This window comes from Bacteroides sp. 224 (assembly GCF_010500995.1).
Lineage (GTDB): Bacteria > Bacteroidota > Bacteroidia > Bacteroidales > Bacteroidaceae > Bacteroides.
In genome coordinates this window covers 1-57,671 of record NZ_QVMK01000022.1, presented here as the reverse complement: position 1 = coordinate 57,671, position 57,671 = coordinate 1, and the positions used below count along the sequence as shown (strand labels likewise).

General features: G+C 38.7%; 46 protein-coding genes, 1 tRNA gene and 1 pseudogene (1 of these 48 running past the window's edge). 30 read left to right on the top strand and 18 right to left on the bottom strand.

Features of this window, described 5'->3' with window-relative positions; translation table 11 throughout:
- The 5 genes from D0T60_RS11415 to D0T60_RS11395 all read left to right on the top strand — a co-directional run.
- Positions 1 to 422 carry the 3' portion of a thiamine pyrophosphate-dependent enzyme gene (locus D0T60_RS11415; protein ID WP_163218313.1) on the top strand. Its footprint begins 343 nt before the window's first position, so only the last 422 of its 765 coding nucleotides appear in the window; its start codon lies off the left edge, out of view; the stop codon is at positions 420 to 422.
- 3 nt (positions 423 to 425) lie between these two features.
- Entirely contained in the window at positions 426 to 968 is a 543-nt protein-coding gene (locus D0T60_RS11410) for a 2-oxoacid:acceptor oxidoreductase family protein (protein ID WP_163218287.1), read from the top strand.
- 180 nt (positions 969 to 1,148) lie between these two features.
- Positions 1,149 to 3,227 carry a putative porin gene (locus D0T60_RS11405; RefSeq protein ID WP_163218286.1) on the top strand — a complete coding sequence of 693 codons (2,079 nt, stop codon included), beginning with the start codon at positions 1,149 to 1,151 and terminating at the stop codon, positions 3,225 to 3,227.
- Positions 3,228 to 3,235: 8 nt separating this feature from the next.
- Positions 3,236 to 4,057: a transporter substrate-binding domain-containing protein gene (locus D0T60_RS11400; protein ID WP_163218285.1), complete on the top strand. Its 822-nt coding sequence runs from the start codon at positions 3,236 to 3,238 to the stop codon at positions 4,055 to 4,057.
- Positions 4,058 to 4,094: 37 nt separating this feature from the next.
- Positions 4,095 to 5,081: a Gfo/Idh/MocA family protein gene (locus D0T60_RS11395; protein ID WP_163218284.1), complete on the top strand. Its 987-nt coding sequence runs from the start codon at positions 4,095 to 4,097 to the stop codon at positions 5,079 to 5,081.
- An 85-nt stretch (positions 5,082 to 5,166) separates the two neighbouring features.
- On the opposite strand, the gene D0T60_RS11390 is transcribed toward D0T60_RS11395, so the two are convergent.
- Together D0T60_RS11390 and D0T60_RS11385 are read right to left on the bottom strand one after the other, a co-directional pair.
- Positions 5,167 to 6,825 (bottom strand): OmpP1/FadL family transporter, encoded by a 1,659-nt coding sequence (locus D0T60_RS11390; protein ID WP_163218283.1) that lies wholly within the window; start codon positions 6,823 to 6,825, stop codon positions 5,167 to 5,169.
- A gap of 55 nt (positions 6,826 to 6,880) precedes the next feature.
- A complete protein-coding gene (locus D0T60_RS11385) occupies positions 6,881 to 8,317 on the bottom strand; it encodes a hypothetical protein (protein WP_163218282.1) in 1,437 nt (478 codons plus the stop codon).
- Between the two features lie 433 nt (positions 8,318 to 8,750).
- Between D0T60_RS11385 and D0T60_RS11380 the strand changes: the two genes are divergently transcribed.
- Positions 8,751 to 8,996, top strand: a complete 246-nt coding sequence (locus D0T60_RS11380) for an RNA-binding protein (RefSeq protein WP_163218281.1) — start codon at positions 8,751 to 8,753, stop codon at positions 8,994 to 8,996.
- 66 nt (positions 8,997 to 9,062) lie between these two features.
- Here the strand turns inward: D0T60_RS11380 and D0T60_RS11375 are convergent, their stop codons facing one another.
- On the bottom strand, positions 9,063 to 9,614 hold the full coding sequence (locus D0T60_RS11375; RefSeq protein WP_163218280.1) for a hypothetical protein: 552 nt from the start codon (positions 9,612 to 9,614) through the stop codon (positions 9,063 to 9,065).
- Between the two features lie 274 nt (positions 9,615 to 9,888).
- Here D0T60_RS11375 and D0T60_RS11370 point away from each other — a divergent pair, with 274 nt between their 5' ends.
- The 10 genes and pseudogenes from D0T60_RS11370 to D0T60_RS11325 all read left to right on the top strand — a co-directional run bounded on the left by D0T60_RS11370 (position 9,889) and on the right by D0T60_RS11325 (position 25,520).
- Positions 9,889 to 12,114, top strand: coding sequence for a GH92 family glycosyl hydrolase (locus D0T60_RS11370; protein ID WP_163218279.1), 2,226 nt, complete (start codon positions 9,889 to 9,891; stop codon positions 12,112 to 12,114).
- A 20-nt stretch (positions 12,115 to 12,134) separates the two neighbouring features.
- Positions 12,135 to 12,686, top strand: a pseudogene (locus D0T60_RS11365) (RNA polymerase sigma-70 factor); the annotation flags it as partial.
- A gap of 227 nt (positions 12,687 to 12,913) precedes the next feature.
- Positions 12,914 to 13,930, top strand: coding sequence for a FecR family protein (locus D0T60_RS11360; protein ID WP_163218277.1), 1,017 nt, complete (start codon positions 12,914 to 12,916; stop codon positions 13,928 to 13,930).
- Between the two features lie 442 nt (positions 13,931 to 14,372).
- Positions 14,373 to 17,762 carry a TonB-dependent receptor gene (locus D0T60_RS11355; RefSeq protein WP_163218276.1) on the top strand — a complete coding sequence of 1,130 codons (3,390 nt, stop codon included), beginning with the start codon at positions 14,373 to 14,375 and terminating at the stop codon, positions 17,760 to 17,762.
- Between the two features lie 11 nt (positions 17,763 to 17,773).
- The gene (locus D0T60_RS11350) at positions 17,774 to 19,363 is read left to right on the top strand and encodes a RagB/SusD family nutrient uptake outer membrane protein (protein ID WP_163218275.1); all 1,590 of its coding nucleotides are present in this window, start codon (positions 17,774 to 17,776) and stop codon (positions 19,361 to 19,363) included.
- Between the two features lie 16 nt (positions 19,364 to 19,379).
- Positions 19,380 to 20,417, top strand: a complete 1,038-nt coding sequence (locus D0T60_RS11345; protein ID WP_163218274.1) for a glycoside hydrolase family 18 — start codon at positions 19,380 to 19,382, stop codon at positions 20,415 to 20,417.
- A gap of 17 nt (positions 20,418 to 20,434) precedes the next feature.
- Positions 20,435 to 21,577 (top strand): DUF1735 and LamG domain-containing protein, encoded by a 1,143-nt coding sequence (locus D0T60_RS11340; RefSeq protein ID WP_239059551.1) that lies wholly within the window; start codon positions 20,435 to 20,437, stop codon positions 21,575 to 21,577.
- A gap of 29 nt (positions 21,578 to 21,606) precedes the next feature.
- Positions 21,607 to 23,034 carry a BT_3987 domain-containing protein gene (locus D0T60_RS11335; protein ID WP_203558325.1) on the top strand — a complete coding sequence of 476 codons (1,428 nt, stop codon included), beginning with the start codon at positions 21,607 to 21,609 and terminating at the stop codon, positions 23,032 to 23,034.
- 35 nt (positions 23,035 to 23,069) lie between these two features.
- Positions 23,070 to 24,050 carry a hypothetical protein gene (locus tag D0T60_RS11330; protein WP_163218272.1) on the top strand — a complete coding sequence of 327 codons (981 nt, stop codon included), beginning with the start codon at positions 23,070 to 23,072 and terminating at the stop codon, positions 24,048 to 24,050.
- Positions 24,051 to 24,197: 147 nt separating this feature from the next.
- Positions 24,198 to 25,520 (top strand): MATE family efflux transporter, encoded by a 1,323-nt coding sequence (locus D0T60_RS11325; RefSeq protein ID WP_163218271.1) that lies wholly within the window; start codon positions 24,198 to 24,200, stop codon positions 25,518 to 25,520.
- Between the two features lie 99 nt (positions 25,521 to 25,619).
- On the opposite strand, the gene hisB is transcribed toward D0T60_RS11325, so the two are convergent.
- The 7 genes from hisB to D0T60_RS11290 form a co-directional block, all read right to left on the bottom strand.
- Positions 25,620 to 26,744, bottom strand: coding sequence for a bifunctional histidinol-phosphatase/imidazoleglycerol-phosphate dehydratase HisB (gene hisB, locus D0T60_RS11320; protein WP_163218270.1), 1,125 nt, complete (start codon positions 26,742 to 26,744; stop codon positions 25,620 to 25,622).
- A 171-nt stretch (positions 26,745 to 26,915) separates the two neighbouring features.
- Positions 26,916 to 27,956: a histidinol-phosphate transaminase gene (hisC, locus tag D0T60_RS11315; RefSeq protein WP_163218269.1), complete on the bottom strand. Its 1,041-nt coding sequence runs from the start codon at positions 27,954 to 27,956 to the stop codon at positions 26,916 to 26,918.
- Positions 27,957 to 28,008: 52 nt separating this feature from the next.
- Entirely contained in the window at positions 28,009 to 29,292 is a 1,284-nt protein-coding gene (gene hisD / locus D0T60_RS11310) for a histidinol dehydrogenase (protein ID WP_163218268.1), read from the bottom strand.
- Positions 29,293 to 29,445: 153 nt separating this feature from the next.
- Complete coding sequence (gene hisG / locus D0T60_RS11305) at positions 29,446 to 30,297, bottom strand: ATP phosphoribosyltransferase (protein WP_163218267.1); 852 nt, start codon at positions 30,295 to 30,297, stop codon at positions 29,446 to 29,448.
- A gap of 236 nt (positions 30,298 to 30,533) precedes the next feature.
- The gene (locus tag D0T60_RS11300; protein ID WP_163218266.1) at positions 30,534 to 31,004 is read right to left on the bottom strand and encodes a PaaI family thioesterase; all 471 of its coding nucleotides are present in this window, start codon (positions 31,002 to 31,004) and stop codon (positions 30,534 to 30,536) included.
- A gap of 350 nt (positions 31,005 to 31,354) precedes the next feature.
- Positions 31,355 to 33,418 (bottom strand): cytochrome c biogenesis protein CcdA, encoded by a 2,064-nt coding sequence (locus D0T60_RS11295; RefSeq protein WP_163218265.1) that lies wholly within the window; start codon positions 33,416 to 33,418, stop codon positions 31,355 to 31,357.
- A 15-nt stretch (positions 33,419 to 33,433) separates the two neighbouring features.
- On the bottom strand, positions 33,434 to 33,733 hold the full coding sequence (locus D0T60_RS11290; RefSeq protein WP_163218264.1) for a Dabb family protein: 300 nt from the start codon (positions 33,731 to 33,733) through the stop codon (positions 33,434 to 33,436).
- Positions 33,734 to 33,873: 140 nt separating this feature from the next.
- Between D0T60_RS11290 and udk the strand changes: the two genes are divergently transcribed.
- The 7 genes from udk (at position 33,874) to D0T60_RS11255 (ending at position 42,510) form a co-directional block, all read left to right on the top strand.
- A complete protein-coding gene (gene udk / locus D0T60_RS11285) occupies positions 33,874 to 34,497 on the top strand; it encodes a uridine kinase (RefSeq protein WP_163218263.1) in 624 nt (207 codons plus the stop codon).
- 15 nt (positions 34,498 to 34,512) lie between these two features.
- A complete protein-coding gene (locus D0T60_RS11280; protein WP_163218262.1) occupies positions 34,513 to 35,886 on the top strand; it encodes a transglycosylase SLT domain-containing protein in 1,374 nt (457 codons plus the stop codon).
- A gap of 110 nt (positions 35,887 to 35,996) precedes the next feature.
- Positions 35,997 to 37,895, top strand: a complete 1,899-nt coding sequence (locus tag D0T60_RS11275; RefSeq protein WP_239059550.1) for a carbohydrate-binding domain-containing protein — start codon at positions 35,997 to 35,999, stop codon at positions 37,893 to 37,895.
- 77 nt (positions 37,896 to 37,972) lie between these two features.
- Positions 37,973 to 39,040: a histidine kinase gene (locus tag D0T60_RS19045; RefSeq protein WP_163218261.1), complete on the top strand. Its 1,068-nt coding sequence runs from the start codon at positions 37,973 to 37,975 to the stop codon at positions 39,038 to 39,040.
- A gap of 1 nt (position 39,041) precedes the next feature.
- Positions 39,042 to 39,770 carry a LytTR family DNA-binding domain-containing protein gene (locus D0T60_RS11265; RefSeq protein ID WP_239059549.1) on the top strand — a complete coding sequence of 243 codons (729 nt, stop codon included), beginning with the start codon at positions 39,042 to 39,044 and terminating at the stop codon, positions 39,768 to 39,770.
- 51 nt (positions 39,771 to 39,821) lie between these two features.
- Positions 39,822 to 40,829, top strand: coding sequence for an NAD-dependent epimerase/dehydratase family protein (locus tag D0T60_RS11260; RefSeq protein WP_163218260.1), 1,008 nt, complete (start codon positions 39,822 to 39,824; stop codon positions 40,827 to 40,829).
- 25 nt (positions 40,830 to 40,854) lie between these two features.
- Positions 40,855 to 42,510, top strand: coding sequence for a glycosyltransferase family 39 protein (locus D0T60_RS11255; RefSeq protein ID WP_163218259.1), 1,656 nt, complete (start codon positions 40,855 to 40,857; stop codon positions 42,508 to 42,510).
- Here the strand turns inward: D0T60_RS11255 and D0T60_RS11250 are convergent.
- The 3 genes from D0T60_RS11250 to D0T60_RS11240 all read right to left on the bottom strand — a co-directional run bounded on the left by D0T60_RS11250 (position 42,485) and on the right by D0T60_RS11240 (position 44,783).
- A complete protein-coding gene (locus tag D0T60_RS11250) occupies positions 42,485 to 43,129 on the bottom strand; it encodes a lipid-A-disaccharide synthase N-terminal domain-containing protein (RefSeq protein ID WP_163218258.1) in 645 nt (214 codons plus the stop codon). The two genes, D0T60_RS11255 and D0T60_RS11250, sit on opposite strands and share 26 nt — an antisense overlap.
- The gene (locus tag D0T60_RS11245) at positions 43,126 to 43,857 is read right to left on the bottom strand and encodes a glycosyltransferase (RefSeq protein ID WP_163218257.1); all 732 of its coding nucleotides are present in this window, start codon (positions 43,855 to 43,857) and stop codon (positions 43,126 to 43,128) included. The genes D0T60_RS11250 and D0T60_RS11245 overlap by 4 nt, the downstream gene beginning before the upstream one ends.
- Positions 43,858 to 44,144: 287 nt before the next feature.
- The gene (locus tag D0T60_RS11240; RefSeq protein ID WP_163218256.1) at positions 44,145 to 44,783 is read right to left on the bottom strand and encodes an HAD-IA family hydrolase; all 639 of its coding nucleotides are present in this window, start codon (positions 44,781 to 44,783) and stop codon (positions 44,145 to 44,147) included.
- 317 nt (positions 44,784 to 45,100) lie between these two features.
- Between D0T60_RS11240 and D0T60_RS11235 the strand changes: the two genes are divergently transcribed.
- The 5 genes from D0T60_RS11235 (at position 45,101) to D0T60_RS11215 (ending at position 49,875) form a co-directional block, all read left to right on the top strand.
- The gene (locus D0T60_RS11235; protein ID WP_163218255.1) at positions 45,101 to 45,760 is read left to right on the top strand and encodes a hypothetical protein; all 660 of its coding nucleotides are present in this window, start codon (positions 45,101 to 45,103) and stop codon (positions 45,758 to 45,760) included.
- Positions 45,741 to 47,117 (top strand): DKNYY domain-containing protein, encoded by a 1,377-nt coding sequence (locus D0T60_RS11230; RefSeq protein WP_163218254.1) that lies wholly within the window; start codon positions 45,741 to 45,743, stop codon positions 47,115 to 47,117. The genes D0T60_RS11235 and D0T60_RS11230 overlap by 20 nt, the downstream gene beginning before the upstream one ends.
- Positions 47,118 to 47,188: 71 nt before the next feature.
- Complete coding sequence (locus tag D0T60_RS11225; RefSeq protein ID WP_163218253.1) at positions 47,189 to 47,998, top strand: hypothetical protein; 810 nt, start codon at positions 47,189 to 47,191, stop codon at positions 47,996 to 47,998.
- Positions 47,999 to 48,316: 318 nt separating this feature from the next.
- Positions 48,317 to 48,426, top strand: a tRNA-OTHER gene (locus D0T60_RS11220).
- A 603-nt stretch (positions 48,427 to 49,029) separates the two neighbouring features.
- The gene (locus tag D0T60_RS11215; RefSeq protein WP_163218252.1) at positions 49,030 to 49,875 is read left to right on the top strand and encodes a hypothetical protein; all 846 of its coding nucleotides are present in this window, start codon (positions 49,030 to 49,032) and stop codon (positions 49,873 to 49,875) included.
- 192 nt (positions 49,876 to 50,067) lie between these two features.
- Here D0T60_RS11215 and D0T60_RS11210 read toward each other — a convergent pair whose 3' ends face one another.
- The 4 genes from D0T60_RS11210 to D0T60_RS11195 form a co-directional block, all read right to left on the bottom strand.
- Positions 50,068 to 51,132, bottom strand: a complete 1,065-nt coding sequence (locus tag D0T60_RS11210) for a YhcG family protein (RefSeq protein WP_239059548.1) — start codon at positions 51,130 to 51,132, stop codon at positions 50,068 to 50,070.
- 201 nt (positions 51,133 to 51,333) lie between these two features.
- Positions 51,334 to 52,023, bottom strand: a complete 690-nt coding sequence (locus tag D0T60_RS11205; protein ID WP_163218251.1) for an HAD family hydrolase — start codon at positions 52,021 to 52,023, stop codon at positions 51,334 to 51,336.
- 169 nt (positions 52,024 to 52,192) lie between these two features.
- Positions 52,193 to 54,985 (bottom strand): DUF6493 family protein, encoded by a 2,793-nt coding sequence (locus D0T60_RS11200; RefSeq protein WP_163218250.1) that lies wholly within the window; start codon positions 54,983 to 54,985, stop codon positions 52,193 to 52,195.
- A gap of 203 nt (positions 54,986 to 55,188) precedes the next feature.
- Positions 55,189 to 55,614: a cupin domain-containing protein gene (locus tag D0T60_RS11195; protein ID WP_163218249.1), complete on the bottom strand. Its 426-nt coding sequence runs from the start codon at positions 55,612 to 55,614 to the stop codon at positions 55,189 to 55,191.
- A 151-nt stretch (positions 55,615 to 55,765) separates the two neighbouring features.
- Here D0T60_RS11195 and D0T60_RS11190 point away from each other — a divergent pair, with 151 nt between their 5' ends.
- The gene (locus D0T60_RS11190; RefSeq protein WP_203558324.1) at positions 55,766 to 56,134 is read left to right on the top strand and encodes a helix-turn-helix domain-containing protein; all 369 of its coding nucleotides are present in this window, start codon (positions 55,766 to 55,768) and stop codon (positions 56,132 to 56,134) included.
- 76 nt (positions 56,135 to 56,210) lie between these two features.
- Here D0T60_RS11190 and D0T60_RS11185 read toward each other — a convergent pair whose 3' ends face one another.
- Positions 56,211 to 56,981, bottom strand: a complete 771-nt coding sequence (locus D0T60_RS11185) for an LMBR1 domain-containing protein (RefSeq protein WP_163218248.1) — start codon at positions 56,979 to 56,981, stop codon at positions 56,211 to 56,213.
- A gap of 102 nt (positions 56,982 to 57,083) precedes the next feature.
- Here D0T60_RS11185 and D0T60_RS11180 point away from each other — a divergent pair, with 102 nt between their 5' ends.
- Positions 57,084 to 57,560 (top strand): hypothetical protein, encoded by a 477-nt coding sequence (locus tag D0T60_RS11180; RefSeq protein ID WP_163218247.1) that lies wholly within the window; start codon positions 57,084 to 57,086, stop codon positions 57,558 to 57,560.
- The last annotated feature ends 111 nt before the right edge of the window (positions 57,561 to 57,671 follow it).

The window sequence follows — 57,671 nt, the reverse complement described above, 5'->3', positions numbered from 1 at the left end:
TTCACGCTTTAAACCGCGGTGAAAACATTACTATCATCTTTATTAACAATGCCATTTATGGTATGACCGGTGGGCAAATGGCTCCTACCACGCTCATGGGCATGAAGACTTCTACTTGCCCTTATGGACGTGATGTAAAACTTCATGGACACCCACTGAAGATGACTGAAATCGCAGCCCAGTTGGAGGGAACAGCTTATGTTACCCGTCAGTCTGTGCAATCTGTTCCGGCTATTCGCAAAGCTAAAAAGGCAATCCGCAAAGCATTCGAAAACTCAATGAACGGCAAAGGATCGAATCTGGTAGAGATTGTATCTACTTGTAGCTCCGGTTGGAAAATGACTCCTGAAGCTTCTAACGAGTGGATGAAAGAAAACATGTTCCCTTACTATCCATTAGGTGATTTAAAAGATAAAGAATAAGATATGAAAGAAGAAATAATTATAGCAGGCTTTGGCGGACAAGGTGTTCTGTCTATGGGAAAAATTCTTGCGTATTCCGGCCTAATGGAAGGAAAAGAAGTAAGTTGGATGCCCGCTTACGGTCCGGAGCAACGTGGAGGTACTGCCAATGTAACAGTAATTGTTAGCGATGAAAGAATCTCCTCACCCATCCTTAGTAAATATGATGCGGCTATTATTCTGAACCAACCCTCACTGGAAAAGTTCGAAAGCAGAGTGAAACCCGGTGGCATTCTTATTTATGATGGTTATGGTATTATTGATCCTCCAACCCGCACCGACATTCAAGTTTATCGAATCGATGCAATGGATGCAGCCAATGAAATGAAAAATGCAAAAGCATTTAATATGATTGTGCTCGGCGGATTACTAAAATTACTTCCGATGGTATCTATCGACAGCGTACTGAAAGGCTTAAAGAAGACATTACCGGAACGCCACCATCACCTGATTCCGATGAATGAAGCTGCTATTCAAAAAGGAATGGAGCTGGTGAGTAAAATATAGTAGTTAGTAGCTAGTAGTTAGTAGTTAGGTTTTGTAGCATCAATTCTATTTACTAGCTACTGACTACTAGCTACTATCTACTAAATTCCCTTTCATTTCTTATCTTTTAACTCTCATCAACCAACTCTCCTCGCTCAACACTTCAAACAGTTTATTTTTTATCGTATATTTGCCGCAATTATGACAAAGAAACGATTTATATATATACTAATCCTGCTTCTATCCTGTCAGTTCCCGTTGCTGGCGCAAGTATACAACCCAACTGACCCGATGGATCCGATGTACGATCCTAACGATCCGATGAATGCGTATAGGAATCCACAGGCTCCTAATGACAGTTTGGAAATAGTAAGCCTTCCTCCTCAGATTTATATGTGGAAAATAAGCGAAACACTGGGAAACATTATTCCGGTAGATGTAGACACAGTTCACATACAATTCCAAAACTCCAACCTGACGGAAGGCATGAGTGGGCATTACAACTACCTGGGAAACTTAGGCGCACCACGCCTCTCCAGAATATTCTTTGATAGAAAGCCATTCTCATCTTCTATGTTTTTGGCTCCGCTTGATGAATTTGCAACCGAACCTCACGATTTCCTTTTCACAAACAGCAATATCCCATACGCTAATATTTCCTACTACAAAACATTCGATAAGCAGTATGGAGAGGAAAGATTGAAAACATATTTCTCTGTCAACGTTAACAAAGAATTAGCCTTTGGCTTTAACTTCGATTATTTGTACGGACGCGGTTATTATCAGAATCAATCTACTTCTTACCTGAAAGGGGGAATATTCGGAAGTTATATAGCCGATAAATATCGCGCTCATATTATATATAATATGTATAATATGAAGATGAAAGAAAACGGAGGTATTACGGACGACAGATACATAACCGATCCGGAAGTAATGGCCGGAGGAAGAAAAGAATACGAAGCTCAAAACATTCCTACAGTATTAAGTAATACATGGAACTACAACAAGAACTTCCATATCTATCTTACCCACCGTTACAACATGGGCTTTTACAGAGAAATACCCCGGGCAGAAAACGACACGATACCTCCGGCAGAAAATGATACGATAATAAAAGAAGAGTTCGTTCCTGTAACCAGTTTCATTCATACGGCTAAGGTAGAAAGATCGCGCCACCGTTTCATTTCAAACGATAACATCGAAAATTATTTCGATAATAACTACATGGACCCCGATGTAGCAAGTGCTAACGACTCAACCACCTATTTTGGTGTAAGGAACACATTCGGTATTGCTTTGTTGGAGGGCTTTAATAAATATGCAAAAGCAGGACTTACGGCATATCTCTCTCACAAAATCAGCAAGTACACCTTAATGACCGATGATGCCACACGCACCCAAAGCTATAACGAAAACGAATTATACGTGGGTGGAGAATTACTAAAACGACAAGGACAGACGCTTCATTATAAAGCCATTGGCGAAATAGGTGTGGCAGGTAAAGCCACCGGTCAGTTTAAAGTAGATGGAGATTTTGATTTGAACTTCAAACTTTGGAATGATACCGTTAGCTTTATTGCGCGTGCTTCTATCTCTAACACACTTCCTGCGTTTTATATGCGTCATTACCACTCCAAACATTTTCAGTGGCACCATGATGATATGGATAAAGAATTCCGCACGCGTCTGGAAGGAGAAATAAATATCGAACGCTGGAAAACAAACATTCGGGCGGGAGTCGAAAACATAAAGAACTATACTTATTTCAATGATAAGTCTCTTCCTTCACAATCGGGAGATAACATTCAGGTATTATCCGCACAACTAAAGCAAAACTTTAAGCTGGGTATTCTTCACTTAGACAATGAAGTTGTTTGGCAAAAAAGTAGCAATGAAGAAGTACTGCCTCTTCCTGACCTTTCTCTGTATCATAATTTATATATCGCCACCAAATTGGCTAAATATAAACCAACCGGAGAAAAAGTTTTAAGTCTTCAGTTGGGGGTTGATGTGCGCTACTTCACCAAATATGCAGCCCCTGCTTACTCGCCGGGTATTCAGCAGTTCAAGCTACAGGCCGAAGAAGGCAAAATTGATATAGGTGGCTATCCTATTGTTAACGTATATGCCAATTTAAACTTGAAACGTACCCGTTTCTTTGTTATGATGTATCATGTTAATAAAGGAATCAGCGAACCAAACTATTTCCTTGCTCCCCACTACCCTATTAATCAACGCATGCTTAAATTCGGACTCTCATGGAACTTTTATGATTGATACATACTATGTCTCTCACAAAAAACAAAATACTTAAATATGTTGTTATTGGGGTAATTGCTGTCTTAATAGCCTCTTTATTATCAAAAAATAAAAAAGAAGAAAAAGTAAATATTCTAAGAGATTACAGCGAGATCCTTGAAGACGGGCTACTTAAAGCCGTAACCGAATACAATTCAATAAGCTACTTTGTAAATGGAGATACGATTTCCGGTTTTCATTATGAATTAATACAAGCTTTTGCCAAAGCAAAGGGACTCAAAGTAGAAATTGTTCCTGAAATGAGTTTTAACAAACGAATGGAAGGTCTTGCAGATGGCAAATATGATATCATAGCCTACGGAATACCTATAAATGCAAAACTTATAGATTCGATATGCTTTACCATCCCAATTACACGAGCCAAACAAATACTCGTGCAACGAAAAGCAGAAATTGATAGCGCCAAATATATACGAAGCCAAATTCAGTTGGCACAAAAAACACTCCATGTAGAAAAAGGTTCGCCAGCCATATTGCGCATTCATAATATGAGCAACGAAATAGCAGATACCATCTACATTCAGGAGGTTGATAAATACGCACAGGAACAATTAATGGCAATGGTTGCTCACGGAGATATTGACTATGCCGTAGCCGACGAAGATATTGCCCGTACTGCCATAGACTCATTTCCGCAATTGGATATCAATACCGGCATTAGCTTTACGCAGTTCTATGCATGGGGAATCAAAAAACAATCTCCAGCTTTGTGCGATAGCATCAATGCCTGGCTTACAGAATATATGCAAACAAAAGCCTTTAAAAAAACTTATTCCAAGTACTTTTGAAAGCACACTAAATTTTATTATTTAAAGCACAAAAATCATGAGCGAAAAAGTTATCAAATGGGGGTTTATTGGTTGCGGTGATGTAACCGTACAAAAAAGTGGACCTGCATTTCAAAAGATAGAACACTCGGAGGTAGTAGCCGTAATGAGTAGAGACGGCGCTAAAGCCAAAGCATACGCCGAAAAAATGGGCATACCCAAATGGTATGACGACGCGTTGGACTTGGTAGATGATCCCGAAGTAAATGCGGTATACATTGCCACTCCTCCCTCCTCTCATGCCACTTACGCCATTATGGCTATGAAAGCAGGGAAAGATGTATATGTAGAAAAGCCAATGGCTGTAACATACGAAGAATGTACCCGTATTAATCGAATTGCGACAGAAACCGGTGCAAGATGCTTTGTGGCTTATTATCGAAGATATCTTCCTTATTTCCAAAAAGTAAAGGAACTGGCCACTGATGGTACCATCGGCAATGTTATTAATGTACAAATCCGCTTTGCCCAACCTCCCCGCGAGCTTGATTATAACCGAGATAACCTTCCGTGGCGTGTACAAGCAGACATCGCAGGAGGAGGATACTTCTATGACCTTGCCCCCCACCAGATAGATTTGCTGCAAGACATGTTCGGATACGTATTGGAAGCAAGCGGATACAAATCCAACCAAGGAAAGTTATATGAAGTGGAAGACACGTTAAGCGCATGCTTCCAATTCGACAATGGGCTGGTAGGCTCCGGTTCTTGGTGCTTCGTAGCCCATGATTCTGCTAAGGAAGACCGCATTCAGATCATCGGCGATAAAGGCTCCATCAGTTTCTCCGTATTTACGTATGATCCGATTATTCTTCATACTGAAAAAGGAAGAGAAGAAATTGTAATTGCCAACCCCGAGCATGTACAGCAACCGCTTATTCAGGCCGTTGTAGATCATCTTCTCGGCAAATCCATCTGTACCTGTGATGGCGAAAGTGCCACCACTACCAATTGGGTAATGGATAAAATCTTAGGGAAAATCTAAGAAAAAAAATCCCCGGTTGCCGTTAAGCTTCCAGGGATTTTTACACACACATAAAAAAAATATATTGCAATGGAAACAGTTTCGTTTAAAAGCGAATACCTAAGGTAAGCATTAGCTGGTGCCTGTTGTTTTTAACTTTGGTGGCGGCTAATTGGTTTTGATTAATAGGATTCAAGAAGTTTCTATCATCCACACCCAAACGATCATTATCATGGAATGCATAAAAATCTTCATTATAATGATTATATTTATAAGCCATGTCCATATAAAAATTCTCACCTCGATAACCAAAGCCAAAAGTATAGTTACTTATGCTGTTTACATTAGCATAGTCAGTATCGGTATGGATAGAATTCTGTGGAAGAGATTTCCAAGCCTTTTTATCAAAAGCAGTTGTAGAATAATTATACCCGGCACGTAAAGCAAACTGTGGAACGAGTTTGTACTCTGCTCCCAAACGGAAAGTATGTACAGCCTTTGCCATGGCTTTAGTAGCATCTACTTCATAATCCATTTTATATCCATCTGCGTCTTTATACTTCATTGTCGAGTAATCTTCATACTCATATTCAGCTCCTAAAGCAAGACCTTTACCTATTGTATAACCAAGACTTGCATTAATAACCCAAGGAGTATTCAGTTTGAAGTCATATTTCATATCAGCTCCCAAATCATCATAAGAGTTAAGGAATCCTTCTTCATAGCTATCAAAGTCCCCTTCTTTATAAGGACTAACTTCTTCGATAAGTCCTTCATTATCAAGTTTTGCATACATATTTGAAGCTATTTGAGCACTGGTTGTATAGGTAAGCTTATAAAAGGTAGGTGTATGTACAGCAAATCCTATACGCAAAGGCGATGTTTCAAACGGGCGAACAATCATTCCTAATTTTACATCAAATCCCGAACCATCAATTCTATTCCAGCTATTTAGGTCATAGCCTGTTTTTGGAGTATATATCTCCTCATACCAGGAATGCTTTTTATAATCTACATCGTATGCACCAATTGTGAATCCTAAATAAAAACGATCATTAAAGTTAAATGAAAGATTGAAGTCGTATTTATCTATTCCTCCGGATTCTTTGGAATCAAAAACCATAGCACCTAATTCATTCTGTGGAAGAGGGGATGCATATTCATATTCATCATCATTATTCAGGAAACCACCATTAAGCATAAAACCTTCCCATCCAAGAATAGACAGCCATCCTAAAGAAGAATTTTCGAAAGAATAAGACTCTCCTAATTTATCCGGAGAAGCTCCATACGCCTGATTAGCTATTTGCCAAGTTTGCGATAGCCCTGCCATATTCATTACACCATTCATCGACATGTTCTTATAAAATGACTTTGAACGCTGATAATTAAACCCAAAATTCACATATCGTAATGAAGTGTAATCGCCAATAGGAGAAGAAAACACAAAACCTATATTATCAAAAGAGAAGCGATTCTTTTCATTCTCGGATGAAGTGCCCTGATATTTGCTATTCACACTATTAATACCGTAACTCATTGTCATAGCCACATCATTACTTCTATAAATACCGATACCCGCCGGATTTACTCCCATAGTAGAAATATCGCCACCCAAAGCACCCATGGCACCTCCCATGCCTACAAAACGGGCTGTTCCGGTTAAATCTCTACTTGCTATCTTAGTGGCATCATACATAGTTTGCGCATACATACCTATAGAGATTAGTGTGGCAAACGCAGTTAGAGTTATTATCTTCTTCATAAACTTTGCAATTTAAAATTCTAAATTTAACAACAAATAAACATACTGTTTAGTTCTATCGACGACCGCTTCGGCTACTTCCACCACCTCCGCTGGAACTGGAGCGGCTGCTACCTCCACCAGAGCTGTAAGAACTACCAGAAGAAGATCGGCTGCTACTGCTACCTGATGAATAAGAAGAACTGTTAGAGCCGGAATAGCTACTGCTACTGCTCGGTGTATAGCTACTGGATCTGGATGAGCCCGAACTGCTGCTACTGCTTGGAGTATATGAACGTGATGAAGAAGAGCGACTGCTTCCTGTTGAATAACTTCTGGAAGAAGAACTTCTACTGCTTCCCGTTGAATAACTCTGCGAGTTAGAAGAAGACGAACGGCTACTTCCTACAGAAGATGATCTATTTGAACTTCCGGTAGCCGGACGAGTATATGTTCCTGTACTCTCAGTTCTACTTGCTCCTGTACTTGGGCGTGTTACTGTAGAATTAGAAGAACGAGTTCCTACTACTCTTGAAGTACTTCTCTGCCCATCTCTGCTCACGCTCGAACGGTTAGAATTTACAGAAGTTCCGCTTGAACGTGTAGAAGATGTTCTACCAGTTGTAACATTTCTTGCCGAAGAGCTTCTTGTAGAAGAGGAACGGACGTCCGATCTTCTTCCTGAATTTGCTCTATTAGCACTATAGTTGCGAACAGATCGTCTATTCGTATATGCCGTTGGTCTATGATATCCCCAAGAGCCGCCTCCGCCACCGGGATACCCCCAATAGTCGTTGTAACCCCAATGATGGTGATGATGTCCCCAGTGGTGTCCCCAATAGCCACCCCAGTAACCTCCGCCCCAACCGGCGTACCAGCCTCCACCATACCACGGGCTATGCCAGCTGTTCCAGCCCCAACCCCATGAGTTCATATTCCAATCCCACCATAATGGGTTGTTGAAACGTGGGAAAGCATACGCATAAATACCGTCGGAATATACATTCCATCTCCAGGCATCGGCTCCATAAACAATATCCCAATAGTATGGGCTACTTATATGAACTGCATAACGCGGATTATTGAAACGAATAATTCTTTTTGCATATTCGTAATCTTCCTGAGAACCTTCAAAACCATCTACCCACTCTCCATTTACAAAGTTGTTTCCTCTTTGCATAATGGTTATGGTATCACGATCAAATGTAATATCGTTTTGAATATCATCGTATCTGCGATTATATTCATCTACATCTCTGATATTGGTTTTATTTCCTTTTCTATCCTCAACTACAATTGTGGGGAAATCATTATTACGAGAGTAAACAGTTATCGTTTCTGTATTGCTTCTCTTAACAGGTGCTACCTCTCTCTGTGCAGGAGTAACCTTTTCCTGTTTCTTTTCCTTTTTATCTTTGGAAGGGGTGTAATAAAGATCATCATCGTAATTCTGAGCCGTTACCAAGTATGGAAGACCCATGACCAACATTAATAAGAAAAATATTTTTTTCATGGCTATATTGGGTTTAGTGGTTTTTATTATTCACTTTTTCACAATACAAAGATAATAAAGGATATTAGCTCAAAAGGAAGATTTTCCCCAAATGATGTTAGGGATTTCCCTATTAAAATAGCCGCTTTTAGATATATTGATTCACTTATACAACTTTATCATTACATTTCAGAGAGATCAACAATACCCTGATAAATTGTTAATTACCGAGCTTTTTTCATAAAAAAGAACTTTTTTCATTTAAATCCGGGCAATTGCATGGAATTATCAAAAAGAATAACTTCCTTTGCAAAAGCAATCAGAAGTTTACATTGCTCTAAAATTCTTTCATGTATCTACTCCTGTGTGATTATCACCTGAGAATTTCCATCTCTGATTTTACGAACTTCTTAAACTTTTTGCTTATTTATTAATTATTTATTTTTTTGTATTTATGAACATTTACATTGGAAACCTTAACTACAGAGTTAGGGAATCAGATTTAAGAGAAGTAATGGAAGATTACGGAATGGTAGATTCTGTGAAGTTAATCATGGATCGTGCAACAAACAGATCAAAAGGTTTTGCTTTTGTTGAAATGCCGAATGATGACGAAGCTAATAGAGCTATTAAGGAATTGAACGGTGCTGAGTACTCAGGTCGTCCGATGGTAGTGAAGGAATCTCTTCCTAGAAACTAAAAAAATCTTATTCAAAAGATAAGAGAAGCCGGCCAATAGGTCGGCTTTTTTTATGGAGTTTGCCTGTTATTCATCTATATCTCGTACATCTGCTTCCCCATCCATAGGTTTATTCCATTCTTCTTGCCTTCTTTTTTCTTCCGCTTCATTCTTCTTAGTAGTTAGCTTGTAAGAAAAATAGTGGAGCCTAAGAATAAATCGTTTTCTTTCTTTCACTGCCTGAGCAGTTAACTCATTTTTGCGGGAATCTCGGAAATAATATTCTTTAATAATTGAAGGCATAGCAGGTGTTTCTTCTCTGCAATCCACTTTCAATGAATCTTTTAAGCCATCAAGTGCTTTCAATAAATCTTCTTGGGTAGCAAACGTTTGTGCCATTATTCCGCCATAGAGTTTGTTTTGATGAAACTGATAAACACAAAGATCATATTCCTGAGCATCAAGCTGTAATGGGCTGACAAAAATATGCAGTTCAATCTCTCCACCTCTTTTATCTTTAATGTTATTTTTTACCCAGGAAGTTTCACATATTTTCTTTTGTTTAGTTCCAAACTTAAAACCGCCAAAGCCATCTATCGACTGAGCAAAAAGCGTAAAAGGTAAAAACAAAGAAATCAATAAAATAAAGGTTCTCATATTATATAAGTAGTTTTAGGTGCTCTAAGTGCACAAACTTACATAAAAAGAATGATTTATAAACGAGTTGAATAAAAAAAATAATTAATGAACACAGAGCCACAAAGATACAGAGTTTATATTCTTTCTTTGTGCCTTTTGTGGCTCTGTGTTCATTCTATTTATACGAGGAAATATAGAAAATAAAAACAACTTTTTTTGTTAACCTCTACAGTATTCCTCATCTTTGAGTTGTTATACTCAAAAATAAGTTATCATGAAAAAGCCTTTGTTCGTATCTTTTGTATTTGCGGGACTTTTATTCCTAATTTCCTGTACACCCAACAAACAACCTAAAACAGAAATAAACTATACCCAATATGTAAACCCATTCATCGGAACCGATTATACCGGAAACACCTACCCCGGGGCACAAGCTCCTTTTGGAATGGTGCAGCTCAGTCCGGATAATGGCTTGCCCGGTTGGGATCGCATTGCCGGCTACTTCTACCCGGATAGCACCATTGCCGGATTCAGTCACACCCACCTTTCCGGAACGGGTGCAGGAGATTTATATGATATTTCGTTCATGCCTGTTACCTTGCCCTATAAAGAGGCAAAAGCTCCTTTGGGTATTCACTCCAAATTTTCTCACGACGATGAAAAAGCCTCGGCCGGATATTACCAAGTCAGGTTAACCGATTATAATATTAATGTAGAACTTACTGCTACCGAGCGTTGTGGTATTCAACGATACACTTTCCCCAAAGCAGAAGCTGCAATTTTCCTGAATCTTAAAAAGGCGATGAACTGGGATTTTACGCAAGATTCATACATGGAAGTATTAGACTCTGTAACCATTCGCGGTTATCGTTTCTCTGACGGATGGGCACGAAACCAACGTATTTTCTTCCATACCCGCTTTTCCAAACCCTTTGCTAAAGTGACACAAGACACTACCAGCATTACACAAAAAGGAAAAAAACCGGGAACCGGCTACATCGTACGTTTTGATTTTTCCACCGAAGAGAATGAACAAATACTCGTAAACACGGGTATATCCGGCGTAAGCATGGAAGGAGCGGCCAGAAATCTGAATGCCGAAGTTCCCGAAAACGATTTCGATAAATACCTGGCTTCTACCCAATCTCATTGGAATAAAGAACTGGGAAAAATAGAGATCGAAACAACCGATCAGGATAGCAAAGTAAACTTTTACACTGCGCTCTACCACTCGATGCTTGCCCCAACCATTTACAATGATGTAGACGGCTCTTATTATGGACCGGATAAAAAGATACATCAGGCAAACAATTGGACCAATTACAGCACCTTCTCTTTATGGGATACTTATCGCGCCTCGCATCCTTTATTTACTTATACCGTGCCCGAAAGAGTGAATGACATGGTGGAATCTTTCATCGCTTTTTATGAGCAAAACGGGCGTTTGCCTGTATGGAACTTCTATGCAAGCGAAACAGATATGATGATTGGGTATCATTCCGTTCCTGTAATCGTTGATGCTTACCTGAAAGGAATTGGAAACTTCGACCCGGAGAAAGCTTTAGCTGCCTGTGTAGCTACTGCCAACATTGATAACTATCGGGAAATTGGCGAATACAAAAAACTGGGATATGTGCCTTCCAACCTCAATGATTCTTATAATACAGAAAACTGGTCATTATCTAAAACATTAGAATATGCTTATGATGATTATTGCATTGCAAGAATGGCGGAGCAAATGGGTAAAGAAGATATTGCAGAGGAATTTTATCGGAGAGCTCAAAACTATCGGAATGTATATAATCCTGTTACCACATTTATGCAGCCGCGCGATGAAAAAGGAGTCTTTATTCCTAACTTCAACCCCGACGATTACACGCATTACATTACCGAAAGTAACGGATGGCAGTATTTCTGGTCGGTTCAACATGATATAGACGGCCTTATTTCATTAGCAGGAGGCACCGAACCCTTTACCCAAAAGTTAGACAGCATGTTTACTTACGACCCGACAGATCAAAGTGAACTCCCTATTTTCAGCACAGGTATGATTGGACAATATGCGCACGGAAACGAACCCAGTCATCATGTTATATACCTCTTTAATGCCATAAACCAACCTTGGAAAACACAAAAATATGCAGCCAAAGTAATGCATGAGTTATACCTGAACACCCCAGCCGGGCTTTGTGGAAACGAAGATTGCGGCCAGATGTCTGCCTGGTATATTTTCAGTGCGATGGGATTTTATCCGGTGAACCCTGTGAGCGGAAAATATGAAATAGGTACACCGCTTTTCGCAAAAACCAACCTGCATTTGGCTAACGGCAAAATATTTACGGTGCTTGCATACGGAGTTTCCAAAAAAAACATGTATATTCAGTCCGTTAAACTAAATGGTGAACCTTATCATAAAAGTTACATTACCCATGAGCAAATTATGAATGGTTCTACCCTGGAGTTTGATATGGGAGAAGTTCCCGGCCCGGTATGGTATTGAGCAATGTTAAGAGAATCTGAATGAACAACGATTTTGATAGCACATATAAAGCCTTATTTCGAAGATACTACCCTAACCTGCTTTTCTACGCCACACGTTTGATTGGCGATGAAGAGGCAGAAGACGTTGTGCAAGATGTATTTGTTGAGTTATGGAAACGTAAAGACTCCATGGAAATAGGCGACCAAATACAAGCCTTTCTATATCGGGCGGTTTATACCCGCTCGCTCAATGTGCTGAAACACCGTGCCATTAAAGAGAAATACTCCAGTGCTATGGAAGAAATCAACCAAAAGCGTGCGGAGTTTTATCAACCACACGAAAGTAATGAAATTATAAAAAGAATAGAAGACAGAGAATTAAGACAGGAAATTTACAGCGCCATCAACGAATTACCCGATAAGTGTAAGGAAGTATTCAAGTTAAGCTATCTGCACGATATGAAAAATAAAGAGATAGCAGATGTATTGGGAGTATCGTTACGAACCGTTGAGGCTCATATATACAAAGCTCTTAAACTCTTGCGCAGTAAGTTAGGACACTTATGGCTCACTTTTCTTTTATTTTTTATATTTAAGAGCCTGTTTAAATTTTGCTCGTTCTTTTATTTTGTGCTATTTTTAGGGTGTTTGTTTTCTTTTTAAGGTGAGAATAGCGGGCTATTTGAACCGCAAAAAGAGAAGAAACAGACAAAAAGAGTACGAAAGAAAAAACGAAAGCATCCTATAATAATTATTCTGTGGAAAATTTAAACTGGCTCTAAGTAAGTGTTTCTGCAAATTGAGTTGTTTTAGATACAATGAAAGAAAAGACAATGAAAGAAATAGACGATAATATGCTGCGCAAATTCATCACCGGAGAGTGTTCCGAACAAGAATATGCAGAAATTAACCATTGGATAAATGAAAAAGAAGAAAATGCGCGAGCATTATTCGAAATGGAAGAAATTTATCAGTTAGGTAAATTCGATTCATACTTAGACACGAAACGAATGGACCGTGCCGAAAGAAGACTTTTCCAACAAATTGAAAAAGAAGAGGCAACTATCAAGAAGAAGCAAATACATATAAAAAGGTGGATGCAATACGCAGCCTCCATTGCTGCAATCATGGTTATAGTTAGCGGATTGGGGTATTGGTTTCATACCACCAATCCAGCAAATGACCTGATAGTGGAAACAAATACCGAGAATACAGCCAAAGAAATTATACTGCCCGACGGCAGCAAAGTTTGGATTAACAATGCTACCACTCTACGTTACCCACGCGCGTTTACCAATAAAGAGCGCCAGGTATATATGGAAGGAGAAGCCTACTTTGAAGTAGCTAAAAATGCAGAAAAGCCTTTCATTGTACACGGAGAAGCATTGACTGTAAAAGTATTGGGTACCATTTTTAATATGAAAAACGACCTGTTACAAAACGTGGCAGAAGCCAGCCTGATAGAAGGAGAAATCGAAGTCAGAGGAAATAACAGCGAAGGAATGATTACCCTTTCTCCCGGGCAAAGAGCCGAACTAAATAGAAATAACGGAAAACTAACCGTAAAACAGGTAGATACCAAATTGGATGCTGTGTGGAGAAACGAGCTGATACCTTTTGAACAAGCCAATATATTAAGCATTGCAAAAACACTGGAAAGATTCTATCAAGTGAAGATTACTCTCTCGCCGGATATACGTTTAGACATCACCTATTCGGGGGTATTGAAACGAAAAAGTGCCATAGAATCTGTACTAAAATCTCTGAAAAACTCCATACCTATTAACTACCGAATAGATGGAAACAATATATTTATCTCTCCAGAAAACGATTAGATAAATCGAATTCGACACTAAGTACAATTCAAGTCTTTATACCAAGTTTTGCTACGGCCGCAGCTAAGTTTTGTCACGGCCGTGGCAAGTTTTTGTTGCGGCCGCGGCAGATTCTCGTTACGGCCGTGGCAAAATCTTGTTACGGCCGTAGCAAAATCTGGCTAAAGCAATCAAAAATATACTGCAAGGAAAATTTGTTCAACGAAGATTGGGTAAAATCGGTTAGTTGATATTATCTTTATAAAACAATGAAATCCTATGAAAAGCAACACATTTATGGAAAATACTCCTGTTTTTTCTTCATACTGCCTATTTTTATTAAAAAAGTTGGAATCCGACTAAGTGTTTCCGAAAGGAGCATTGTTTTATTAGAAAAGGAAATTGTCGACGTTTCCTTTTAGGGATTTAATAAAAAGTATGAAAAACTCATTAAATTGAAAGTATGGAAAACAATCAATCTTGTCGAAGGCCGAATTTGTTTCGGACACTACTGATTTTTTTGTTTATCTTAGTTCCTTTCCACTTGTCAATGGCGCAGTTGACTTTATCAACTCCCCGTGCCAATTTAGGAACAGTTATTAAACAAATTCAAAACCAATCTAAGTATCAGTTCTTTTATAGTGATAAATTATCAGCTATCACTGTAGAGCCGATTAAAATGAAAGATGCTTCTTTGGAAGTAGTTTTAAACACATTACTGAAGGGAAAAAACATTTCTTACAAGGTGGAAGATAACATTGTTTATCTGTCGGAGGGAAAAGCTAACGAGAGCACCAAACTCATTAATCAGGAACGTAATGTGTCAGGAACTGTAAAAGACTCTCAGGGCGAACCCATCATCGGGGCAAGTGTGCAAGTAAAAGGCACTGAAAAAGGAACCATTACTAACTTAAATGGAGAATATAAATTAGCCGTTTCCGGCACTGGGCAGGTACTTGTCTTCTCTTACATCGGGTATAAAAAGCAAGAGATTACCATAGGCGCTCAAAGCGTTATTAATGTAACCCTGAAAGATGACACACAGCTTATCGATGAAGTGGTAGTAACTGCACTGGGTATTAAGCGCGCAGAAAAAGCACTTTCTTATAATGTGCAACAGGTGAAAACCGACGATATTACTACAAATAAAGATGTAAACTTTGTAAATTCTTTGAGTGGTAAAGTAGCCGGTGTAAATATCAATACTTCTTCATCGGGTGTGGGAGGTGTATCAAAAGTAGTAATGCGTGGTACAAAATCCATCATGCAAACCTCAAACGCTCTTTATGTAATCGATGGTATACCCATCTTCTTCGGACGTAATTCGGCAGGGAGTACAGAGTTCAATTCGCAAGGAGCTTCTGAACCTATCGCAGATATCAACCCGGAAGATATAGAATCAATGACAGTACTTACAGGGGCCGCAGCAGCAGCCTTATATGGTTCGGAAGCTGCCAATGGTGCCATTATTATTACTACTAAAAAAGGACAGGAAGGAAAACTTAGCCTCACTGTAACCAGTAATACAGAATTCACCAGCCCGTTTATAATGCCTCAATTTCAGAATCGCTACGGAACAGGCTCCGAGGGTGTATTAAGTCCTACAGGGGCATTAAGCTGGGGTTCTCGTCTCACAAGTGCCAACAACTACAACTACAATCCGAAAGACGATTATTTCCAAACAGGCGTTATTGCTACAGAAACAGTGTCATTAGCTACTGGTACAGAAAAGAATCAAACATACGCATCGGCAGCAGTTGTAAACTCTGTAGGTATTACACCTAATAATAAATACAACCGTTATAACTTCACCGTTCGAAACACCACTTCTTTCTTAAAAGACAAAATGATGTTGGATATGAGCGCAAGTTATATTGTACAAGACGATCGTAACATGACCAATCAAGGCTCATACAACAACCCATTGGTAGGTGCTTACCTATTCCCCCGAGGCAATGATTGGGAAGACATTCGCATGTACGAGCGTTATGATCCTGCACGTAAAATCAATACTCAGTACTGGCCGGTAGGCGACGAAGGTATGGCCATGCAAAATCCTTACTGGATAAATCACCGCAACATGCGTGTAAACAAAAAAGATCGTTACATGTTAGGAACAAGCCTAAGTTATCAAATTTTGGATTGGTTGAGTGCATCCGGCCGTGTGCGTGTAGACAATTCTAATAACGATTATACCGAAAAATTTTATGCATCCAGCAATACGCAAGTTACAGAATATTCTGAACGCGGTTTATATGGTATCACCAAAACTCAGGATAAACAACTATATGCCGATTTCCTTGTGAATATTAATAAAAACTTTGGAGAATTTTGGTCTTTACAAGCCAATATTGGTACTTCTTACTCCGATGTTCGCATGGATGCTTTGAAGGTACGTGGTCCGATTGCCGATGGTAGTAAAAACTTTGGCGACGATGAACCGGTAGGTTTAACCAATTTTTTTGCTGTTCAAAACCTAAGCACAAGCAAAACAAAGCCTATACAAGATGGTTGGAGAGAGCAAACACAGTCTATCTTTGCTTCGGCCGAACTTGGCTATAAAAACACTTATTACCTAACAGTAACCGGACGTAATGATTGGGCTTCTCAATTGGCTGGTCCTAATTCTGCTAATTCATCATTCTTCTATCCTTCTTTTGGTGGCTCTGTTATATTATCCGAATTGATGCCCGAGTTAAACAAAGATCTTTTATCTTTTATGAAAGTTCGCGGTTCATGGGCTTCTGTAGGTAGTCCCTTTGCCAGACATTTAGCCAATCCACGATATGAATGGAATGAAAGTACAAAACAATGGAGTATTACCACTCAATATCCTTTGTATAATCTGAAACCCGAACGTACGAATTCCTGGGAAATAGGTTTATCGCTGCGCTTCCTGAAAGATTTCAATCTGGATGTTACTTATTACAATGCCAAAACTAAGAACCAAACATTTGATCCACAGTTAGCTGTTAGTGGAAATTCAAGTATGTATGTTCAAACCGGAGCCGTACGAAATTCGGGAGTTGAATTGTCTTTAGGTTATAAAAACACTTGGAAAGGCTTTACATGGGATAGTGGCTTTACTTTCTCTACCAACAAAAACAAGATTCTGAAGTTAGCTAATAATGCTGTGAACCCGGTAACCGGCGAAACTTTCTCTTTAAATACGTTGAATGTAGGTGGTTTAGGAGAAACTCGTTTCTTGCTGAAAGAAGGTGGAACAATGGGTGACATTTACTCCTTTATAGACTTGAAACGAGATGACCAAGGAAATATCTTGGTAGATGCCAACGGACAACCTTCTACGCAGACTATTCAAAATGCAGATAACTACATTAAATTAGGTAGTGTGTTGCCTAAAGCCAACCTGGCATGGCGAAATAATTTCAGCTGGAACAATTTCAATGCGGGATTCCTTATTTCGGCTCGCTTAGGTGGAGTGGTATTCTCTCGTACACAAGCTATGCTCGATTACTACGGAGTATCAGAAGCATCGGCTAATGCACGCGAACAAGGTTACATTAGTATAAATGGTAATGACCAAATCAATCCTCAAACATGGTATAGTGTAATAGGTAGTGGAACTTCTGTTCCTCAATACTATACTTATTCGGCTACCAATGTTCGTTTACAAGAAGTTTCTTTTGGTTATACCTTCCCACGAAAAATGTTATATAACATTTGTGATGTAAAGCTTTCTCTGATTGGTCGCAACCTATGGATGATCTATAACAAAGCTCCTTTCGATCCGGAGAATATTGCTTCAACCGATAATTTCTATCAAGGAATTGACTACTTTATGATGCCTGCTTTACGCAATATTGGTTTCAGTTTGAGCGTTAAATTTTAATAATAGAAACTATGAAAAAGAATATAATAAATAAACTAATCATAGGTTCATTTGTTTTGGGCTTTATCTCATGTACAGATGACTACCTTAATATAAACTCCCATCCATATCAACCGGGAGACTTAACAGCCGACGACTATGCGTTAGGTTCGGCTATGAGTAACTTAGCAAGTACAGTAATCTCTTCAGACGTGAACACCGCACAATTTACCGACTGCTTATTAGGAGGTCCTATGGGCGGGTACTTTGCAGACTCAAATAGTGGTTGGCAAAACACCATTTCTAATTTTGATGCTAAGAACGACTGGACTCGCGTATTCTTGATAAGCGATAGAATGGTTCCTACTGTGTACAGTAACTTGAATATAATCAAAACTGTATCCGAAACCACAAAGAACCCTGTGCCTTATGCTATTGCACAAATTATTAAAGTGGCTTCTATGAACCGGGTTACCGACACATACGGTGCCATACCTTATTCTAAAATTGGTGAAGATGGAAAAATTACCACTCCTTATGATTCTCAGGAAGAAGTATATATTAAATTCTTTGAAGAGTTGGATGCTGCTATCTCCACATTAACAGAACATAAAAACGCCGCACTTGTGCCCACCGCCGATTTTGTATATCGGGGTAACATACCACAATGGATAAAATTTGGTAACTCTTTAAAACTACGTTTGGCTATGCGTATTGCTTATGCCAAACCCGAAATGGCAAAAGCAATGGCAGAAAGTGCAGTAAAGCACGAAATGGGACTTATAGAAACTAATGATGATAATGCAACCTGGAAATACTTTGGAACAATAGCTAATCCTATTTTTACCGCTGTGCGCTATAATGAAGCAACCTCTGGTGGAGATACACACGCTGCTGCTGACATCGTATGCTACATGAATGGTTATAAAGACAACCGTCGTGCCAGCTATTTTGAAAAATCAGGTTGGCCAGGCGAAGACTATGTAGGACTACGTCGCAGCATCAACTTAGCCAAAGCCGGCGAACACTTCAAGAACTATTCTCAAATTAAGATGACTGCTGCCGATCCGGTACTTTGGATGAATGCTGCGGAAGTGGCCTTCCTACGTGCCGAAGGAAAAGCTATCTTCGGATTCGACATGGGTGGAGAAGCTGCTAATTTTTACAATGAAGGAATCCGCCTCTCGTTCGAACAATGGGGTGTTTCAGGTGCCGACCAATACTTAGACGATGATAAAAGTGTACCCGGTGCTTATAAAGATCCGTCCGGACTATATTCTTATAGTGGAACACTCTCCGATATAACAATCAAGTGGAATGAATCGGCTACCATCCAAGAGAAACAAGAACGCATCATTACCCAAAAATGGATAGCTAACTGGCCATTAGGAAACGAAGCATGGGCAGACTATCGTCGTACCGGATTTCCTAAGTTGCTTCCGGCTACAGATGATGGCAATCGTAGCGGTGGTGTAGTTAACAATAGTAAAGGTGCACGACGCATGCCATACCCTTCGGAAGAATACACAAACAATACGGAAAACATACAGTATGCAGTAAAACAGTATCTGGGCGGACCGGATAACATGGGAACTGATGTATGGTGGGCACGTAAGAAATAACTTATAAACGAATATTATGAAAATAGTATATAGAAAAACATTAAAGAGAATAGCGTGGGCTGCATTTTCTATGCTTGTTTTGTCAGCTTGCTCCGATTGGACAGATGTAGAAAGCCTTGATCTGGAAGAACCGAATATTAAAGATCAAAACCGGGAACTATACGCTAAATATTTACAGAATCTGCGTGAATACAAGAACTCAGACCATAAACTGGTGTATGTTTGGTTCGACAATAGTCAGAAAGTAACTTTCAACCGATCGCATCATTTAACAGATCTACCTGATAGTATTGATGTGGTAAGCATCATACACCCTGATAATCTGGCGGATTGGGAATTGCAGGAAATCAATCAGATTCGCAGCGAAAAAGCTATGAAGATTATTTACTCCATTGATTTTGATGCCTTTAAAGCTGCATACAATACCAAGTTAGAATTGGCTACTGAAGAAGAACCTGTTTCTAAAGACTTTATCGGTTTCCTAACAGATTCTTTGGAATATTCTCTCTCTTTGGTTCATAAATACAATTATGATGGTATTTGCATTGGTTATGCTGGTAAATCCAGACTTCACATGCGTCTTAACGAATTGAAGGAATACACAGAGAATGAAGTTTCTTTTATAAACATCATTCAAGACTGGCACAAGAGAAACCCGCAAAAATTAATCACTTATGAAGGAAAACCTCAGAACCTGATTGATCCTTCATTACTTGATGATTGTCTCTCCATTCTGGTGTCCGGAAAAGAAGCAACCAATGCAAATGAACTTACTTACCTACTCTCCTTGACATCTGTAGAAGGAATATCTACCGACCGTTTCGGAATGGTAGTATGTGCTACCGATCTGAACGACCCGAATAAGAAAATAGGATACTTCGCCGATGGTACACTGGCCATGGAGGGATTAACTGATTGGGCAATAGCTCCTCGTGGAGGTATTGAAGTACAAGCCGTAGGAATCTATAATGTTTCTACCGACTATTATACTTCTCCTCTGAGCTATTATTACACAAGACAACTCATTTTATCCATCAACCCATCTGTAAAATGATTTAAAGAATAATGACTATGAAACGTATAATAAACAATTTATGTTCCTCATTACTGGTGGCAACCGGCTTGTTGGCAGTATGTTCTTCTTGTGAGGATAAAGAGAACTTTGATAATAAAGCCTTTGTTAATTCCTCAAAAGTTGGAACTATATTGATGAAGGGAACCAATAATGAAGAAAGTGGTATTATTAAAACTGCCATTGCCAAACCGGAAGCAATGAATGTTGAAGTAACTTATAAAGCAGATGCTTCCTTAGTAGACCAATATAACCAGATATATGACGAAAAGGCTATTATGGTTCCAAACGAGAATTTTGAGATACCCCTAAATGTATCTGTCATCGAAGCAGGAGCTATGCAAGGAAACGATGTAGAAGTCTTGTTTAAAGATCTATCCGCTTTAAACCGTGATTTGGTGTATGTTTTGCCAGTTACAGTTGTCAATTCTAATATTGATTTCTTAAATAGTACCCGTACTACTTATTTTGTAATTAAAGGGGCAGCACTTATCAATACGGTAGGAAATATTACTACCAACTACCTCAATCTTCAGTCTGCCGGTACTTCTACACTGAAGGGTATAAACCAACTCACTATAGAAGCCTTGGTAAATATCAGCAAATTCGATAAGCTGATTAGTACAGTAATGGGTATTGAAGGTAATTTCTTATTCCGTATAGGTGACGCCGGAGTTCCCGATAACCAACTCCAGTTGGCCACTTCAAACGGAAATATTACGGATGCAGCCTGGCAAATACCAACCAATGAATGGGTACACATAGCTGCCACCTACAACTCGGCAGATGGTGCTGTAGATTTTTATATCAATGGTATAAAGAAAGGAGATACGCAATATACCAAATATCGCTCTGCTGTAAACTGGGCTTCCACAGGTTTCAATGTAGGTAAATCTTATGATAACAACCGCTGGCTGGAAGCTGACATCTGCGAAGTTCGTGTATGGAACCGCATACTGACTGCAGATGATATTAAAGCCAAAGATCACTTCTATATAGTTCAGCCTGATAGTGAAGGACTGGTAGCCTACTGGAAATTCGACGAAGGAGCCGGAAAAGTGATAACAGACCATACCGGAAACGAAAATACATTAGTGGCCAATGGCGACATCACATGGAATTCTGTTTCATTGCCTAAATAACCACCTTATTAATTATAAGAAGATAAATCATGAAACATATCAATTACATAAAACCTAAATATTGGGTGCCGGCACTAATGCTGACAGCCGGCTTATTTACTGCCTGCTCCGACGATATTGCAATTGGGCAGATAGACGAAAACAAGTATACCACTGGTGACGGTTCTGTCATGGGCTATGTTAGTGACAGCAATGGAAAGCGCATGTTTACAAACGTGGAATTTCGTAGCACAGGTAACATTGGTTTCTCTCTGAAAACAACAGAGCAACTTTCTGCAGACGCCACTGTATCTGTAACTTACGATGAAACAGCACTCACCGAATATAACGCTAAAAACGGAACAGAATATGAGCTTTTCCCTAAAGAAAAAGTTACTTTAGAAGACGGTGGTATCATTAAGTTAACTACCGGTTCTGTTCATTCTTCTGAAATGAAAGTGGCTTTTTCTTCCAACGGAAACTTATCTTCCAATAAAAGCTATGTAATTCCGTTACGAATGAAAGTAGCATCAGGCAATTTTAAACTGGCAAAAGAAGATCAAACGCGTCTGATCTTTGTAAAAGATCTCACTGCACTTCCCGATTGTACCAAATATGTAGACGGTGCACCCGGCGTAAAAGTGTTTAGCTGTATGGAGGTAAACGATACCAACCCACTAAACAACCTCTGCTTTACACTAAAAAGCAATGGAAGACCTTTAGTGGACGCATTGATTATCTTTTCGGCAAACATCAATTACAATGCAGAAACCGGACGTGTTTACATCTTCAACAATGAAAATGTGCAAGCCATACTCGACCAACGCGAACATTACCTGAAACCACTGCAAGACAGAGGCATGAAAATCATTCTCGGTTTATTGGGCAACCATGACCGTTCGGGAGTAGCCAATATGTCAAAAGAAACCGCTCAGGAGTTTGCTAAGGAAGTAAAGGCTATGTGCGATGCTTATCAATTAGATGGCATTTTTATAGACGACGAATACTCCAGCTATGAGTATAGCAATATTACTCCGGGATTTGTATATCCAAGCAGTGCAGCGGCATCCCGTCTTTGCTACGAGGTAAAAAAGCTACAACCGGAAAGATGGGTGATTGCCTACGCATATAGCACCACACGCAGTTTACCGGCAGTTGATGGTGTATCATCGGGAGAATTTGTTGATTACGGGTTACATGATTACGGAGGTTACTCCGATTTAAGCAATAATTATCCGGGAATGCCTAAGTCTAACATGGGATTGTATTCTCAAGAGTTTAGCCAAAGCCGGTTTGCTTCGGAAACGAATCTGAAGAGTATGCGCAATAATGGATATCTATCGCACATGATATTTGCTATGGATCCTAATCGATCAAACGCTAACGGGCAAATCACTGCTATGGAAAGAATGGCAAGAGCTTTCTACGATGACGAGTTAGTGTACGACGAATCTCCGTATGCAAAAGACTGGAGATAAGTATAAGTAACTATAACCATTAAAAACAAAAGAATATGAAAATCACTAATAAAATAATAATCCTACTGATGGCCGCATTACTCCCAATGGGTTTTGCGGGATGTAGTGACGATGATGAGATTCCTAACCCCGGAACAGAAGAAACACCGGAATTTATTCTTGAACAGGAATTACTCAAAGTGAAAATAGGTTCTGAAAATAAGGCAACCGTAGCCATTAAAGAAGGAGGTGGAGAATATAACGCTTTCTGCCTGGATGAGAGCCTTGCCAAAGTAGAGATGGTAAATGGTGTAATCACAATAGAAGGTTTTGCCAACGGACAAACCTCCCTGATTATTTCAGATAAATATAGTCGCTATCGCAAGTTGCCAATTAGTGTTTACACTACAGATGTTCTTGAACTCAGTACTAAAAATACCGAATTGACAACCAAATTGGGTAGTTCAAAATCAATCACTGCGAATGTGGTATTGGGCAACGATGGATATAAAATTGAATCAAATAATCCGGCTGTAGAGGCTTCTATCACCGAAGAGGGAGAAATCAAAATTACAGCAACCTCAAAGAAAGCCGACTATGTTGCTACCATTACTGTTACCGACTGTACAGGTCTATCGGAAAACATTTTAGTATCTGTAAAAGCAACCTTCGAACCTTTTACCAACGAAGAGTTAGAAACGATTATGGAAACCAATGCCAGAAGGTACTTCTATAATAATTCCAATACATTTAACACCTATTACACACCACTCAATGAAATTGTGGATGGCAAGCAAAGATATGGTTGGAAATATTATACGTATTATTGGATTTATATTGACTTTACAGGAGATAAAAGCGTTGGTACAAAGAGCGATGCCCTATTTACCTATCATACTTGGAGTAATGATACGATAGAAAATATTACGCTGAAAATTATCAAGAATGATGGAACTAATATTTGGGGAATATTCTCTTATATCAATGATAGTGAAGAAAAATTATACACAGGTTATTTCTGTGATACAGTTAACTAACTTTCATTCGTTTCAATAGGTAAGACTACATAATATTTGTAGCAAGGAGAGCTCGGCCATATAAATAAGGTCGGGCTCTTTTTTATTAATCCGAGATAAAACCTTACCTTTGCAGGCTATTTTCATTTTTTCCCCCAAAGCTTAACTATGTATACTAACAAACAAATCTGGCATGTAAGTTATCCCATCCTTTTGAGTCTGCTTGCTCAAAACGTGATTAACGTAACCGATACCGCTTTTCTGGGACGTGTGGGCGAAGTAGCTTTAGGTGCTTCTGCCATGGGTGGACTTTTCTACATCTGTATCTTTACGGTCGCATTTGGTTTCAGCATTGGTTCACAGATTGTAATTGCCCGCAGAAATGGAGAAGGGCAATATGAAGATGTAGGTCCTGTAATGATACAAGGAAGTATTTTCCTCTTTGCACTGGCATTTCTTGCCTTCGGTGTAGCTCGTCTGTGGGGTGGAGACATTATGAGGGTGATTGTTTCCTCCGAAACAATCTATGATGCTACCATGGAGTTTATAAACTGGCGTGTGTTCGGTTTCTTCTTCTCATTTATGAGTGCCATGTTCCGTGCTTTCTATATCGGAATTACTCGCACCAAAGTTCTGACTATCAATGCCATAGTAATGGCACTCCTGAATGTAGCCTTAGACTACGCTATGATTTTCGGACACTGGGGTTTTCCGGAGATGGGGATTAAAGGAGCTGCTATCGCTTCGGTCATTGCGGAAGCCGGTTCTATACTCTTTTATCTGATTTATACTTATATTACGGTCAACCTAAAGCAATATGCATTAAATCGCTTCGGCTCATTCGATTTTAAATTGCTTGCACGTATACTTAGCATCTCTTGTTTCACGATGCTACAGTACTTCCTGTCTATGGGTACTTTCTTTGTATTCTTCATGGTAGTGGAACGAATCGGACAGCGAGAACTTGCCATCGCCAACATTGTACGTAGTATTTACATTGTACTCTTTATTCCGGTTAACGCGCTGGCCGCCACAGCCAACAGCTTAGTAAGTAATACCATAGGCTCAGGAGGAATAGCAAATGTGGTACCGCTTATTAAAAAAATTGTTCGCTTCTCTGTTTTATTAATGATTGGGTTAGCAGGAGTTATTGCTATCTTTCCAAAACTAATCCTTTCTATATACACAAGTGATATTACGCTTATTGACGCCTCTGTATCCTCGGTTTATGTAATTTGTATAGCTATGATAATAGCTTCTGCCTCTAATGTAGTATTTAATAGTGTTTCCGGAACCGGTAATACAAGTGCTGCATTGATGTTGGAGTCTGTCACCTTGGTATTTTATGTACTTTATATGCTATTTGTTGGAAACATATTGCGTGCTCCTGTTGAGATTTGCTTTACCACTGAAATAGTTTACTACTCATTATTATTAGTAGCAAGTTACTTCTATTTCAAGAAAGCAAAATGGCAAAACAAGAAAATCTAATTAGTTGAGAGCTTATTTAGTTGAGAGTGGAGAGTTGAGAGTGGAGAGTTACCCTGCGGCATCGTAACTCTCCACTCTCAACTTTTAACTCTCAACTCCCTAAAGCATTCCTTTCGTCGAAGGCAATTCATATTGATAAATATCCCTCTTTATCGCCATCTTCAGGGCTCTTGCTAATGCTTTAAAGATACCTTCTATCTTATGATGCTCGTTTTGTCCTTCCGCTTTGATATTCAGATTCATTTTAGCAGAATCGCTCAAAGACTTAAAGAAATGAAGGAACATTTCGGTAGGCATCTCCCCTATCTTCTCACGACGGAATTCTGCATCCCAAACTAACCAGGGACGACCTCCAAAGTCGAGCGCTACCTGGCACAAGCAATCATCCATGGGGAGTGCATAACCATAACGTTCGATGCCACGCTTATTGCCTAAAGCCTGATAAATACATTCACCCAAAGCGATGGCTGTATCCTCAATAGTATGATGTTCATCTACTTCCAAATCCCCTTTCACCTGAATGGTTAAATCTATACCGGAGTGTTTACCAATCTGTTCGAGCATGTGATCGAAGAATCCTAATCCGGTAGCAATTTCACAACTTCCATTACCATCCAGATTGATACTTACCAGAATATCCGTTTCCTTTGTTGTACGTTTCACTTCTGCCCGACGCTCTCCGGCAAATAGGAATTCGGCTATACGATCCCAGTCGGTAGTAGCTAAAACACAGTATTCTTCAAGTCCCGAATCTTTCAATCCTGCTGTTGAATCTTGCAAATAGATAGCTTTACAACCTAAGTTCTTGGCCAGTTCTACATCGGTAGCACGATCTCCTAAAACAAAACTTCCGGCCAAATCATATTCCGGATTACCTATATACTTGGTTAACATCCCTGTACGAGGCTTGCGAGTGGGAGCATTATCTTCCGGAAAACTACGATCTATAAACTGTTCATCGAAGGTTATGCCCTCTCCTTCAAAAGTCTTCAATATTAGATTATGAGTTGGCCAGAAGGTATCTTCAGGAAAGGAAGAAGTACCTAAGCCATCTTGATTAGTAACCATGGCAAACTCAAAATCGAGCTTTGTGCGAATAAAATGCAGATTACGAAATACTTTGGGATAGAATTCCAGTTTCTCAAAAGCATCTAATTGATAATCAATTGGAGGTTCAATAGCCAGCGTTCCATCACGATCTATAAATAATACTTTCTTTTTCATAAGTACTATGGAAAAATTAGTTTATACACTTATTTGTTTTTCAAACCGCAGAGTTACGCAGATTAACGCAGAGTTTTTTATTTCCTGCGGCATCGTAACTTAAAACTCTGCGTTAATCTGCGTAACTCTGCGGTTCAAAATAAAATCAATAAATTTTAATAATATACTTATTCATTTATACGCTTTCAACGCTTTTAGTAATTCTTCATTCTCTGCACGAGTACCCACTGTAATTCGCAAGCAATTATCACATAAAGAAATATGAGTACGATTGCGTACTATAATACCCAAGCCAACCAAATAATTATAGATTTTAGTAGCATCATCTGTCATACGAACCAAAACGAAGTTGGCATCTGTAGGAAAGATGCTTTCCACATAATCATTGGTAGCAAGATTATGGATCAAAAAGCTTCTTTCTTCTTTCAGTTCCTTTACCCAACGTTCTATAATCGAATAGTCTTTCAATAACTCAATACCTTGTTGCTGGGTAAGCAAGTTTACGTTATACGGATACTTTATCTTACTGAAAATATTTATAATCTCTTCGGAAGCAAATGCCATTCCCAAACGAATAGCAGCGGAGCCCCAAGCTTTGGAAAAAGTTTGCAAAACAATCAGATTGGGATAGCTATTCAGTTTCTTCAGGAAAGAGGGTTCTTCTGAAAAATCAATATAAGCTTCGTCCAAAACAACAAGTCCCTCGAATTGGGTAATTAGTTTTTCTATCTCAGCACCTAAGAGGTTATTGCCGGTAGGATTATTGGGCGAACAAAGGAAAATCAGCTTCGAATGTTCATCTGTTGCAGCTAATAGTTTATCGGCCGAAAACTGAAAGTCATCCGCCAATAACACCTTGCGATACTCCACATTATTAATATCAGCACACACCTGATACATACCATAAGTAGGATCAATGGCTACCACGTTATCTATTCCGGGTTCACAAAATGCACGAAACACTAAGTCTATGGCCTCATCGCTACCATTTCCCAGAAATATCTGTTCGGGAGTTACTCCTTTAATTTTTGATAGATCTTCCTTTAGTTCCCATTGCATAGGATCCGGATAACGATTGTTGGGAGAATTATATGGATTTTCATTGGCATCCAAACTAACAGATGGCACTACTCCCTTATACTCATCCCGCGCAGAAGAATACGGTTTCAGATTCCATATATTAGGACGGGTTAATTCTTTTAAAGATTTCATGTGGGGATTTACTATTTTATTATTTACGATTAGACGATTGGAATTTGTTTTATTATTTGAGGGTATTCAATCGAACGGTTACAGCATTTTTATGTGCATCCAGCTCTTCGTTGGCAGCCATTACTTCAATAGCAGGTCCAATGAGCGAAAGCCCTTGCGGAAGTATTTCCTGAAAAGTTATTTTCTTTATGAAACTATCCAGACTCACTCCACTATATGCTTTGGCATAACCATTGGTAGGCAAGGTATGATTAGTTCCCGAAGCATAATCTCCGGCACTCTCCGGCGTTAGATGCCCCAGAAAGACAGAACCGGCATTAACTACCTCATTGGCTACAGCTGAATAATCGTGAGTTTCAATAATCAAGTGCTCAGGAGCATATTTATTGGTTAACTTTATGGCTTCATCCATATCTCTTACCAAAATCAGTTTACTGTTTTTCAATGATTTCTCTGCCAGTTCCCGACGAGGTAGGTATCCTAATTGACGCTCCACTTCATACATCACTTCTTTCAATAGCTTCTCGGAAGTTGTTACCAATACCGCCTGACTATCAGCTCCATGTTCTGCTTGCGATAAAAGATCGGCGGCTACAAATACAGGATTGGCAGTTTCATCGGCAAGCACTTCCACTTCGGAAGGTCCGGCTGGCATATCAATAGCTACATCACGCAAACTAACCAATTGTTTAGCTGCTGTTACATACTGATTCCCAGGGCCGAATATCTTGTACACCTTTGGAACACTTTCTGTACCATAAGCCATAGAAGCGATAGCTTGTACTCCACCAATTTTAAATATCTTACTTACACCAGCCAGTTGTGCAGCAAATAAAATGGCAGGATGTATTTTTCCTTCTTTATTGGGAGGAGTACATAAAACGATCTCCTTGCAACCTGCAATCTTAGCCGGCACAGCAAGCATCAATACGGTAGAGAATAAAGGTGCTGTTCCTCCCGGAATGTAAAGACCTACCTTTTCAATAGGTACTGCTTTCTGCCAGCAAGTTACTCCCTCCATCGTTTCCACTTTCTTGCCTTCAAAGCGTTGAGAGGCGTGAAATGTTTCAATATTCCTTTTTGCTAAGTAAATGGCTGATTTTAGTTCGATACTAACATTATTCTCTGCTTCCTCGATCTCTTCGGGAGAAACAGTTAAACTGCTCAGAGTTACTTTATCAAATTGAGATTCATATTCAAGTACAGCTTTATCGCCTTCCGAACGTACTTGGTCGATAATGCTCTGTACTGTACCAAAAAGATTCTCTGTTTGAAGAGCGGGACGTTTTAGAATCTCGGCCCATTCTTCGGGGTTGGGGTATTTTAGGATTTCCATTAGTTAATTTATTTTAAGGGTGATTTAGCCACGGATTGCGCGGATTGCACGGATTTTCGAGCACGGATTTTTATTTATAATACCGAACAGAGTTATTTTTTATCCGTGTATTAAAATCCGTGCAATCCGCGTCATCTGTGGCTAAAATAATAATTAGGGTATCATTTTCTCTATAGGCAACACCAAAATCCCTTCTGCCCCCATTGACTTCAACTTCCCGATAATTTCCCAGAAGCATTTCTCATCAAGTACCGTATGTAGCGAACACCAACCTTCTTGCGCCAATGGCATTACAGTAGGGCTTTTCATTCCGGGCAATACGGCAATAATGTCTTCCAATCGATCTTTAGGAGCATTCATCAACACATATTTTTTATCTTCTGCTGTCTCTACCGCATGCATACGGAAAAGAAGTTCATCTAATATTGCTTTCTTTTCAGCAGACAGATTCTTATTCCCAATAAGCAGGGCCTCAGACTTCATAACTACTTCTACCTCTCTCAACCGGTTGCTTACAAGTGTAGAGCCTGAACTTACAATATCAAAAATAGCATCTGCTAATCCTATTCCCGGAGCAACCTCTACCGATCCTGTAATTACATGTATTTCGGAGTTTACTCCGTGTGCTTTTAAGTAATCGCCCAAAATCACCGGATAAGAAGTCGCTATCTTTTTACCATGAAACCAAGATACTCCCGGATAATCAATATCTTTAGGCATCGCCAACGAAAGGCGACATTTGCTAAAGCCCAAACGTTTAATAATTTCAGCATCTTCTTTCTTTTCTGCATACTCATTCTCCCCTACTATTCCTATATCTGCCACTCCTGTAGCTACTGATTGTGGGATATCATCATCACGCAAAAACAAAACCTCCACCGGAAAATTTGAAGATTGAACTAACAAAGTACGTTTAGACGGACTTAACTTGATGTCTGATTCTGCAAGTAAATTCATTGTTTCTTCAAACAAACGTCCTTTGGCTTGTACGGCAATTCTTAGCATTTTTTCTTTTATTTAGTTATTAATAATTATTTGTTGGTTATCAATAAAAAAAGGCTTACCTAATTCGGCAAGCCCTTCTATATTCTATTATCTTATACACAATATCATATCCGCCCACCGAGTTATTCGTTAGGAAAATGATGATGATGTGTATTGTTATTTATCATAAATTTCTTGTTTTCTGTGACAAAAATATAGTATTTAAACGAATCCACCAAACAATTTACTCAAAAATATCATTCTTCAAGATCACAAGACATAAAACCCATTTCAGATTTAGCCTTTTCTTGCGAGAATGTAAAGTACGTACAAAGGGCTTTTGTACAAAGCTCTCCTTTCTCATTATACAATCTGGCTTCTACTAAAATAATATTTCGTTTTACTTCCTGAATGCTTGCACGAAGTTCTATATGATCGTCTGTAGTATTTATAGATTTCATATAGCGTGTTTCCATCTTAGAAGTAACTCCGGTAGTTTGCAACTTACGAAGTATCACCCACGCACAAATCTCGTCTAACAATACAGCCTGTATGCCTCCATGAAGCGTATTGAGCCAGCCCTGATATTCCGGGCGAGGCTTCCAGATACTTACTACTTCATCGCCTTCTTCATAAAACTCCATCTTTACTCCGACGGGATTACCGGGGGCACAACCAAAGCAGTTGTAGCCTTCTACATCTTTCCAGGGGTTAATTATTTTTTTCATTGAATTGATATTTTGGTCTTGAAATATAAACAAAGATAATTATTATTTCTCAATATTTAGGGATGTTGATTAAGTGTATACTTTTGCGTTTTAAAGGTATATACCTAAGCCCTCTGTAGGTGTACACCTAAACCCTCTGTAAGTGTACACCTTTGGGGTGTAAAGGTATACACCTAAAGAGGCTCTAAGTATACACCTTTGGAACACTTAAATATATGTTTTTAGACGGCTTAACCTACTACCTTCAGAGAACTTAAGTATATGCCTTTCCAACCAATACGCTAATCTTAAGGCATAAAAAAAGCCTGCCCTTTCAGGCAAGCTCTTTTTATAAATATGAGTGTATTATATTACTTTTTGTAATTCTTCAAACCACCTTGAAGGAATTCTATATACTTAGCCACATCTTCGTCATAAGCATAAGATTTGTTCAGCGGATTTCCATCATTATCAACCAACACATAGAAAGGTTGAGCATTGGCTCCGAACTTCACACGTTGCAGATAACTCCATTTATCGCCCAAAGTACGTAAAGTACGTTCTTTACCATTTTCAGTTACCTTAATGCGTTCAGGAAGCGGTTCTTTATTATCTACATACAGAGTAATCAATACATAATCGTTATTGATAAGGCTTCCTACTTTGTTGTCTGTCCAAACTTTCACTTCCATTTCACGACAGTTTACACAACCATAACCAGTAAAGTCGAGCATTACAGGTTTGCCCATTTGTTTAGCATAAGCCATACCTGCTTCATAGTCGTCAAACTTAGCATGTACATCATTGCTATACAAGTTAAAGTCTTGTGTATTAATTGGAGGAGAGAAAGCACTGATTGCTTTTAAAGGTGCACCCCATAATCCGGGAATCATATAAACGGCAAATGCAAGAGAGATAAGTCCCATAAAGAATCTGGATACAGATATTTTATTGTCATCATCATCATGCGCGAATTTAATTTTACCAAGCAAGTACAATCCTAACAGACCAAAGATTACAATCCACAAGGCTAAGAATGTTTCTCTGTCTAAAAGTCCCCATCCATAAGCTAAATCTGCTACTGATAAGAATTTCAAAGCAAAAGCCAATTCAAGGAAACCAAGTGTTACTTTAATCACATTCATCCATCCACCCGATTTAGGCATAGATTTCAGCCAAGATGGGAACAAAGCAAACAAAGTAAATGGCAATGCCAATGCAATAGCAAAACCAAACATACCAATGGCAGGAGCAACCACACTACCGGTAGTAGAAACTTCTACTAAAAGGAATCCGATAATAGGACCTGTACAAGAGAAAGAAACCAATGAAAGCGTAAACGCCATTAAGAAGATGCTAAGCAATCCGCTGGTAGCTTCTGCTTTACTATCAACAGCTGTACTCCATTTAGAAGGTAATTTTATTTCGAATGCTCCAAAGAAAGAAGCTGCGAAAATTACCAGCATCAGGAAGAACAAGATATTAAATACCGCATTGGTAGATAAAGCATTCAAGGCGCTGGCACCAAAAATCAAGGTGATGGCAAGCCCTAATGTTACATAAATAACAACGATGGAGATACCATACGTAATAGCATCGCGAATACCTTTCTTCTTATCTTTGGTACGTTTCAAGAAGAAGCTTACCGTCATTGGAATAATAGGCCATACACAAGGAGTGAACAATGCTACCAAACCACCTAAGAATCCGGCAAAGAAGATATAAAGCCAAGACATATCTTTGGTTTCTTGTTCTTCTCCAAAAGCTCTTAATTCTGAGATAACCGGTTTCCAAAGGTCGTTGCTGTTTACAACTTCGGCCGATGTAGTAGCAGGAGCCACAGGTTCGGTTGCCGTAGGTTCAGTTACCGATGCTTCTGCAGGTTCTGTTTTAGCCGGTTCGTTTTTTCCCAAAACCGGAGTAGTTACTATTACAGGTTCTTCTTTCTTGGGCTCTTCTTTAGCCGCAGGTTTTGTAGCTGCTGCTACTTCTCCCTTATAGCTGAATTCTTCGGCTGTTGGAGGCAAACAGCTTTCATCGTCACAAGCTCCAAATTCCAAATATCCTTCTAATACATAAGGTCCACCAGTGAACTTAACCTTTTGAACAAATTGTCCGGTGGTTTCAAAATAGCGCACATTCATTTCGAATATATTATCGAACTTGGCTATTTCTTTTCCGCGAGGAGTTAATTTACCTACCAACTCTACTCCTTCTTTCTTCTCTACATTAAAAGTTGCAGAAGTAGGGCCATCTCCCAATTCTGTAGAATATACATGCCAACCGGCATCTATAGTAGCAGTAAATATAATTTCGGCTTCATTGTTCGATAAAGATTTTAATTCGGTTTTCATCTTTACCGGGTCGTGCATCTGTGCCGAAACACTACAAATGCCAACAAATAAGACAAGCGCTAAAGCAATGATCTTTTTCATAAAAAATATTCAGATTTAAAATTCATAATCTACACACGCGCGGTTTTCTTTAGCATCGGCTATAATCTTACCCGCGGCAACATGTTCCGGATGTGTGGAATACACTTTCACATCATCCAACGAGTCAAACTCACTATATAGAGCTATGTGCCAGTTCTCAGCCGGATTCATATTTAAACCGACTTCAATTTTACGTATTACAGATATTTTCGCAGGGAGTGCCTCAATGGCTTCTTTGAACTTATTCATCATAATAAGTTTCTCACTGTTTGATATCTCTTCTTTCAATTTAAAAATTACAATGTGCTTAACCATCAATTGTTTTTTAAGAATTGTTTTTTATATTTGCATAGTTACGCATTGAAATTCGGCAGTCTTATTGACACTATGTAAACTTCAACATGCAGGATTTCAGTGCAAAATTAGTTTTTTTGTTTCAATTATACACTAAATAGATGTTAATAATAGGAATTGCAGGAGGAACAGGGTCGGGAAAATCCACCGTTGTTAAAAAAATAATGGAAAGTTTGTGTGAGGGAGAAGTAGTATTACTTCCTCAAGACTCCTATTATAAAGATAGTAGTCACGTTCCGGTTGAAGAACGTCAGAGTATCAATTTCGACCACCCCGATGCCTTTGATTGGAGTCTTTTAGCCGAACATGTGTCTATGCTCAAAGAAGGTAAAAGCATTGAGCAGCCCACCTATTCTTTTTTAACTTGTACGCGTCAGCCGGAAACCATACATACAGAACCCAAAGATGTGGTTATTATTGAAGGCATTCTTGCTTTATGCGACAAAGATTTACGCGACCAGATGGACCTGAAAATCTATGTAGATACCGATCCGGATATACGTTTAATTCGAGTTATCAAACGAGACATAAGAGAACGGGGACGTACTGCCGAAGCCGTAATGGATAGGTATATTCGAGTACTTAAACCCATGCATGAACAATTTATCGAACCATCTAAACGATATGCAGATCTGATTATTCCCGAAGGTGGAAAAAATAAAATAGCTGTTGATATAGTAACCATGTACATCAAAAAGCATCTTCCGGATGTTAATAACGAATAATCTTATTCATGCAAAATGAAACAACTACCTCTATTATTACTGCTCATACTTTTTTGTACGGCATGTAAAAAACAACCAAACACTAAAGACGACTCGTATGATCTGCCACAAATGAAAGATAGTGGAGAACTGGTAGCATTAACCTTGTACAGCTCTACCACCTATTTTAATTATCGCGGAGAAGAAATGGGGTTTCAGTACGAACTTGTGAAACAGTTTGCCCAGTCTTTAGGATTAAAGCTTAAAATAGAGGTAGCAGAAAGTGTTCATGATTTAGTTCAAAAACTTAAAAATGAAGAAGGAGATATTATTGTTTATCCCTTAGCTATTACCAAAGAAAGAAAAGACAGTTTAACATATTGCGGCGAGGAAGTCATCACCCATCAGGTAATTGTACAACGCGCTTTCGGGAAAAATAAAGTATTGACAGACGTTACAGAACTAATAGATAAAGACATTTATGTAAAACCTGGGAAATATTATCAGCGTTTACTAAACTTAAACAAAGAATTAGGCGGTGGCATCCGTATACACAAAGTGGAGAATGATAGTATAACCATCGAAGACCTCATTACTCAAGTTTCTAAAGGAGAAATCATGTATACGGTATGTGATAACGATATTGCCAAACTAAACAAAACGTATTACCCCAATCTAAATATCAACCTATCAGTTAGCTATGACCAACGTTCTTCATGGGCTGTCCGAAAAGATTCTCCTTTATTAGCCGCCGCTGCAAACAACTGGCATAAGGAAAACCAAACCTCTCCTGCTTACACAGCTACTATGAAGCGGTATTTTGAAATCAGCAAAGCTATACCATACACAGCCATTCTTTCTATACAAGAGGGTAAGATATCTCGTTTCGATGATCTTTTCAAGAAATACACCCCTCAAATAAATTGGGATTGGAGATTGTTTGCCGCTTTAGCATACACAGAGTCTAATTTTAACCCTGATGTTGTATCCTGGGCAGGCGCAAGAGGATTAATGCAGCTTATGCCGGCCACAGCGCATGCCATGGGCGTTCCTGTTGGTATGGAAAGCGATCCCGAAGAAAGCATTAAAGGAGCAATCAACTACATAGCTTCCGTAAGTAAAAGCCTAAGTATGATTCCCGACAAGAAAGAACGAATCAATTTTATCTTAGGTGCCTACAATGCCGGATTAGGTCATATTTATGATGCCATGGCACTTGCCGAGAAATATGGAAAGGATAAAAACATTTGGTTCGATAATGTAGAAACCTATATTCTTTTAAAAAGTAATGAGGAATACTTCAATGACCCTGTATGCAAAAACGGATACTTTCGTGGAGTAGAAACTTATAATTTTGTGAGAGATATAAACTCAAGATATAACTTTTACCAATCAAAGATTAAAGAATAGAAAAAGTACGCCATTCAATATTCGTAGATAAATTATTGCTGTTCATTGATTTCTTTTTCATAGCAAACCTGCTTTTATTAATATTGTTGCCAGAACTAATATTATAACAAATGAAAAAGAATTTTCTTATAACAGGTATGCTATGTGCTGCCTTTTTCTGCATGACAGCATGCTCCGGTACCGACCATGATCCATTTCCGGAGGAAAACAACACAGGTAATTCCAATAATACAAACGAAGAGGAAGAAGATTATGTTGATCCGGGTGATGATACCTTAGTAACCAACTCACAAGTGCTATCCTTAGATAACATGGTTGAAATAGATTTTTCATCCTCTACATTTTCAAATCCATTCGAAGGAAACGGAGTTACCATATCCAATAACAATGGGCATGTTGTGATTACCTCTACCATTACAGACAAAGAATTAAATTATGTACTATCCGGAATAACCAATAACGGTTCTGTGAAAATATATGGCGAATATAAGTTCGGGTTAGTGCTGAATGGGGTTGGAATAACAAATCCCAAAGGAGCCGCCATCAATATTCAATGTGGAAAGAAAATTACGGTTACCGTAGTAGATAAAACAAACAACCGACTGATTGATAGCGAAAACTATGAAATGATTGATGGTGAAGACATGAAAGGTACATTCTTTAGCGAAGGGCAACTCAACTTCTATGGAAACGGAAGCCTTGAAATACGAGGAAAATATAAACACGCTATTTGCACAGACGATTATTTCCGTATATACGAAGGTAATATTTGGATAAAAGAAGCCGCCAGTGATGCCATTCATGCTAAAGATTATACAAAAATAGAAGGAGGAACCCTCACAACGGTATCCAATGGCGAGGGTATAGATTGCGATGGGTATATAGAAATCAATGCAGGAACCCTTGATATTCTGACACTTAATCAAAAAGGTCATGGTATTAAAAGTGGTGAATATATTTCCATTCAAGGTGAAAATACATCAATAGTTGCAAGTGTCAGAGGTATAGCTTCTAAATGTATAAATGCTACTGGTGATGTAACCATTTCGTCCGGAACATTAAATTTAAAAACAAGTGGTAATGCATATTATGATACGGATGACCAAGACACCTCATCTTCCGCAGCTATTAAATGTGACGGAAACTTGTTTATTGATGGCGGGTCAATCACAATCAAGAGTACCGGCTCAGGAGGAAAAGGTATTAATGTTGACGGAACTCTTACTATTAATAACGGAACCGTATCTGTTACAACTACCGGTGGACAATATGTGTACGACAGGAATAATGACACTGCTGCTAAAGCCATAAAGAGTGATGGAAATCTCACAGTAAATGGTGGTTCCATAGTTATCAGTACATCCGGAGTAGAAGCCGAAGGATTAGAAAGTAAAGCTACACTTAAAATAACCGGAGGAACTGTAGAAATAGAAGCTTATGACGATTGCATAAATGCATCCAATCATATTGAAATCAACGGAGGGAATGTATATTGTAAAAGTACAGTTAACGATGCTATTGACTCCAACGGCACTTTAACCATTACCGGAGGAGTAATCATTACAGCCGGAGCCTCCTCTCCCGAAGCCGGATTTGATTGCGACCAAAGTCGTTTTAGCATTACCGGTGGAGTAATTATTGGCATCGGAGGCGATACCAGTTCTCCAACAAGCAGTGCTTGTACTCAATACTCAGTTATATATAAAGGAATGTCAGCGAATACTCAAATTGTGCATATTGAAACCACAAGCGAAGGATCAGAAGTGTTGACTTTCCAATTACCCAAAACTTACAACAGCAGCTCTACATTATTATTTAGTTCGCCCTTACTTAAATCTAACACAGGATATACTATTTATACCGGAGGAAGTATTTCGGGAGGAACAAATTTCCACGGTTACTATACAGGAGCAACATATAATAAAGGTTCTTCTGCTACAACCTTCACTACAAGCTCTATGGTAACATCTATCGGATCAATGGGCGGAGGTCCCGGAGGACGGCCATAATATATCTAAATAAATATCTTAACTTTGTAGTATAGAGGCGGGGATGTGTCAAAATCCTCTTATTAATTGGTAAAACCGTGAAAAAGCATAAACAGCACTTTCTTGAGAACTTGATCTATATCATAATATGGTTAATCGTTTTCATTGTACCTATTTTGGGAATAAAAGAAGACGGAATAATAAATTGGGAACAAGTACGCCACTATTGGATGGATGTACTACCTTTTTTCATTCTTTTTTTAATCAATAACTATCTATTGGTTCCTTATTTTCTATTAAGAAAACGTTCTTTTTTATATTTGCTTTTTGCTATAATAACTGTTTTCTGTATTTCTACAGCCAGACTGATTGTTTTTCCTCATGAGCAATTTGGCCCTCCTCGTTCTTCTATACAAGCAAAACCACCACATAGACCTCGTCATCCGGGTAATAAGCCCGGTATGCGTTTCCCTATAAGAATGTTTCCGATTTTGAATGATTGGATTGCAGCCATCTTCATTGTTGGATTAAACATATCTGTTCGTTTCCTTTTTAAATCCATACGCGATGAGCGCCAAATTAAAGAATTGGAAAAACACACTTTGCAAGCCGAGCTGAATTATCTGAAAGCCCAGATCAATCCACACTTCTTCATGAATACCCTAAACAATATTCATGCACTTGTAGACATTGATACGGAAAAGGCAAAGGAAACAGTTATTGAGCTCTCTAAAATAATGCGTTATGTATTATATGATGCCGATCAGGCACAAGTAACACTACATAAAGAGCTAACATTTCTCGACAATTATATCAACTTAATGAGAATACGTTTCACTGATGAAGTTGAAGTTAAAATCTCATACCCGGAAGTTATCCCCGAAGTAAAAGTTCCCCCACTCCTACTCATTACATTTGTGGAGAATGCTTTTAAGCATGGAGTGAGTTATCAACATAACTCATTTATCCATTTAAAGTTAACAATCGAGAATAATCAAATTCATTTTACGGTTTCTAATAGTATTGTGGCAAATTCCCCATCTTCTCCCGGAGTTGGTATGGAAAATCTTCGGAAAAGATTATCTTTGTTATATGGAGAGAACTATACCTTAAAGGTTGTTCATGGCATAGAAACATACGAAATCACTTTAATTATACCTGTATAGAATGATGCACTGTATCGCCATAGACGATGAACCACTTGCACTAAAGCAAATAATCGGTTATATTTCAAAAACTCCTTTTCTTGAGTTAACAAAAGCATGTAGCAATGCTATGGAAGCTATTAGCATCATCGCCGAAAATGACATCGATATTCTCTTTGTTGATATCAATATGCCAGACTTAAATGGATTGGATTTTGTTCGATCTCTTAACCAAAAGCCATTGGTAATCTTTACAACAGCTTACTCAGAATATGCTATCGAAGGCTTTAGAGTAGATGCCATCGATTATTTACTAAAACCTTTCGGATATCCGGATTTCTTAAAATCAGCAGAAAAGGCATATCGACAATTTAAGCTAATAAATACAGCCCATAGCTCTGGAAACAACCTTTCAGACACCAAATATATTTTTGTAAAATCCGAATACAGAACCATACAAATTATTATAGACTCAATTACACATATCGAAAGTCGAAGCGAGTACTTAAGAATCTATTCAGAGGTAGATTCACCGGTTATGACATTAGGAAGTCTGAAATTAATCAAAGAAAAGCTTCCATCAGAACACTTCATGCGCATACACCGATCATATATTATAAATTTAAAGAAAATATCAGCTATTGAACGTGGGCAAATTATTATAAATAAAAGTACCCGCATTCCAATAGGAGAACAATACAAAGAAGAATTTCAGGAATATTTGGAGAAACATTCGTTTACAAAAAAATGATTATCTTTGTAGCCAATACTACCAGTATATCATTATTATTAAAATAAATTCATGAAGATACTTGTTACAGGTTGCGCCGGATTCATTGGCTTCTTTCTTACCAGAAAATTTCTTAATGAAGGGCACGAAGTAGTTGGCGTAGACAACATCAACAATTACTACTCTCAATCCCTCAAAGAGGATCGCTTAAAACAACTTGGAATATATTTTGATTGTTCTACAGGAAAATATAATTGTACTAATAATAAGCTTACATTCATCAAATCGGATGTAGAAGATGAATTATTATACAGCCAGCAGCTTGCTAATTTTCAATTTGATGCCATCTGTCATTTAGCCGCACAGGCAGGAGTTCGATACAGTATTACGCATCCGGAAGCATACATCAATTCCAATATTTTTGGTTTCTTCCGTATGTTAGAATATTGTAGAAAGAATCCTGTAAAGAAGTTTATTTATGCCAGCAGTTCAAGTGTATATGGTAAAAATTCGTCCATCCCATATCGGGAGGAAGATCCGACAGAAACGCCAGTCAGCTTATATGCAGCAACTAAAAAATCAAATGAGCTATTAGCACACAGCTATGCTGAGCTATATGGAATCCATACAATTGGGCTTCGCTTTTTCACTGTATATGGTCCATGGGGACGACCAGATATGGCGCCATTTATTTTCACTAAAGCCATCATAGAAAACCAACCTATAAGAATTTACAATCAGGGTAATATGTCGAGAGACTTTACCTATATAGATGATATTATAGAAGGAATCTACAAAATCACAACGAGCGACCCTCTTACATCTGATCCATCACAATCATTTCAAATCTATAATATAGGTAATTCTCAACCAGTTAATCTAAGAGATTTTATCTCACAGATAGAAGAGCTAACAGAGAAAAAAGCCATCAAGATTTATGAACCAATGCAGCCCGGCGATGTAAAAGACACTTGGGCAGACACAGGGAAATTGCAAAAGGATTATAATTACAAGCCTCAAACATTACTTCGAACAGGCTTGAGTGCTTTTATCAATTGGTACAAAGAATACTATAAATAAGAAAAAACTAATACATTATCATAATATGCTTAATCAGAAAAAATCTGCCATATACTATGTTTTGCTTTCTATAGTATGTTTTTTCGCTTTCTTTATAAACAACAAAGTAGTTCCGGCTGATCTTATGGAAGCTCGTAATCTGGCCACCGCTCAGGAAATGGTACGTACAGGCAATTATTTATTACCAACCATGAATGGAGAATTAAGGATTGCAAAGCCTCCCTTACCTACTTGGATTGCTGCTGGTGTGGAGCATATCTTACCAGACAATCTGGTAGCCCAACGTTGTATGAGTGGACTTTCTGCTTGCATCATGGTGTTCTTTTTATTCCTACTGGTTCGTCGACTAACCAAACACCCTCTACCGGCATTTATAGCTGCCACCGTACTTGCTTCCGGCTTTAACATCGTTATGATGGGACGCACAGCCACTTGGGATATATATTGCCATAGTTTTATGTTAGGAGGCATCTTTTTCTTTGTGTTAGCTACCGAAGAAAAAGGAAAACAATGGTTGAAGTTTTCTTTGGCAGGTCTCTTTATGGGACTCTCCTTCTTAAGTAAAGGGCCTGTATCATTCTATGCACTGTTACTACCTTTCATTATTAGTTATTTTGCTATTCTAAGACTTTCGATAAAAGGGAAAAAAACTCCTTTATTTTGTATGATTCTCCTTATAGTTATCATTTCATTCTGGTGGCCGGTATACATTGCACTTTTTCATCCCGAAACAGGATTAGCCATTGCAAATAAGGAGTCTTCCGCCTGGCTTAATCACAATGTACGCCCCTTATGGTATTATTGGAAATTCCCGGCTGAAGCTGGAATATGGGCACTCTTCTGGGTGACATCACTTATCTATTTCTTTTGGAAAAAAAGATCTGAGTGCCGGAACGTATATCTTTTCTCTATTGTTTGGACATTAGCCGGCTTTATTTTACTATCACTTATTCCGGAAAAAAAGACAAGATACCTTCTTCCTCTACTAATACCCGGAGCCATAAATGTTGGGCTCTATTTTTATCAAAGCATAAAAACAGCCATGACTAAAGGAGAAAAGAGTGTATTTCGCATAAATGGAACTATCATTGGTATTGTAGCGCTTGCCCTTCCATTTGCTCTGCATTTCATTGTGCCGAACGAGAGTAAAATTACTATGTTAACAGTTCTTATTACTCTATTATGTATAGGTCTTGGTATATACATTTATACTACTCTATTCAATAAAAAAGGAATAAAGATCATGCCATTCTTTATGGCATCTGTACTACTAATGATGGTATTCGAAAGCTTTTGCCTGGCACATGCCGGTAAAATATTTATCAATGATGAGCGGCACAGTATTCATGCATTAAGAGAGTACCCGGATGTTCAAGGATTACCATTCTTTTATTACGACAAAGAAGATATACGAATGGAATTAGTATACGAAGCTAATCAAGTTATACTTCCTATGAATATTGAAGATAAAGATGCTATTTATGCTCATAGCCCTTTCGTTTTCATGTCATCTCAACCTATAAAGGAGCTATTCAAAGATAAAAATGTTACTATTGAATTTATTGATACTTTTGACAACAACTGGCGCAAAGTAACAGATAAAAATTACAATAACTTACTTAAGAAAGAAGTAGCCATTATTCGCAAAAAAGAGGTTATGGAGAAGAATGAGAATCCTTAACCTCTGCCCTATAAGCAATCATTATATTACGAGTATAAACAATAATTCCGGTAGATTGCCCTATTATTAACACTAAGTCTTTGCGTAATAGGGCGTAGCTAACAATCATTGCTGCTCCCGAAAGACTAATAACCCAGAATGTAATGGGTAAAACCGACTCGCCTGCTTTACGCGAGTAGAGCCATTGATAAATAAATCTAAGTGTAAAAGTAAACTGCCCTATTACGCCAAATACTATCAGCCACAAAGGTATGTCTTCTTGTTTAAACAGGTGGATAACCGTTTCATTCCATTGGGAAAGAAAATAAAGAACTGCCAATATAGGAATTGATATAAATACGAATCGCATAATATGAGGTAACACATCCCAAGAGCCCTTTACACGCAAATTCCATATATATATATAATATGAAATGAGTTGCCCTAAAATAATGGCAAAATCATTACGCAGCCATCCATATAAACACAGTAAAAAAGAAGCTCCCATGCTGAGCTGCCAAAAGAGTTTCGGAGAAAGTACTTTATGGGCTCTTTCTGAAGCAATCCATTGTACTAAAAGCCTGGCAGAAAAAAGAAATTGTGCAAAAAGCCCTATACCTACGATCAGATATTCATTCATAGGTTTGTGGAAACTACTGAATAGTTTATATAGCGTTTTCTCATCCAGCGATATGCAAAACAATCGTTGAATGGACCCACAAGCCGATTCCACAAATGATATTTTGACTTACCTGCTATTCGTGGGAAATGACGTACAGGAATTTGTTTCATAGTTCCACCCTCCTGAAGTTGAATTAAAGCGGGGATAAAACGATGCATTCCTGTAAACAAAGGAATACGTTTGGCGTAATCTGTTCTAATTACTTTCAACGGACATCCGGTATCCTGCGCTGTATCATTTGTCATCATACGCCGAAAGCTATTGGCTATTTTCGATGAAAGTTTTTTCACGAAACTATCTTTACGTCCTGCGCGTATACCCATTGCTAAAGCATATTCAGGAGCATATTCCAATAACAAATTAAAATCTTCGGGCGAAGTTTGTAAATCAGCATCTATATAGCCTACATACTCTGAATTGGTATAATCAATACCTGCTTTTAAAGCAGCACTCAAGCCTCTATTCTGCTTGAATGAGATATAAAACATATCATCGTGACGCATGCATACTTCTTGGAGGAGTTGTCCGCTATTATCCTTTGAACCATCATTCACAAACAAAACGCAACTCTTCATCTTAGCTATCTTCAAAAACGAAGATAATTCAGATTCCAATCTAAGCATATTATCCTGCTCATCATATACAGGAACTATAATAGTAAATTGATACTGACTTGTTTTATTCATATTTTATCAAACAATATTTTATTTTCAGCCGTCAAAGATACACAAAGTTACAACTTGATTCTGTAGAAAATCTGGATTTTTCCCGTATAGAGATGAAAGTTTATGATTCTAATATGCTAAATCACTCTTTTCAGAACACAAAATCAGTCTATTTGACCCAAATTCACATAAACAAATATCCCTATCAGATAAGAGCCTGTTTAAATTTTCCACAGAATAATTATTATAGGAATGATAGTTCACATTCCCTTCGGCTTATTTATCGCAGAATAAAATTCAAAAAACAATTAAAAGAGCAGTTCTCCTAAATTTGAAATAATCTTTCTGTTTGGAAAACACTTCAACTCTTCCCGAGTCGTCATTCCCGAAGTTACTCCAACAAAATCAACCCCACCGGCTACTGCTGTTTCAGCATCAACAATACTATCGCCAACATACAAAACATCATTGGGAGAAACAAGTAATGATTTCATTGCTTTATACAATCCTTCCGGACTGGGTTTATGATGTTCTACATCTTCACCACCAATGATTATATCAAACGATTCTGCAGGCAAATAATTATCAAAAAACTCTTTGATGCGGTAACGATATTTGGTTGATAAGATTCCTATCTTAATACCTCTTTGTTTCAATTCCTTTAATACTGGCAGTGTATCAGGATACAATAAGGTATTTACAGTCATATAGCTATCGGCTTCTTTCACATATTCTTTCCGCCATGCCTCCAATTGTTCTTTATCGGTAACTCCGGTCAATAATGCAAAAGAATCTTCAAGGGTTTTACCAATGGTTCGCTTAATTGCTTCATCGGATATATTCAAATAATTATGTCGACATAATACATTTTGAAAACAAGTGACTATACCACGAGAAGAGTCGGCTAAAGTATAATCAAAATCAAATAATATAGTAGAATAATTCATGAATGCAAAGATAACCAAAGTATTCTATTCACTCATATCGCTTACCTTTTTTATATGATGAGGCTTCTTATGCCAGGTTTTGTTGCGGCCGTGGCAATCTTTTGTTGCGGCCGTGGCAAATTCTTGTTGCGGCCGTGGCAAAATCCTGTTACGGCCGTAGCAAAATCCTGTTGCGGCCGTAGCTAAATCTTGCTAAAGCAATCAAAAATATGTCGCAGGGGAAATTTGTTCTACGAAGATTGGGTGAAATCGGTTAGTTGATATTATCTTTGCCCCACAAACCAACACACTCATCATCATATCAACTAAACACCACCATGGTTTACGGATATTATTATAAAACAATAAAGAAAGGATCGACACTCCACAACGACATCTGCCCGGGCTGTGGCAGCAAAGGAACCATCCGATTAAGTGTTATTTGCAGAGTGAACCACTATGTCTACATCCCCTTTTGGCCAAGCAACAAACAAACGGTATTGGAATGCTCTGTATGCGGAGGAAAGTATAAAAGCGAAGCCCTGCCGCACATACAACCCAAGGCAGAAGCGCTACAAAAGGAAACACCTTATCGAATATACCACTTCGTCGGGTTATTTCTTGTTCTGGCAATTGCTTGCTTATTTACCTATATGATTATTTCGGACAACAAGACACAAATAGAGAAACTGCACAACGAAGTAGAACATTTAGACGAGGGACTTGTTATAAACTACCAACTGCCCGACAAACAAAAAACATCCATGTATGTAGACTCCGTGAGAGGCGACTCCGTATGGGTACGCGAAAACACATTATCTACCACCGGAAAAGTAATGAAAATAAACCAAGCCGAAAACTACTCAACTCATCCCTCTACCTATCTGAAAGAGGAGCTCCACAAATTGGTAGACGAAGACAGAATTATCAACATATACATTACTGCTGCCTACGTGCGCAAACAAATAGAACAAGAAAATGAAAGCATTCAAGATTAAAAGTGTCAATCGCACCATTCTGATACTCACTGCATTACCAACCCTTTTCGTTATACTGTTAGGAGGTTTTGTTTGTTGCATGAAGTGGATATTTACCGATGGCAATCAGTACATTGCTCTTGGAGCCACACTTGCTATCGTATTTATTGTGTTTACTATATGCAAAAAAATAGCTACGCGAACCTACACAGTCGAAGTAGATGAAAACAACTTAATGGTAGCCAAAGAAGGAAACGTAGCCCGGTCTATACACTTAAACCAAATCACCAAATTAGCGTTTAGAACCCATGCGCAAGGTTGTGTACTTACTGTGGAAGCCTCCGGGTTTGAGTTTGCTAAATTTGATGTGGGCCCCAAACAAGCGCAACAAATTCAAGATCTGATTGCCGAGTTTCAGCAATATAACCATTATAACGCCGTGGAGGGAAAAGATGACAGAGGTGTATGGACAAACTACATAAACCCTAATGCTGTAAACTCCACCCCTGCCTCGCTGGGCGAAATCTACAGAAACCAAGCCGGCAACAAGCGCAAAACCAAGTGGATAGCAATCGGCATCTTTCTGGTGGTAATGGCTGTAATGATCGCCCCTTTCTTTATCAACCCCAAAGCCTTTTACGATTCGAAAGACGGAAAAGTTTACTTTGGTAGCAAAGAATTGATAGGTGTAGATCCTAAGAAAGCAACCACCCTGAGCTATCATGTTCTGAAAGATTCCACCCATATATACTATAAAGATCAGATATTGGAATGGGCCGATTATGCCACCTTTCAATGTCCGCGCGAACCTTTTTATATGGATAAAAACGGAGTTTACTTTGAAACAAACAACTTCTATACTCCCAACAAAATAAAACCTTTGGATGGAGATTATGATGCGGCTACTTTCCAATCGGTTGACAGATACGCATCTACCCTTTTTAAAGACAAAAACTATCTTTATGAAATAGATGCCTTTGCTCAGCCTCCCTTGAAGAAGCTCTCTTTCCCCGATTTAGACGTAACAAGCTTTCAATCTTTGGAAAACAACTACTGGTATGCCGACAAAAATCACGTTTACTTTACCGGTGAGGGTACGCTAAAGCAATGTCGGGAAATAGACCGCGAATCTTTCAAAATACTATCGTTGGAAGTTGTTAAAGACAAAAATCAAGTTTACTTCATCTCCTACCGCCTCAAGTCCGACCACGGAGCAGAAGCTGAACATAAAGGCTACAAAGTATTGGAAGGTGCCGATGCCCCCTCCTTTGTAAAAGTAGACGACAAGAAGTATGTTGATAAAAACACAATCTGGACAATTTCGTCCGAAGAGGATAAGAAAGAGCCGAAAGCAAACAGAAGAGAGGATGTGAAGTGATGGAGGTATGAAATAAAATATTACCTTTGTGACGCATAACACAAACAACAATCAATAAAAACAATATAAAGATGGAAAAGAAAGACAAAAAAACGTTGTTACCTACTATCTTAGCCAAGGTAGACACAACCTCCAGTCGTTTTCGGGCAGCTATTCAAGACTACCTTAAATTCTTTAAAGATTCTCAAGGCAGTTTTAAAGGAATTAAGAAAACATATTCGCCTCGCCCCGATACAATAGACGAACCATCTGAACGACAGAACAAAATTGTGGTAACTACCGTAAAAGAAAAGCTCGACTGGTTTGTAGAAAACAATACCGAATACCTGCAAGATATAATGAATATCGAAGCTACCAATGCGGCAGGAGCAGCCAAAGCCGAGTTGGTGGTGAATGGAAAATCGTTTGGCGAACTATCTTCGCTTGAGTTGCTTCGCTTGAAAGGCTTCCTCGAATCTACTGATTTTGAGAAGATGTATGCCAGCTTGCCGGTCCGTTCCGACAGCGAAATATGGACAAAATCTGAAAACGAGATGTATCTTAACCGCGAGATTTACGAAACACCTCTTCAAAGCGGGATTAAGAAATCGACCGAGAAGGTGAGCTATATTCTTGAAGACCCCAACTTGAGTCAGCTTAAAAACAGCGAAGGTTATAAACCACAAGTGGCTGTGAAGACTATCCCTATTGAGCTGGGCGATTATACCATCCAGAATTTCTCGGGCGAGATCTCACAACGCGAACGTGCCGAAATACTTCGTCGCCGCAGCGAACTGCTCACCGCTGTAGTGATTGCCCTGAAAGAAGCAAATAATGTGGAGATTGTAGAGTCGAAGTTCGAAGCTAAAAACTTCTTCGAATATCTGCACACAGGAAAATAGAAAAGAAACTTGACTTTAGCACAAGCATCAGCATTAAGTTTATCCAATCCTAGATAGTAAGCATTAGTGTCGAAGTCAATAAGCTGAAGTTTAGCTTTAATTTTAAGAATTTAGGTAAATACACCTTTATATTATACGGAGGTTCGAATCCTCCTTCCCCCTCATAATGAATACCTGAAAAATGGGGGAATAGCAAAGTTGGTTATGCATAATATCAGATAGCTTTAGCGTAAATTTGCCTATATAATTCTTAAACCCAAATGGGTAACATAGGAGATCTTGTTACCCATTTACCTTTTTCCTATCCATCCTAAATACAGGCTTATGCGCAAACTGGTAAAGCGAGCCCTTGTTCCTACCAAAAAATTGGAGAGGGTTGTATCGGTTCTAGGTATGATACGTTGGGGGTTCGAGTCCTTCTAAGCCTACTATTTCCGTCTACTTTTATTTTTAAAGTTTGATATATATAGCAGCAGAAATGAAAATACTATGACAAAAAGATTAAAGGGGAAAGATGTAAATATCAACTCAGTTCCCAATTCGAAACTCTTACACATATCTTTTAGTATTTTCCTGTACAAATCATCTCCAAATACAAAATAGCCGAACTTCATATCTAAATAGGTAAATAGTAGTCCACAAAAAAACATGGAAAACATCCACCACAATCCATAAAAAACAACTATTTTGTATTTCTTTTGTTCGTCTTTGAAAACCACAACAAGTTGCAACATTCCATATAGCAATGTTATAACCATTAAGAATAGATGAATTGCTACTATCCAATTTTGCGATCGCCCAATTGGATTAAAGTTCAATGGAACTATACCTATGAATAGCAGTATAAAAAACACAAACTCAGTCCAAATAAACAATAGAACTGAGTTGATAAATGCTTTAGAATATTTATCATTATTCATAGTTATAAGTCATCTATATGCTGTTTTCAAAGATAAACATTTCTTTATAATTAGCAGGTCTTCTTGCGTCTTTTCGTATCTTGCACAATATTTTAATTTAGATCATTCACAATGACTACTCATCGACTGTTATTATTGTTGTTTTTTTTAACAAGTGCCAGATTTGTCCAAGCCACTGATTGCAGTTATCACTATTTTATAGAAAAACATGTTAACTTATCCGTCTGCCGCAATCATGGACGATTTTCTACTTTCGACATACTATACTACAAAGGTGCTGCAAAATCACTGAGTGATTACATTGCTATTCGTATAAAACAGGGAGAACTTGAAAATAAGAATTTTGAAATAGAACTATACGATCCAATACTTTCACAGCCCCAACTGTTACTTACACAAGGTAAAAAAGGATATCATATAATGGCTCAGCATTTACGAATAGAACAGTTAATGCAACTGGCAGACGAGTTCAGCAAACCTGAATTCAAAATATTAAACCTTAATGTTGCCAATTTATATGGCGAAGAAAACGAGAAACAATATAACCGGATCATCAGCCAAATGGAAAATATACTTGATCGGGAATTATCAACCGATATGAAAAATGTACTCACAAAAACACATACACTCTGGGAACAAGGCGCATTGAAAATTCAATATGCTAAAGGAGAATTATACTACGAATTGCATGGAAAACGACTTAACGAACAAGTGAACGGAGGCATGCCAGGTGTTATTCAAAATAGGTATATTCTACAGTTACCTAAACATTTTGTTGTATATGAAGACTCCCTCCTTTGCAAGAAAATAGAAATAGACAATAGTGATATCTGGTATGGCGATATGAGTGTAGAGGTAACTGGCAAATGGATAAATTTCTTATATTGGGATGAGTATAGATATAGTTACTCGTATGATAAAAATCGATTTTATAAGGTAGAAAAAAGTTCCCAATAAAAAAATAATCCGACAGCAGGGTGATGGTAATATCCCCAAAGGTTATTCTTCAAAGATCCTTGAGTAGCTTGTAGCAACCGTTTGTTTTTTGTTCCATCGTTATTAGAAATTATGTAAATCAGCGACGTTGCAAAGGTACGAGTGAGGGTGTGCGTTGTTTTTGCGTAGAGGGTTTCGATATCATTAAAATATTTATTTCCCCTCTGTTTTCTTTTGATGCTGCAACCTAAAAAATGCCTTTTGACGTTCAATTTCGTTTCGAAGTTCCTCCTCCGATGGCATATAAAGCATATATTTAGATGCATAAAGTTGCTTATTTTCGTTCAGAATGGAATATCGCGCAATGTCTTCATCGGTTTCCGAGCAAAGAATAATGCCAATTGTGGGGTTGTCGTCTTTATCGCGTACTCGTTCGTCATACATTCTCACATACATATCCATTTGGCCTACATCTTGATGAGAGATTTGTGTTGTTTTAAGGTCAAGAAGAACAAAGCATTTTAAGCGATAATTATAGAACACAAGGTCGACAAAATAATCTCTTTTTTCGGTACGAATAAGTTGTTGGCGACTGACAAAGGAGAAACCTTTGCCTAATTCGAGCAAAAATTTTTGCAGATTGCCAATGATAGCCATTTCGAGTTCGGACTCTGTGAAATCGGTATTCGGAGCAAGTCCGATAAATTCGGCCACAGTGGGATTTTTAATAAACTCTAGCTTGTCTTGCTCAAACGCTTTGGTTAAGGATTTCATCTCAGCCGCAACATTGTTTTTGTTTTGAGAAAGCAATAAGCGCTCATAATATTGGGAACTGATATTCCGGTCGAGGGTTCGGTAACTCCACATTTGCTCGGCAGCTTCTTTCAAATACCAGGCACGGGCTTCGGAGTTGGAGACTGTTAGTAAACGCTTATAATGTGACCAAGTCAATATTCTCCACGGTGTAGAGAATATTTCAGAAAAGGTTAAATAGAATAAGCGAAAATTATACAAACTGGGAACAGAAAACCCTTTTCCAAACTCCTTAGTTAACTCTTTCGACAATTCTTTGAGCAATTGTGTGCCATAGTCGGCTCGTTCTTTTCCCTGTTGTTCTTCATCAACAATTCGTTTTCCCATCTGCCAATAGGCTTCGACCATAGCAGAATTTATGGCCGAATATGCTTTTTGGCGTGCCTGAGTTACTATCTCCTTGATTTCGTGAATGAAATTGGAACTATGCATCGAAATATCAGTCTTTTTTTGTGGAGGGTTCATACTTATAAAAACTTTGTGTCAAAGATACTTATTTATTAAAACCTTGGCAACCCATAAATCAATTCTTTATCTACCTCACTCTGATTTTTCAGTATTTCAACAGCATCAGGATATGGGAAAGGCATAAAACTAACCAAACGAGTATGAATAATACAGGTTAAGTGTACTCAGGGAAGATACAGTTTAGATGGGATTATACTCTTATAAGTAATTCAATATTTCATTAATCGTTTTTAGTTGAATAAAATTCTCATGTTCTCCAACATGTTCCTGCTGCTCGTGAGTCCAGGTAACATGATAGGGAATATAAGCTCCATTGCCTCCCAGCTCCAGAACAGGTATAATATCGGATTTCATGGAATTGCCCAACATTAAAAAGTTTTCGGGTCGACAGTCTAAATGTTTAAGCAATTTTTGATAGTCGTTTACCTTTTTGTCGCTCATAATCTCTATATGATGGAAATAGGGTTCCAACCTCGAATTCTTAAGCTTTCTTTCTTGGTCTAACAAATCTCCTTTTGTTGCTACAATAAGTTTATAATTATCTTTTAGTTGATTGAGCGTTTCTTCAACACCAGGTAGTAATTCGATTGGTTTCTGTAACAATTCGCGACCTATCTGAATAATTTCATCAATAACATCGGCCGATACGGTTTTGTTGGAAATTCTGTTTGCTGTTTCAATCATGCACAACACAAATCCTTTAACTCCGTATCCATAGAGAGGTAGATTCTTCATTTCAGTCTCAAAAAGTTCTTGCGAAACTGTATGTTGAGGATGATAGTTTTTGAGTAAGGCACAAAACTGTTCTTCGGCTTCCTGAAAGTAAGGTTCGTTTACCCACAAAGTATCATCGGCATCAAATGCTATGGTTGTTATATTCTTATTCATTTTATTATATCTAATGAAAACTCGTCTGGTCGTATTTCACCACAGAGTTCACAGAGTTACACAGAGTTTTAAACTTCCATGCGGCATCGTATTTAGAACTCTGTGGTGAAATCGTACAATTCCTTCATGAATAATTCAGGCTAGTACTTTTGCAACAAAGATACCGTTTTTACTCCGAAATCTCCTTAACCACTTTCTTTAAACTTCCTTCCGTGCCCCAACTTTTCCAATGGGGCACACCCGATATATTCGGGCGACTTTGGGTAAGTGCCAACAATTCATTATAAAGCTCCAACAGTTTCTTTAGGTTCTTGATGGGCTTTTGGGGCAGTTGTTGCATGAGGGCTTCGAGCATAACTACCAACGACTGGTTGTGCTTATGGCTTACACCAATCATATAAGTAGACATACAATCTGCAAGGCGTTTGAGAGGAAAGGCTTCCATGGCTTCTATTTTTCCTAAAGCGGTACCTAAACGAATGGGGTCGAGCCTGTTTGCTGCCATGTTTTCCGACCAGATGGCAAAGCCGTAATCTTGTACCGCTTTCACCTTGGCAAACAGGAAGCAAGCCAACGCCATGTAATGCATTTCGTGGAAGGGTCTTTTCAATTCGTGCACCAGACGGGCGGTGAGCAATGCCAGGGTTTGTTCGGGCACTTCGCACATATCGCAGTCGGCAAAGCAGATGGTGATTCTGCCCAGAAATACGTCCGGATTGTTGGGACAAGCCAGGTAAGGGAATAGCATCCAATCCTTGTGGTCGCGGTCGTAAAAGAAGTGCGAAGCGGATATTTTATCGGCTTCCCATAGATAGCGATAAAATAACTTATTGTCTTTGAGCTGAATCTGGGGTTCAGCATTCGTTATGCGGAAATGCTTCCATTCGTATTGGCCATTGTATCCGGTGTCGATGTATTCTTCCCATTCAAGCTCTCCGGTTATGTAGGCTTTTGGGATGGTGTGGTAGCCATACGGTTCAAGTTCCGGATGGGGTTGTGCCGACCGTTTGGTAATGGCAGCAGTCATCCACCAGGAAGGGTGTTCGATGGGCGATTCAATGGGTGCGTTTTTATCCAGCAAGAAGATGAACAGGTGTTTCAATTCTCCGGTTAAGGATTGGCGAGCTTTTATGAGTGCTTCTTCCGGAAAGTCGATAACACAGCGCTGAATGGCAAGTTGCATATCCATATCGCCCGGTTCTATACCCTGTTGCTGATAGGCGGCTATTCTATCAATCAGGGTTAATGGGTTAATCCACGCAGGAGTGTGCGTTGGGGTTGATAATAAAGGAAGGGCATCCTGATTCTTTATCTTCTCAATAGCTTCGATGGCGATTTGCCGGAATCCCGTATAGATAAATTCAACAGATAGATCTTTCAGAGTAATCTGCCTTTTGGTGTAGTAGTTGCTTTGTTCGCGTCTATCCTTATCTACTGCATCCATTTTATCCCGGAAGGTTTGCAACTTTTTGGTTTTCTTCGGGAATTTGTGGATCAGATACTGTGCGTAATCAGTCATGGTAATATAAGGGATACTATCCAGTATTGGCACTCCCCATTTGTACAGCCGACTATATACTTTCTTAAAGGCAGGTTCAAGTAATACAAGGTCTGCCTTGGTTACTTGGTTTCCCCAGACTACCAGATTATTCAGCAGGTGATCGAAGAAATAAGGTTCCGAAGAATCTACTGCTTGTGTAAGGAAGAATGCAAAGTCTTCGGTGGATTGAAGAGTGGGAATCCGGTTTTCTTCTCCGATAACGGAAGGCAGTTCTACCAACAACTCTTCAGCGCTGAGGGGTGTTGGCGGTTCTACTTTATCCAGATAGTCGGCAAGCAGTGAGCGAGTGTTCATCAGTAAATTGTCGGCGTATGCTGCCAGCAAGGCTTTGCTCTCCGAACCGGGAGAGGCATATTGGGTAAATAATTCTGCTGCTTTTTTCTGAATAGCTTCGTCTTTGGAAAGGAATACCGTACAGAGCATTGCAATGATTTCCGGGATGAAATCTTTCTTCCGCTTTAAAACCACCTCTACTACAGACAGCGTGGAGGTGAGGATTGCTTTAACTTCCGAGCCCAGAAGTAAAGGAAGATTGGACAGGAACTCCTCTGTATGAAACTGAGGGTGAACAGCCAACTTCTTGAGAAGTTTCACTGTGTGGGTAACAGGTTTAGACCAGATACAGGTGAGCGTTCCGAAGAGTTCGGTTTGCAATGCAAGCAGTTCTGCTTCAGTAGGCTGCATGGCTGCAAACAGATCTGTAAACCAACCGGTAAGCACTTTGTTGAAGTTGCGGTTTACAGCTAGCAGACTTTCTCGCAAAACTCGCATACGATCCAGTCGGTCTTCGGCTGTATATTTAATAAAGGTATCGAACCAAAGGCATTTGCTTGGCGATTGATTCGCTTCTCCAATGGCTGTGTTATTGCTGTACCAAGCTATATTGGATGGATATTCAAACAGCCACCAGATATGTTTATCAAGGGTAATGGGATAGCTTTCAAGTATTTCGGGTGTCCAAACACCTTTATACCCTTTCTCATCCTTTGTGAATATAACATCCGGAAGAATAGAAACAACCATTTCGGGTGTGAGCGTCAGATAGCCGGCGGCCTCCCATTTAACTAAGTATTCATACTCATGGATGAAAGGGTATTCTGCAAAATCTTTCGGACAGAACCAGGGGAGTATCGCATCCAGTTCCTCCAGTGTGGGCATACTCCAGCGCAGGCTTTTCTTTGCCTCGGCAGGAGGCAAGCAGACGAACATTGCAATACGGTTGGTATATATTTTTCCCCATACGCCTTCTTCCTGTCTTTTCTCCCAAGTATCATGATAGGTATCGTATTTCCGGATTTCAGGGGCAAGCGCTTTTCGTTCTTCGGGTGTCAGGCTTTTCAGAAAGGTGATTATGCCGACTCTGTCGGCTTTTTCTATGTATGTCAGGAGTTTCTCTTTCATGGTGTTGGTTTCAACTTGGTTTGCGAGAACGAAGATACAAATATTTTTCAGAGGACGTGTTAAAAGTATCATAAGTATAATTTCGAAAACCACCGGATTGTCTGTTGATTAAATAGAGTCTTTATAAAGGCTCTTGAACCACAGGGCACTCAGTACAAAACTCACCCTGTGTACCTCTGTGATTCAAGAAAGCGTTAAAAGCTCTATTTCCAAAGTGGAGTTGCCTCAAGCAACACGCCATCCTCCATAGAATACTGCTCTATGGAGTTCTCTTTCGACTGTACTACGATATAGACCATTTGTTCATCAGAAGTATTACTCATACCACGAACACCGGCAGGTGCCACACGCACTACACTTCCCTCTGATATATCAAAACATTGATCATCAACCTGAAACTTACCGGTACCACTCAAAATAAGGTATGTTTCCTCATTTTGCTTATGCGAATGGAATATTGAAAGGTCTGTTTTTGCAGGCAAAACACTCAGTGAAATTTCAGTACCTGTTGCATTTGTTATCTCTTTCAGGAAAACCTTACCATTCATTGTTTCGGACAGACGAGAGAGTTTTCCAAAATCTACTGCTGAGAAGTTCTTGTTCTCTGCTACTTTTTTCACATTACTCATACTTGTAACTTTTTGATTATTAACTATTGTTCCTATTAGTAACTTTCGTACTTTTGCCTACAAAAATAGACTGATTGTTTAAACAAAACAAGAAGGCACACAGATGTAAGTCGCTTACATCTATGTAACAATTATTGAGATACAGAATGTTATGGAAGAAAAAATAATAATAAATTTTCAGGCAACAGGTTTCTGCCCGGTTCGAGATATTATAGCCCGGCTGGGTGATAAATGGACCATACTAATTTTGACAACACTAAAAGTTAATGGCAAATTGAGATTCGGTGAAATACAACATTCAATAGGTGATGTATCCCAACGTATGTTGACCGTTACTTTACGTTCGTTGGAAGCAGATGGAATAATACGTCGCGAGGTTTATCCCCAAGTGCCTCCAAGGGTTGAATATGAATTGACAGAACTGGGCAATAGCCTTTTCCCCCATCTGAAAGCTTTGGTAGATTGGGCAACTGAAAGTTTAGACTGCATAATGACGAATAGAAAGAAATTTAAAAGATGATCTTGCTCAATTCTGTCAAAGCTTTCAGATGGGGAAAAGGCTTAAAGGCTGGGATGGATTTTGTATAATACAATCCTTACAATCCAAGCGTCTTACCCAACACATCCGCTTTACGAACAAACTTCCGGGCGATAGCCAGTCCCGAAAAGGCATTAGCCAACAAAGAGGTATGCCAATGTGGTAAATGCAGCAGGGCGGCAAGACTCATTAGTGCAACAATTGCTACAAAGAATATCAGGCAGTCCCTCAGTCGCAGAATGTTTGTTATCTTTCGAAACACAAAGTAGGGGGCTATACAAAGAGCCACTGGCATATATAAAATAAATAATAATTGAGTAATGCTCATACTCTTCCCACCAAACCATGGATTAGTATTGATAACATCACCTGCTTCATTGACGTTTTGCATCGGATGTCCCAATATACACGCAGTAGCAGAAAGGGCAACAAGCATAAAAAATAAAATCGCCATAAATCTCATTAGAACTATCCTTCGGTTACTCGTCACAATAGCGGTATTCAGATTTTGCATTCCATCGGCAGGAACAATCTTTCCTCTGCGTTTTACCTCACTATGAGCTGCTTTTGCGCTATAATATCCAGCTACAAGAAAAGCGTAGATGAGAAGAAAAATCATTCGATCGCTCCCTCTTTTGCGCATGATGTCGGCTTGGTACATATCTTTATCACGTGGCATTCCGCCCTGCTCTCCTGCAGCTCTCCACTCCTCACGAGACTGCCAACCAGCGGTATAATCAGGGTTTAATACATCACTAACAAGGTGATTGATGGCAAAAATTCCTGCAACAATTAGACAAATTTCAATTATAATGATGGCTCTTTTCATAATAAGGACAAATGTAATCATTCTGCCAATATAAATATGTCTGTTTTACGGTTGATTAGAATTTTAATTGTAGTATTTTTGGGGACGAGAATAAAATCTATAATGACAAAGGAAGAAGCAAAAAAGAAAATAAAAATGAATAAAGGAATGTATGCTTTTGCAAAAGGTAACGACATATTCGTTGTTGTATGTAAGAACAAGTGCCCAAATGAATGGCAGGCGTTGAGTGGCTTAGATGGTTGGGAAGTTGAATCCGACGATATGTTTTACATTATGGGAACAGATGCACGAGGTGAACTAGAAGAAACTCTATCAGAAAAAATATTGGTATTCAAGTCAAATGAAACAACTTATTTTAAATGTCCTATTTCTGATGAAGTTTTAAACATTTTAGTATCGACAAGTGGAGAAGAAGGGTTTATGTTAATTCAATCTGAATTGTTGCTTGATGAAAATCAAATTTATCAAAAGTTTACAGAGGGGGAAATAGAAGGGCTAATCTGTTGTTTTTATACAGATGAGAAAAAGAGAGAAATATTTAACCTTGACGAAAAGGGGAATATTTTAGAATTAAAATAAATGGAAATCTAATATATGAAACACCCATGACAAAAACTCGTCGCCAAAGGTAATGTAAATTGTGGGTTATAGCTACCTTTGTTAGGTTCACCAACAATAATAGCTATGGAT

What these genes read in the sequence shown, in the direction of transcription:
- D0T60_RS11405 (WP_163218286.1), top strand. Translation starts at nt 1,149, where the DNA reads ATGACAAAGAAACGATTTATATATATACTAATCCTGCTTCTATCCTGT.
- D0T60_RS11265 (WP_239059549.1), top strand. Translation starts at nt 39,042, where the DNA reads ATGATGCACTGTATCGCCATAGACGATGAACCACTTGCACTAAAGCAA.
- D0T60_RS11235 (WP_163218255.1), top strand. Translation starts at nt 45,101, where the DNA reads ATGGTTTACGGATATTATTATAAAACAATAAAGAAAGGATCGACACTC.
- D0T60_RS11370 (WP_163218279.1), top strand. Translation starts at nt 9,889, where the DNA reads ATGAAAAAGCCTTTGTTCGTATCTTTTGTATTTGCGGGACTTTTATTC.
- hisB (WP_163218270.1), bottom strand. Translation starts at nt 26,744, where the DNA reads ATGAAAAAGAAAGTATTATTTATAGATCGTGATGGAACGCTGGCTATT.
- D0T60_RS11340 (WP_239059551.1), top strand. Translation starts at nt 20,435, where the DNA reads ATGAAACGTATAATAAACAATTTATGTTCCTCATTACTGGTGGCAACC.
- D0T60_RS11355 (WP_163218276.1), top strand. Translation starts at nt 14,373, where the DNA reads ATGGAAAACAATCAATCTTGTCGAAGGCCGAATTTGTTTCGGACACTA.
- D0T60_RS11230 (WP_163218254.1), top strand. Translation starts at nt 45,741, where the DNA reads ATGAAAGCATTCAAGATTAAAAGTGTCAATCGCACCATTCTGATACTC.
- D0T60_RS11400 (WP_163218285.1), top strand. Translation starts at nt 3,236, where the DNA reads ATGTCTCTCACAAAAAACAAAATACTTAAATATGTTGTTATTGGGGTA.
- udk (WP_163218263.1), top strand. Translation starts at nt 33,874, where the DNA reads ATGTTAATAATAGGAATTGCAGGAGGAACAGGGTCGGGAAAATCCACC.
- D0T60_RS11345 (WP_163218274.1), top strand. Translation starts at nt 19,380, where the DNA reads ATGAAAATAGTATATAGAAAAACATTAAAGAGAATAGCGTGGGCTGCA.
- D0T60_RS11335 (WP_203558325.1), top strand. Translation starts at nt 21,607, where the DNA reads ATGAAACATATCAATTACATAAAACCTAAATATTGGGTGCCGGCACTA.
- D0T60_RS11390 (WP_163218283.1), bottom strand. Translation starts at nt 6,825, where the DNA reads ATGAAGAAGATAATAACTCTAACTGCGTTTGCCACACTAATCTCTATA.
- D0T60_RS11380 (WP_163218281.1), top strand. Translation starts at nt 8,751, where the DNA reads ATGAACATTTACATTGGAAACCTTAACTACAGAGTTAGGGAATCAGAT.
- D0T60_RS11205 (WP_163218251.1), bottom strand. Translation starts at nt 52,023, where the DNA reads ATGAATAAGAATATAACAACCATAGCATTTGATGCCGATGATACTTTG.
- D0T60_RS11260 (WP_163218260.1), top strand. Translation starts at nt 39,822, where the DNA reads ATGAAGATACTTGTTACAGGTTGCGCCGGATTCATTGGCTTCTTTCTT.
- D0T60_RS11360 (WP_163218277.1), top strand. Translation starts at nt 12,914, where the DNA reads ATGAAAGAAAAGACAATGAAAGAAATAGACGATAATATGCTGCGCAAA.
- D0T60_RS11240 (WP_163218256.1), bottom strand. Translation starts at nt 44,783, where the DNA reads ATGAATTATTCTACTATATTATTTGATTTTGATTATACTTTAGCCGAC.
- D0T60_RS11185 (WP_163218248.1), bottom strand. Translation starts at nt 56,981, where the DNA reads ATGAAAAGAGCCATCATTATAATTGAAATTTGTCTAATTGTTGCAGGA.
- D0T60_RS11385 (WP_163218282.1), bottom strand. Translation starts at nt 8,317, where the DNA reads ATGAAAAAAATATTTTTCTTATTAATGTTGGTCATGGGTCTTCCATAC.
- D0T60_RS11295 (WP_163218265.1), bottom strand. Translation starts at nt 33,418, where the DNA reads ATGAAAAAGATCATTGCTTTAGCGCTTGTCTTATTTGTTGGCATTTGT.
- D0T60_RS11195 (WP_163218249.1), bottom strand. Translation starts at nt 55,614, where the DNA reads ATGAGTAATGTGAAAAAAGTAGCAGAGAACAAGAACTTCTCAGCAGTA.
- D0T60_RS11225 (WP_163218253.1), top strand. Translation starts at nt 47,189, where the DNA reads ATGGAAAAGAAAGACAAAAAAACGTTGTTACCTACTATCTTAGCCAAG.
- D0T60_RS11215 (WP_163218252.1), top strand. Translation starts at nt 49,030, where the DNA reads ATGACTACTCATCGACTGTTATTATTGTTGTTTTTTTTAACAAGTGCC.
- D0T60_RS11190 (WP_203558324.1), top strand. Translation starts at nt 55,766, where the DNA reads ATGGAAGAAAAAATAATAATAAATTTTCAGGCAACAGGTTTCTGCCCG.
- D0T60_RS11250 (WP_163218258.1), bottom strand. Translation starts at nt 43,129, where the DNA reads ATGAATGAATATCTGATCGTAGGTATAGGGCTTTTTGCACAATTTCTT.
- D0T60_RS11180 (WP_163218247.1), top strand. Translation starts at nt 57,084, where the DNA reads ATGACAAAGGAAGAAGCAAAAAAGAAAATAAAAATGAATAAAGGAATG.
- D0T60_RS11325 (WP_163218271.1), top strand. Translation starts at nt 24,198, where the DNA reads ATGTATACTAACAAACAAATCTGGCATGTAAGTTATCCCATCCTTTTG.
- D0T60_RS11245 (WP_163218257.1), bottom strand. Translation starts at nt 43,857, where the DNA reads ATGAATAAAACAAGTCAGTATCAATTTACTATTATAGTTCCTGTATAT.
- hisD (WP_163218268.1), bottom strand. Translation starts at nt 29,292, where the DNA reads ATGGAAATCCTAAAATACCCCAACCCCGAAGAATGGGCCGAGATTCTA.
- D0T60_RS11210 (WP_239059548.1), bottom strand. Translation starts at nt 51,132, where the DNA reads ATGAACCCTCCACAAAAAAAGACTGATATTTCGATGCATAGTTCCAAT.
- D0T60_RS11350 (WP_163218275.1), top strand. Translation starts at nt 17,774, where the DNA reads ATGAAAAAGAATATAATAAATAAACTAATCATAGGTTCATTTGTTTTG.
- D0T60_RS11300 (WP_163218266.1), bottom strand. Translation starts at nt 31,004, where the DNA reads ATGAAAAAAATAATTAACCCCTGGAAAGATGTAGAAGGCTACAACTGC.
- D0T60_RS11395 (WP_163218284.1), top strand. Translation starts at nt 4,095, where the DNA reads ATGAGCGAAAAAGTTATCAAATGGGGGTTTATTGGTTGCGGTGATGTA.
- hisG (WP_163218267.1), bottom strand. Translation starts at nt 30,297, where the DNA reads ATGCTAAGAATTGCCGTACAAGCCAAAGGACGTTTGTTTGAAGAAACA.
- D0T60_RS11280 (WP_163218262.1), top strand. Translation starts at nt 34,513, where the DNA reads ATGAAACAACTACCTCTATTATTACTGCTCATACTTTTTTGTACGGCA.
- D0T60_RS11290 (WP_163218264.1), bottom strand. Translation starts at nt 33,733, where the DNA reads ATGGTTAAGCACATTGTAATTTTTAAATTGAAAGAAGAGATATCAAAC.
- D0T60_RS11255 (WP_163218259.1), top strand. Translation starts at nt 40,855, where the DNA reads ATGCTTAATCAGAAAAAATCTGCCATATACTATGTTTTGCTTTCTATA.
- D0T60_RS11200 (WP_163218250.1), bottom strand. Translation starts at nt 54,985, where the DNA reads ATGAAAGAGAAACTCCTGACATACATAGAAAAAGCCGACAGAGTCGGC.
- D0T60_RS11330 (WP_163218272.1), top strand. Translation starts at nt 23,070, where the DNA reads ATGAAAATCACTAATAAAATAATAATCCTACTGATGGCCGCATTACTC.
- D0T60_RS11275 (WP_239059550.1), top strand. Translation starts at nt 35,997, where the DNA reads ATGAAAAAGAATTTTCTTATAACAGGTATGCTATGTGCTGCCTTTTTC.
- hisC (WP_163218269.1), bottom strand. Translation starts at nt 27,956, where the DNA reads ATGAAATCTTTAAAAGAATTAACCCGTCCTAATATATGGAATCTGAAA.
- D0T60_RS11410 (WP_163218287.1), top strand. Translation starts at nt 426, where the DNA reads ATGAAAGAAGAAATAATTATAGCAGGCTTTGGCGGACAAGGTGTTCTG.